The sequence below is a fragment of the Rathayibacter sp. Leaf296 genome, from assembly GCF_001423045.1.
GTDB classification, from domain to species: Bacteria; Actinomycetota; Actinomycetes; order Actinomycetales; family Microbacteriaceae; genus Rathayibacter; species Rathayibacter caricis.
On record NZ_LMNR01000003.1, the window covers coordinates 1 to 40,406 of the forward strand.

Genomic DNA, 40,406 nt, shown 5'->3' on the forward strand with positions numbered 1-40,406 from the left:
ATCGGACACACCCCGCCTCCACCCCACAAAGGAGCTTCACAACGAGAGTGATCGAAGTATTCGTAAATCCGTGTTGCTTGTCACTGTGTGACCGGCTAAGCTGTAGAGAAGTCATTCTCTCCGCCGCCGTGGCAACTTGTATAACTTAGCACATCCGCAGGCCGTGTCAAATCCGGCTTCTTCGCGATGTCCTCACGCTCGAAGGCGCTCCGACGTTGCCCGGGCCGGACCGAAGTCCATCGCCGAGCGGCGAAGATGCTGGATCCGGAGGATCCTGCGAAGGCTTTACATCCTGCACACGAGGCGTGCTCCGAGAAGCTGCCTTGCGAGTGGATGGTCCCGATTGAGGCCGGGACGTAGGAGAGGCTCTTGCGAACCCTGCTCTTTCCGTTTCCCTGCGGCCTTTGTGGCGACTCGGAATAAGTTACGCAGCGAGCGGCACCCTGTCAAACGACGGGCTGAAATCGTGCATCCCGGGCGTGTCGCGATCGGCCGCCCTCCACAGGGGATGAGGTGGAGATCCCTCCACCGGAGCCGGTCCCGTCGCTCGGAGGCGGTCGCAGCGGTCACGAGAATGGGCGCATGACCCGCTCCGATGCCTCTTCCCCCTCCTCGAGCAGTCCACCGACCCTCGACTCGCTCGCCGACGTCGTCTCCCTCATCGGCGAGACCCGGCGGGGTCGGCCCCTCTTGGTCGTCGGGATCACCGGCTCACCGGGATCGGGGAAGTCCACTCTGGCCGAGGAGCTGCATCGACGGACCCCGCGGTCCGTGGTCCTTCCTCTCGACGGGTACCACCTCCCCCAGTCCCGACTCCGAGAACTGGGACGACGGGACCGCATGGGCGCCCCGGACACGTTCGACACCGACGGGTTCACGGCCGTGCTCCGGATGCTGCGGTCGGCACCCGCCGGATCCACGGTGAGCGCCTCCTCCTTCGACCGCTCGGTGGAGGAGCCCGTTCGCGACGCCCTGGCACTCTCCGTCGAGGACGGGACGGTCGTCCTGGTCGAGGGCAACTACCTGCTGCTCCGCGACGAGGGTTGGGAGGACGTGAGCGCGCTGCTCGATCTGCGGATCCACCTGCGGGTGCCGGAGACCACGAGACGAGCGCGCCTGGTCGCGCGGCACCTCCGCTTCGGCAAGACGCTCGACGAGGCGATCGCCTGGACGGACGGCCCCGACGAGAGGAACGCCCGGCGGATCGAGGGCGCGGCGCGGTTCGCCGACGTCGTCCTCGAGCAGGCGTCGGAGCGTCCGCTCCGACTGCTCCACCTCTCGGACACGCATCTGCTCGCGGACCCCGCTGGGCGGTACAACCGGATCCTCGACACTCGGGCCGGCCTGGAGCAGCTGCTCGCCGCCCACGACGCCGTCGGAGGGATCGACGCGGTCGTCGTCTCGGGCGACCTCGCGGACGACGGTGCCCCCGAGTCCTACTCCGCACTCCGGAGCACCCTCGCGGCCTGGTGCGCCGAGCGCGGTGCCGAGCTCGTGCTCGCGCTGGGCAATCACGACGACCGGGAGGGCTTCGGCTCCTCCGGTCCTCGGAACACCGCGACCACCGTCCGAGGCGTGCGCATCCTGACCGTCGACTCCTCGGTGCCGGGCGGCGCCTCGTGGGGACTGCTCACGGAACCGACGCTGGCGTGGCTCCGGGAGCGGATCGCCGAGGACCCCGCCGCGCCCATCGTGATCGTGCTGCACCACCCGCCGATCAAGGCGGTGGCTCCGCTGCACACGGTGATGGGACTCGTGAATGCGCACGACCTGTGGGAGGCGGCATCGGGAGGCACCGTCCTCGCGGTTCTCGCCGGGCACTGGCACCACGCGTTCGTGGATACGACGACCCCTGCTCCCGTGGTGGTCGCTCCGGGAGCGGCGAACCGGACCGACGTGCTCGCCGGTCCGCGGCACGAGAGGTCGGTGGCCGCGTCCGGAGCCTCGATCGTCGACGTGTCGCCCGACGGCGTGAGGGTGACGAGCACCGAGATCGACTCCCCCCACCGCGGGACGGAGCTCTTCGACGTCAGCGGGGAGCGGCTCGCCGACGCGAAGCGCCGACTCGGCTTCCCCGGGTACTCCTCCGACGCTCCGCAGAATTAGTCAGTAGGCTGACTAATTCCTCGATCCCCTCGGAAGTGACCCATGACACCGCTCGTCCTCCTCGTCCGAACCCGTCGCCGTGCCTGGCTCACCGTGCTGTCCGCTCTGCTCGCGGTCGGTGCGCTGTTCGCCCTGCTGCCGTCGGGCGGCGAGTCGGGCTTCCCGCAGTCGGGACTGCCCGACTCCGCGGAGTCGGCGGAAGTGGCGGCCCTGCTCGAGGAGTTCCCGTCGGCGGACACGTCGGCGGGCGTCCTGCTGTGGAACCGCCCGGGCGGTCTGACGGACGAGGACCGTTCGGCGATCGCCGAGCGCGCGGAGGCACTCGCACTCCTGTCGACCACCCCGGAGGCGGTGCGGCCGCAGTTCAGCGAGGACGGCGAAGCGGCCCTCGTCGCGGTGCCGCTGGCGGAGTCCTCCGTCGAGGCCGATGTCGAGGCGGTCGCGACCGAGCTGCGCTCCGCGGGAGCGGACGGACTGCCCGCGGGTCTGAACAGCTTCCTGACCGGGGCCGTCGGGTTCCAGGCCGACATCTCGAACGCGTTCGCGGGTGCGGATCTCCGCCTGCTGCTCGTCACCGTCCTGGTGGTCGCGGTGCTGCTCATCGCCACCTACCGGAGCCCCGTGCTCTGGATCGTGCCCCTCGTGGTGGTCGGCGTCGCGGACGGACTCGCGCGGATCGTCGCGGGAGCCCTGGCCGAGGCGGCGGGGATCGCGCTCGACGCCTCCGTCAGCGGGATCCTGTCGGTCCTCGTGTTCGGAGCGGGCACCAACTACGCGCTGCTGCTCGTCGCCCGCTACCGGGAGGAGCTTCTTCGCGAGCCCGACCGGTACCGGGCGATGTCCACCGCGGTCCGCAGCGCGGGGCCCGCGATCGCGGCCAGCGGTGGCACCGTCGCGCTGAGCCTGCTGACCCTGCTGCTCGCCGAGCTCGCCGGGAACCGCGCCCTCGGATTCGCCTGCGCGATCGGCGTCGCGATCGCGATCCTCTTCGCCCTGGCAGTGCTCCCCTCCGCTCTCGTGCTCTGCGGGCGCGGACTCTTCTGGCCGTTCGTCCCGCGACCCGGCGCCGGCAGCACCGCCGACCGCCCGGGGCTCTGGACCCGGCTCGGCCGCGGCGTCTCCCGTCGGCCCGCGCGGGTCGCCGTCGCCGCCGTCCTGGGCGTCGCCCTGCTCTCGCTCGGACTGATCGGAGCGCAGGTCGGGCTCTCGCAGACGGATCAGCTGCTCGGCGATCCCGAATCGGTGCAGGCGCAGGCGGTCATCGACGAGTCCTTCGGGGCGGGACTCACCGCGCAGACCACGGTCCTCGCTCCGGACGACGCGGTCGAGGACGCGGTCGCGATCGCCGAAGGGACCGACGGCGTCGACTCCGTGCGCCCCGGCGAGAGCGCGAACGGACGGACCGCCCTCAGCCTCACGCTCGCCGGCGAGCCCGAGAGCGCTGCGGCCTTCGAGACGATCGGCGCGCTCCGCGATGCGTATTCGGCGGCCGACGGCGACGCCTCCGAGAGCCTCGTCGGAGGGAGCGACGCGACAGCGCTCGACACGCAATCGGCATCGGAGCGGGACCAGGCGCTGATCATCCCGATCATCCTGGCGATCGTGTTCCTGATCCTCGCGCTGCTCCTGCGCTCGCTCGTCGCTCCGGTGCTGCTGATCGCGAGCGTGCTCGCGACCTTCTTCGCCAGCCTCGGAGCGGCGAACCTCCTGTTCCGCGGACTGCTCGGATTCCCGGCCTTCGACGCGAACGTGGTGCTCTTCGCGTTCCTGTTCCTCGTGGCGCTGGGCGTCGACTACAACATCTTCCTCGTCACCCGGGCCCGCGAGGAGCGGGCGGCGCACGGCACGCGCGAGGGCATGGTGCGGGCGCTCGCCTCGACCGGAGGCGTCATCACGAGCGCCGGGATCCTGCTCGCCGCGGTCTTCGCCGTGCTGGGAGTCCTCCCCGTCGTCGCCCTCACGCAGATCGGCGTGATCGTCTGCATCGGGGTCCTGCTCGACACGCTGGTGGTGCGGACGGTCCTGGTGCCGGCGCTCGTGTTCCTCACGGGCGACGCCTTCTGGTGGCCGGGCGTGCGCCGGAGCGACGGCGGAAGGCGCACGCGTCCCGTCCCGCTCGACGAGGCCGGGACGCGCTGACCGACGACGGAGCGCAGAGCGCAGAGGGAAGCGGACGATGCGGGGCCGCACGCGACAGCCCGCACCGTCCGCTGATCATGGACCGCGGAGGCGGAGGTCAGGTCGACGGCAGCGCGACGGCTCCGGTCACGGCGGCCGCGTACTCGCGGGAGCGGCGGGGCGGGGCCGGCTCGACATCGGTGTAGCGGCCGACGACCGGCGTAGGCGCCGCTCCGCTCGACACGTAGGAGCCCCACAGGGGCGACGGCACGTACTCTGAAGATCGTTCGGTGGTCATCTCTCGTCTCTCGAATTCGGGGATGCATCGGACTCGCGCGGTGCCGGGGTCCAGCCCGGCACCGCGCACTCGTTCGGGCGGTGGGGTCAGGCCCCGATGCCCACTTCCTCCGGGGCCACGTCGGCACCCGGCGCGGAGGGCTCGAGCGCCTCGGCGACGCGCTGCGACAGCGAGCTGTCGACGTTCGCCCAGTACTGCAGCACCCGCTGGCGCAGCTCGGGGCGCGTGACCTTCGACACGTGCCCGGCGATGTTCGCGACGAGTCGCGCACGGGCGGCGTCGTCGAGGACCTCGCGGTAGAGCGTGCCCGCCTGGCCGAAGTCGTCGTCCTCCGGGTGCAGAGTCGCCGCGGCGCGCGTCAGCTCGCCGTCGCTCTCCCAACCGGTCGACTCCGCCGCACGGGCGGGGTCGGCGTGCGCGCCGCCCGTCGTGTTGGGCGCGTAGACCGGGACCTCGGACTTCTGGAAGTCGAAGCGCATGGCTCCGTCCTTCGAGTACGAGTGCACGGGCGACTTCGGAGCGTTGACCGGCAGCTGCGCGTGGTTGGCGCCCACGCGGTAGCGGTGCGCATCGGCGTAGCTGAAGATGCGCGCGAGCAGCATCTTGTCGGGGCTCGCGGCGATGCCCGGCACGAAGTTCGACGGCGCGAACGCGGCCTGCTCGATCTGCGCGAAGTAGTTCTCCGGGTTGCGGTCGAGGATCATCGTGCCTACCTCGATCAGCGGGTAGTCCGCGTGCGGCCAGACCTTGGTGAGATCGAACGGGTTGAACCGGTACGACTTCGCGTCCTCGTAGGGCATGACCTGCACCGAGAGGGTCCAGGTCGGGTAGTCGCCGCTGTCGATCGCGGTGGACAGGTCGCGGATGTGGAAGTCGGCGTCCTCTCCGGCGATCTGGTCGGCCTGCTCCTGGCTGAGGATCTCGACGCCCTGGTCGGTCTTGAAGTGGTACTTGACCCAGAAGCGCTCGCCGGCCGCGTTGATCCATTGGTAGGTGTGCGACCCGAAGCCGTCCATGTGGCGCCACGAGCTCGGCAGACCGCGATCGCCCATGAGCCAGGTGACCTGGTGGGCCGACTCCGGGGACAGGGTCCAGAAGTCCCACTGCATGTCGTGGTCGCGCAGGTGCGTGCCCGGGAGGCGCTTCTGCGAGCGGATGAAGTCGGGGAACTTGATGCCGTCGCGGAGGAAGAACACCGGAGTGTTGTTGCCGACGAGGTCGTAGTTGCCCTCGCTCGTGTAGAACTTCAGCGCGAAGCCGCGCGGGTCGCGCCAGGTGTCGGGCGAGCCCTGCTCGCCGGCGACGGTCGAGAAGCGCGCGAGCATCTCGGTCTCGACGCCGGGCTGGAAGAGCGCGGCGCGGGTGTAGGCGCTCACGTCGCCGGTGGTGACGAAGCGACCGAACGCTCCGCCGCCCTTGGCGTGGACGACGCGCTCCGGGATGCGCTCGCGGTTGAACTGCGCGAGCTTCTCGAGGAGGTAGTGGTCGTGGAGCGCGAGGGGGCCGTCGGCCCCGACGCTCAGGGAGTGCTGGTCGCTCGCGACCGGCGCTCCGGAGTTCGTCGTCGTGAATCGTTCCTCGGTCATGTTCCTCCTGTCGGCGGCGCGCCCGTTCGGCGCACCACTGCGGTGATGGGGTCGGGTCAGTTCGCGGACGCCCGGAGGCAGTCGGGGCAGGTGCCCCAGAACGTGACCTCGGCCGTGTCGACGGCGAAGCCGTTCGACGTGGACGGGTGCAGGCACGGTGCCGCTCCGACGACGCAGTCGACGTCGGCCACGGCGCCGCACTGCCGGCAGACGACGTGGTGGTGGTTGTCGCCCACCCGCAGCTCGAAGCGGCGGGGGTGCCCCTCCGGCTCGATGCGGCGGGTGAGGCCTGCGTCGGTGAACGCGGAGAGCACTCCGTAGACCGCTTGCGCGGAGGTGTCGGGTAGCTCGACGCGCACGCGCGCCAGGACCTCGTCGACTCCGGAGTGCGGGTGCTCCTCGAGTGCGTGCAGGACGGCGCGCCGCGTGGCGGTGGCCTTGAGCCCGGAGGCTCGGAGGCGGTCGTCCTGTGTCGTCATAGCAGTGACGTTACCGGAGTTGTGTTGAGTGAGTCAAAACAACGCGGCGAGTCGGGAGGGGTGCCCGTGCGATCTGCAGGGGATGCGGCGGGTCTGCGACTCCGGCTCGCGGCGGGAAGAGCATTCCCGGCCGGATCGCCTGCAGACCGTACAAGTGCCTGCGGATCGTGAGGGTACCTGCAGACCGTGCGGGTGCCTGCAGGTCGTGCGGGTGGCGGTGGAGAGGGCGGCCGGCTGCGGGCGGCGACGGAGCCGCGGGCAGGGACGCCACTCCGCGTGCGGTCAGGCGACGGGGCCCTCGGTGAGGGTGACGGGGGCGGAGTGGGCGGATCCGGAGGCGTCGATCCAGGAGAGGGTGACCGACTCGCCGGGCTCGCGGTCGGCGAGCGCCGCCGAGAGCGCGTCGGCGGAGGCGACCGGAGTGCCGTCGACGGCCGTGACCACGTCGCCGGCGGCGAGGCCGACCGTCGCGGCCGGGGTGCCCTCGATCACTCCGCCGACGACGGCACCCGCAGCACCCGCGCCCCCTGCGGCGGACGCGGACGGGCTCGCGCCCGACGAGAGCGAGACGCCCAGGAACGCCGGATAGCCGATCTCGATCGTGGCGGTGTCGGCGCCCGCCTCGATCTGCGCGACGATGTCGAGCGCGGTCGCGATCGGGATCGCGAAGCCCGTGATGTCGGCGGATCCGCTCGACGCCGCGGTGTCGATCCCGACCACCGCGCCGGAGGCGTCGACGAGGGGTCCGCCCGAGTCACCCGAGACGATGTCGGCGTCGACCTGGATGAGGCCCTGCAGCGTCTCGCCGGCGATACCCGTCTCGGACTGCGTCGTGATGCTCTGCCCGAGCGCGGTGACGGTGCCGGCCGCGGCGACCAGGTCGCCCGTGCCCTCGGCGTTGCCCACGGCGGTCACGGAGTCGCCGACCGCGACGCCGTCGGTGTCGAGCGTCGCGGGGGTGAGGCCGGAGGCGTCCTCGAGCTGGAGCACGGCGACGTCGTTCGTCGCGTCGGTGCCGACGACGCGGGCCGTGTAGGTCTCGCCGGTCGACTCGACGGTGACGGCGATGCCCGTCGCGCCCTCGACCACGTGGTTGTTGGTCAGGATCATGCCGTCGGAAGTGAGGATCACGCCGGTGCCGGCGGAGCGCGCGCCCTGGTAGGTCAGGTCGGAGACGATCGTGACGACTCCGGTGGTCTGCGCGGTCGAGGCGGGGACCGCGTCGGTCGTCGTGCCCGTGCTCGACGAGGAGCCGGACCCGGATCCGCTGCCGTACCCGCTCCCGCTCCCGAACGGGGAGATCGCGAAGCCGCCGCCGAAGGACCCGTGCGAGCCGCCCGGGTAGACGATCGTCGCGGTGCTCGAGGAGGACGACGACGCGGCCGCCGTGGTGCCCGCGTACGAGACTCCGCCCGCTGCGACGCCGATCAGCACGGCGAGTCCGGCTCCCCCCGCGATCAGCGCGCGGCGTCGACGGCGCCGGTCGTCGAGACGGAGCGCGGCGCGATCCTCGACCGCCTCCGGTGCCGACTCGGCGCCGAGGCGGCGCTCCGCTCCGTCTGCTGCGTGCGTGTCGTTCATGGTTCGTCCTCCCGCCGGGCCGCCCTTCTCGGCGGCAGGACTCCATTCGACGTCCGTCGTGTCGGGGCGGGCTGGACGGATCCGATGAGCCGACTATGAAAGCCGAACGGCCTCCCGAGGAAATAGTTGTGGCTACAACTGAGTTGGGTCTAGCGTGAACACGATGAACGCCGTCTCCCCCGACCTGCTCGCGCCCGACACGACGATGGGCGCGGTCACGCTGCGCGTCGCCGACCTCGACGGGATGGTCGCGTACTACCGCGACGCCGTCACCCTCGACGTCCTCTCGCAGGACGGCTCCGTCGCCGTGCTGGGCCGCGGAGGAGTCGCCGCCGTGATCCTGCAGCACGCCCCGGAGCTGCGCCACGCCGGCCCCCGCGCGGCCGGGCTCTTCCACACGGCGATCCTGTTCGAGTCGGAGGCGGCGCTCGCCGCGGCCGTCTACAGCGTCGCGACCCGGCACCCCGGCTCGTTCACCGGCAGCTCCGACCACCTGGTCAGCAAGGCCTTCTACTTCGACGACCCCGAGCACAACGGCGTCGAGCTCTATTGGGACCGCGACCGCACCCAGTGGTCGTGGACGCACGGGCGGATCGAGATGGGCACCGTGTTCCTCGACCCGAACACGTTCCTCCAGGAGCACCTCACCGAGGAGTCGATCGCGCAGCCCCGCCTCGGCGGCGCCTCCGTCGGGCACGTGCACCTCAGCGTCGGCGACGTGGCGACGGCGAAGGAGTTCTACGTCGACCGGCTCGGCTTCGAGACCACGATCGCGTACGGCGGGCAGGCGCTCTTCGTCTCGGCCGGCGGCTACCACCACCACATGGCCATGAACACCTGGAACTCGCTCGGCGCCGGACGGCGGCAGCTCGCCCTCGGACTCGGGCAGGTCGAGATCGTCGTGCCCGGCGCCGACGACCTCGGCGCCCTCGAGGAGCGGCTGCGCCACGCGTCGATCGCGACGCAGGACGACGGACGGACGCTCGGGTTCGAGGACCCCTGGGCGAACGCGATCCGGGTGACGGCCGCGGGTCGCTGAGCGCACCTCCTCCGGGATTCCGCGGGCGGTACCATGGGCGCGCGGACTCCCGCACACTCCCCCGACACTCCGGAGAGACACGATGCCCACGATCGTCGTTGAGGTCATGCCCAAGGCAGAGCTGCTCGACCCCCAGGGGAAGGCCGTCGCCGGCGCCCTCTCGCGCCTCGGCCACTCCTCGGTGAGCGGCGTCCGCGTCGGCAAGCGCTTCGAGATCACGGTCGACGAGGTCACCGACGAGGTGCGCGCCTCGATCGCCCGCATCGCCGACGAGATGCTCTCGAACTCGGTCATCGAGGACGTCGTCGGCATCCACTACCCGGAGGTCTGACCGACATGCGGATCGGCGTCATCACCTTCCCCGGCTCGCTCGACGACCGCGACGCGCAGCGCGCGATCCGGTTCGCCGACGCCGAGCCCGTCGCGCTCTGGCACGGCGACCACGACCTGCAGGGCGTCGACGCGATCGTGCTGCCCGGCGGCTTCTCCTACGGCGACTACCTGCGCTGCGGAGCGATCGCCTCGCACTCGCCGATCATGCGCGAGGTCGTCTCCGCGGCGAACGCCGGCATGCCGGTCCTGGGCATCTGCAACGGCTTCCAGATGCTGACCGAGGCGCACCTGCTGCCCGGCGGCCTCATCCGCAACGACGCCGGATCCTTCGTCTGCCGCGACCAGCGCCTGATGGTCGCGAGCACCGCCACCGCCTGGACCAACGGCTTCGAACCCGGCCAGGAGATCACGATCCCGCTGAAGAACGGCGAGGGCGGCTACATCGCCTCGGCCGACACGCTGCTGCGGCTCGAGGCGGAGGGGCGCGTCGTCGTCCGCTACCTCGGCGAGAACCCCAACGGCTCGATGAACAACATCGCCGGCATCAGCAACGCCCGCGGCAACGTGGTGGGGCTCATGCCGCACCCGGAGCACGCGGTGGAACCCGGCTTCGGCCCGGACACCCGCGCCGCGATGCGCTCGGGCGTGGACGGACTGACGTTCTTCACGTCGGCGGTGCGCGCGCTGGTGGCTGCGGCGTAGCGCTCGGACGTCGGAACGGCCGGGATCCTTCGGGGTTCCGGCCGTTCCGTCGTTCCGGGGGCTTCGCTGCTGGTGAACGCGGATCTCGAGACGCCCGCTGCGCGGGCTGCTCGATCAGCAGGACGGGCGCCCGCTGCGCGGTCCGGCCGCTTGAACGGGGCCTACGGCCCGGTCAGGACCTCGGGCTCGGGGGTCATCGAGATGGTGGGGATGGAGGCGGTGATGACGGTGCCGTCGGAGCGGCGGGTGCCCTCGATGTCGGATGTGGTCGGCGCGCCGAGGAGGCGCGGGCCCTGGTGGCCGAGGCCCACGCGGACGGGGTTGCCGGCCTCGACGTGCACGCGCTCGTCGCGCACGGTGATCGCCGCGGCGTCGCCCGTCTCGACGGTGAGCAGCACCGCGTCCTGGGTGACCTCGACGCGCACGCGGGTGCCGTGCAGCGTGATGCGGAAGGTCAGCCGCTCCCAGTCGTCGGGCAGACGCGGGTCGAGCGTGATCCGTCCGCCGTGGTCGCGCATGCCGCCGAAGCCGTAGACGAGGGCGCTCCAGACGCCGCCGGTCGAGGCGACGTGGATGCCGTCGGCGGTGTTGCGGTGCAGATCGGCGAGGTCGACGAAGAGGGCCGACAGGAAGTAGTGCTTCGAGAGCTCGTGGTAGCCGACCTCGGCCGCGATGATCGACTGCACGACCGCCGAGAGGGTCGAGTCGCCAGTCGTCAGAGCGTCGTAGTACTCGAAGTCGGCGCGCTTCTGCTCGGCGGTGAACTCGTTGCCCTGCAGGAGGAGCGCCAGCACGACGTCGGCCTGCTTGAGCACCTGGAAGCGGTAGATGACCAGCGGGTGGAAGTGCAGCAGCAGCGGGCGCTTGCTCGCGGGAGTGTTCTCGAGGTCCCACAGCTCCTTCTCGAGGAACGCGGCGTCCTGCGGGTGGATGCCGGCGCGCTGGTCGAAGGGGATGTGCATCTTGTCGGCCGCGCGGGCCCACTCGAGGACCTCGTCCTCGTCGAGCGTGAGGCGGACGGCCATCCGCTCGTACGCGGCGGGCTCGACCGCCTTCAGCAGCTCGACGGCGCGCGCGGCGGCGCGGAGGTTCGAGCGCGCCATGACGTTCGTGTAGAGGTTGTCGTTGACGACGGTCGTGTACTCGTCCGGGCCCGTTACTCCGTGGATGTGGAAGTGGTCGTCGCCGTTGCTGCGCCAGAAGCCCAGGTCGGCCCACATACGCGCGGTCTCGACGAGGATGTCGATCGCTCCGCGCGCGAGGAAGTCGTCATCGCCCGTCGCCGCCACGTACTGCATCAGCGCATACGAGATGTCGGCGTCGATGTGGTACTGCGCGGTGCCGGCGGCGTAGTAGGCCGACGACTCCTGGCCGTTGATGGTGCGCCAGGGGAACAGCGCTCCGCGCTGGTTGAGCTCGGCCGCGCGGGCGCGCGCCGCCTCGAGCATGTTCTGGCGGAAGCGCAGCGCGTTCCGGGCCACGAGCGGCGCGGTGTAGCTGAGGAACGGGAGGACGTAGACCTCGGTGTCCCAGAAGTAGTGGCCGCCGTATCCCGACCCCGAGACGCCCTTGGCCGCGACTCCGCCGCCGTCGGTGCGCGCGGTCGACTGGGCGAGCTGGAAGAGGTTCCAGCGGGTGGCCTGCTGGATCGCGGGCTGGCCGTCGATCTGCACGTCGGAGCGGGCCCAGAAGTCGTCGAGCCACTCGCGCTGCTTGACGAACTGCTCCTCGACCGGCGTCTCGCGGGCGCGGTCGAGCGTGCGGTCGCAACGGTCGGCGAGCTCGCGCACCGGCACGCCGCGGGAGGTGTGGTAGGTCAGCGTCTTGACCAGGCGGATCGGCTTGCCCGCCTTCGCCTTGACGCGGTAGACGTGCTTGGCGAGGTCGTCGTCGATCTGGGAGGTCTGGTCCCACTCGTTCTCGGTCTCGAGGACGTGCTCGGCGCCGCACGCGATCGTCATCTGCGAGTTGGTCGTGCGGTATCCGAGCAGGTAGCGCGTGCCGTTGACGCGCTTCAGGCGCGGCTGGAGCACGCGGTCCTCGAAGGACTCGGCCTTGCGCGGATCGAAGCCCGCCGCCTCGCTGCCCGAGGGCGCGTGGTACTCGTCCACTCCGTCCTGGCGGTTGAGGATCTGGCTCGAGATGAGCACCGACGCGTCGCCGTCGAGGAGCTCCACCTCGTAGTCGAGGATCGCCAGGTGGCGGTCGGTGAAGGACACCAGACGGCGCGAGCGGATGAGCACGCGCTTGCCCGACGGAGTGCGCCACTCGAGCTCGCGGTGCAGCACGCCGTTCGCGAAGTCGAGGCGACGCGAGTACGAGAGGATGTCGGCCTCGCTGAGCACGAACGGCTCGTCGTCGACGTAGAGGCGGATGATCTTCGCGTCCGGCACGTTCACGATGGTCTGGCCGACGCGGGCGAACCCGAACGCCTCCTCCGCGTGGCGGATCGGCCAGGTCTCGTGGAAGCCGTTGATGAAGGAGCCGTAGGCGTAGCCGTCGCGACCCTCCTCGACGTTGCCGCGGAGGCCGAGGTAGCCGTTGCCGGTCGCGAAGAGCGTCTCGGTGCGCCCCTGCAGCTCGCTCGCGAACTCGGTCTCGAGCAGGGCCCACTCGTCGACCGGGAAGCGGTTGCGGTCGAGCGGGTCGGAGGTGATGGGGTTCATGCGGCGTCCTCGGGGGTGGAGACGGGGAGGAAGGGGAGGAGCTCGGCCAGGTCGTCCACGACGAGGTCGGCGCCGTGCTCGAGCAGGGTCTCGGCGCCGACTCCGCGGTCGACTCCGACGACGAGTCCGAAGGCGCCCGCGCGGCCGGCGGCCACTCCGGAGTGCGCGTCCTCGACGACGGCGCACTCGGCGGCGGTGAGTCCGAGCAGCTCGGCGGCGTAGAGGTAGGTGTCGGGGGCGGGCTTGCCCGCGATGGAGCGCTCGGCGGCGAGCAGGCCGTCGACGATGACCTCGAAGCGGTCGCGCAGACCGGCGGCGACGAGCACGGGCACGCCGTTGCGGGAGGAGGTCACGACGGCGACCTCGACCCCCGCGGCGATCGCGGCGTCGAGGAACGCGAGCGAACCCGGGTACGGCGCGACCCCGTCCGCCTCGAGCACGGCGTTGAACGCCGCGTTCTTGCGGTTGCCGAGCCCGCACACCGTCTCGAGCGCGGGGTCGTCGGTGGGCTCGCCCTCGGGCAGCACGATGCCACGGGAGGCGAGCAGCGCCCGGACGCCGTCGTAGCGGGGGCGCCCGTCGATGGAGCGGAAGTAGTCGGCGTCGGAGTAGCCCTCGGCGATCCCCTTCGACTCGAGGTACGACGTGAAAAGCCGCGACCACGCGTGCATGTGCACGTCGGCGGTCGGCGTCAGGACGCCGTCGAGATCGAACAGGAGCGCTCGGAGCCCGCGCAGAGCGGAGGCGTCGGGGCGCGCGGAGGGAGCAGACACGGCGGGGGAACCTCTGGTCGGGGGCAGGATGCGGCGGTGTCCGCCGGCGACGGCCGCCCGCCACGGGCTGTGAAGAATCGTATACGCCGCCCGGGGTGGTGTCTGGAACCGTTTACACGTCCGTCATGTGCGCGCCTCGCGGACGGGACTGATGCTGCGCCGCGCCTCCTGACGCCCGGGGCCGGCCGCCGGAGACGCGCTGCCTCGCGCCTCCTCGCGCCGCCCGGTCGCCGACGAGGCGCTGAGTCGCGACCCCGGAGACCGTTCGGCGGCGCTGCCCGGGTCGGACGACCCGTCGCGCGCGGGCCGGGCCGGTGCCGTTGACGCGCATCCGCCGACGCGTCGTGCGGCACTCCCGCACGCCCGGGTTGGGGATCGGTGACAGGGACACCACCTTCGAAAGGAGTGTCGATGTCCCTTCGGCACCGTGTCACCCTGTCCTCCCCGGCGTCCGCCCCCTTTGCGACGGACGTCTTCGACTCCCGCCCGCACAGCGGCTTCGCCGTCCTCGTCGCCGCCCAGGGCTCCGAGCCGGTACCCGACCACGAGGAACTCGTCTCGCGGATGTACGCCGTCCGCGAAGACGTCTTCGTGGGCGGCGGTCTGCTCGCCGGCGACGAACGCGATGCGGACGACGACCGCGCCTGCGCGATCGTCGTCGCCGAGAACCTCGGCGACCGCCGCGCACGGATCTGCGGCGGGGTCCGTCTGATCTTCCGCACGTTCCCGCGCAGCGGCGTCCCGACTCCGGTGCCGCTCCCGATCGAGAGCGAGGCGCACTTCGGGGACCTGTTCGACGGCCCGCTCCCGGCGGACAGCATCGAGGTCAGCCGACTGTGGGTCCTCGCCGACAGCGGCGGACGCCGCGCTCACATGCTGGCCTCGCTCGTCGCCTTCACCGCACGCGTCGCGACCGTCTCGGCCGGCGGGGACGCCTACGCCATGCTCGGCGACGACCTCGTGCGTCCGATGCGGCGCTTCCTGCCCCTCGAGGAGCTCAGCGGGGCTCGTCAGCTCGAGTACCCGACGCCGAAGGTGCCGGTGCGGATCCCGCGCCGAGTCCTCGCGCGGGCCGCAGCGCCCGCGGCCACCACCGTGCTGTTCGGATGACGCGCAGCGGTCCGGGGATGCCGCTCCGCCTCGCCGGACCGCATCGCGCTCAGGAGGCGCTGTCTCCTGGAGCGGGGGCGTAGCTCTCGGTCATGCCGTCGATCGCACTCGCGATCGACCACGCGGCGAAGGTCCACTCCTCGGACTCGCCGTCGAGACCGGGCCCGGCGAAACGCGCCTCGACGATGTTCCTGTCGAGTTCGAAGCGGCGGGTGAACGCGTCGACCACGGAGTTGGTGAGGACGGCGACATGGCGCGGCGTGAACGGCGCGCGCAACCGCAGACCGATCAGGCCCAGCACCGTCTCGTAGAAGGAGGCCATCGCAGCGAGGAACGAGGCCTCGATCCGGGTGACCGTCGCCACAGCGGACTCGCGCGCCGGACCGGGCGCGATGCTCGGAACCGCGGAGGCGAGAGTCCAGTAGGAGCGGCGGAACTCGGAGGCCGCTGCCGCTCGGAGGTTCGCCTCCACCCCGACCCGGACCAGCTCGCGCATCAGCGCTCGACGCTCCTCGGCCGGCCCCTGCACGAGTGTCACGTGTCGGCGCAACGCCTCCTCGATCGCGTGGCGCGTGGTCGGGTCGAAGCCGCGGGCGAAATCCCCGTCGTCGAAGAGGACCTGGATGAGATCGGCGACGAACGCCGCGTGCGAGTTCCAGATGCGGTACGCCGAGCTGCGGGAGGCCCCTGCCGCCTTGATGTAGCTCTCGAGCGGCAGGTGGTCGAATCCGAGCGTGAGGCCGCCCTCGTCGGTGATGCGGGACCTGGCCACGTCGAGGATCTGGCGCTTCGTGACGTCCGGAGACGTCCGCCGAGCGCGCGGCTTGGGCTCTCCAAGGGGCTCTGCTTCCATTCCGGACAGCCTACGTCGGGCGGCGCCGCAGTCGCCGCCGGCGACCCGCCGGTCGCTGCACGCACTGTCGCGCTCTGCAGCGGATCGCGATGCACCGTCCTCCGCGCGATCCTGCGGACGCGAGACGCGCAGTGCCGCCCTGCGCCAGTATGAACGCCGGCTCGCACTGCTCCAGGGAATGCGGCCCGGTTTCACCGACGCCGATGCCCGCCGCAGGATTCAGAGCCGTGTGCCCGCGTCGCGGTGGGACTCGGCCCTCGCCATCCTCCTGGTCTTCCTCGTGACGGAGCGGCATCCAGCGGAGCGACCGGCGGGCGATCGAGGTCGACGATGGTCCCGCGTCGGCCCCGCCCCGACCGCCTCGCGGTGAGCGCGCAGGAGGTTGCGGTATCAGGCGGGGGAGTCTCCGATCGCGACGTCGCGGACCGCGATCCGCTTCACGACCTCCGCCTCGCCGACTCGGTCGAGGAATGTGCCCCTCTTCGTCCCCCGGCCCCGTCCGGTCGGGATCCGACGGCCGCAGGCGGGTCGAGCGTAGGGAGGTCTCGGCGGAGCGTCAAGACGGTCCGATGCGCTCAGCGGTCGTTCGGAGTCACGGGCGGGGCGAGCCGGTGGCGGCCGAGCGGGAGCATCAGCGGCGTGCCGGAGGTGGGGTCGGTGATGATGCGGCTGTCGAGCCCGAAGACGGCGCGCACCACGTCTTCGGTCAGCACCTCGGCGGGGGTGCCCGCGGCGTGGACGGAGCCGTCGGCCAGGGCGACGAGGTGGTCGGCGTAGCGGGCGGCCAGGTTGAGGTCGTGGAGCACCATCACGACGGTCGTGCCGCGCGAGCGGTTGAGGTCGACGAGGAGGTCGAGCACCTCGACCTGGTGGCTGACGTCGAGGAACGTGGTCGGCTCGTCGAGCAGCAGCAGATCGGTCTCCTGCGCGAGGGCCATGGCGATCCAGACGCGCTGGCGCTGCCCGCCCGAGAGCTCGTCGACCGCGCGGTCGGCGAGGGCGGCGGTGTCGGTCGCGTCCAGGGCCGTCGCGACGGCCTCGTCGTCGTGCGCGTTCCAGCGGCTCAGGATGCCCTGGTGCGGATGGCGTCCGCGGCCGACGAGATCGGCGACGGTGATCCCTTCGGGAGCGATCGGCGACTGCGGAAGGAGGCCGAGCGTGCGCGCCAGCTGCTTCGCGGGCATCCGGTGCACGGCCTTGCCGTCGAGCAGGACGGTGCCGGCGCGCGGGGCGAGCAGGCGCGACATCGAGCGGAGGAGGGTCGACTTGCCGCAGGCGTTCGCACCGACGATCGCGGTGATCCTGCCGGGCGGGACCACGAGGTCGAGGCCGTCGACGACGGTGCGGTCGCCGTAGCCGAGGGTGAGGCTCTCGACGGTGAGGGTGTGCTCGGCGGTCACAGGGACCCTCCCGATCGGTTGCTGCGGACGATGAGGTAGATCAGGTACGGGGCGCCGAGGACGCCGGTCACGACTCCGACCGGATAGCGCAGCCCCAGCGCGTACTGCCCGACGAGGTCGGCGACGAGCACGAGCAGCGCGCCGACGAGGGCCGACGGCACCAGGAGGGAGGCGCCCGGGCCGATGAGGCGCGCGGCGATGGGTCCGGACAGGAACGCGACGAAGGCGATCGGTCCGGCGGCGGCCGTGGCGAACGCGATGAGGCCGACGGCGGCGACGATCACCACGAGGCGCGTGCGGTTCACCCGGATGCCGAGGGCCGAGGCGGTGTCGTCGCCGAGCTGCGTGCCGGCGAGGTCGCGGGAGCTGAGCAGCAGCACCGGGGTCAGCACGACGACGGCCGCGAGGACCGGGACGACCTCCTCCCAGCGCGCGCCGTTCAGGCTGCCGGTGAGCCAGCGGCTCGCCTCCTGGAAGTCGAAGGCGGCGGCGCGGGACAGGATGTACGCGGTGACGCTGTCGAGCATGGCGGCGACGCCGATGCCGATGAGGATCAGCCGCGTGCCCGCGACTCCGCTGCGGTAGGCGAGGGCGTAGACCACCAGGGCGACCGCCAGACCGGCGGTGATCGCGAGGATCGAGACCTGCGTGGATCCGAGCGACAGCGTCACGATGGCGAAGGCCGCGGCGGCGGAGGCGCCCGCGCTGATGCCGATGATGTCGGGGCTCGCGAGCGGGTTCCGCAGCATGGTCTGGAAGCTGACGCCGCCGAGGCCGAAGCAGAGGCCCACGAGCACCGCGAGCACGGCGCGCGGGAGGCGAAGGCGGCCGACGGTGAAGGAGGCGCCCGGCACCTGCTCGCCGAGGATCACCCGGAGCACCTCGTCGGGGGTGTAGACGGTCTGGCCGTAGACGAGCGAGAGCGCGAAGGCGACGACGACCGCGACGGCGAGCACCGCGACGACCGAGCGGCGGCGGGCGCCTCGACGGCGACGACCGGCGGCGACCGCGACAGCGGTGGCGGAGTGGCTCCGCTCGAGCACCCCGGTCACAGCTCGCGCACCTTCTGGCGGCGGACGATCGCGATGAAGACGGGAGCGCCGATCAGCGCGGTGATGATGCCGACGTCGATCTCGCTGGGGCGCGCGACGATGCGACCCACGACATCGGCGCCGGTGAGGAGGATCGCGCCGGCGACGGCCGAGAACGGCAGCAGCCAGCGGTGGTCGACGCCGACGATCAGGCGGCAGGCGTGCGGGACGACGAGGCCGACGAAGCCGATCGGTCCGGTGATCGCGGTCGTCGCTCCGCAGAGGACCACCGCGCCCAGTGCCGCGGCGCCCCGGGCGACGGCGACGCGCTCGCCGAGGCCCGCGGCGAGCTCGTCGCCGAGCGCCAGGGTGTTGAGGCTCTTGGCCGAGAGCACGCAGATCGCGAAGCCGACCGCGAGGAACGGCAGGACCTGGCCGATGCTCGCGAACGTGCCGCCGCCCACTCCGCCGATCTGCCACGAGCGGATGCCGCCCGAGAGGTCGGCGCGGGGCAGCACGATCGCGCTGATCACCGAGACGAGGGCGGCCGAGGTGGCGGCACCGGCCAGCGCGAGCTTGAGCGGAGTCGCTCCCCCGCGGCCGAGGGAGCCGACGACGTAGACGAAGACGGCGGAGACGGCCGCGCCTCCGATCGCCACCCAGATGAAGCCGGTCGCGGTGCTCAGACCGAAGAAGACGATGCCGGTGACGACGGCGAGCGAGGCTCCGGTGTTGACGCCGAGGATGCCCGGGTCGGCGAGCGGATTGCGGGTCACGCCCTGCATGAGCACGCCGGCCACTCCGAGGGCGGCGCCGGCGGTCATCGCGAGGACCGTGCGCGGGAGGCGCTTGGCGACCGCAGCCTGCCCGAAGCCGTCGGTCGAGCCTCCGAACGCCGCGACCACGTCGCTCCAGGCCACCTCGCGCGAGCCGATCATGACCGAGAGCACGCCCACGCCGACGAGTGCTGCGACCGCGACGAGCAGCCAGAGCGCACGCAGACGCCGCGGACGTCGCACAGCGGCGACGCCCGCGGCGGCAGGCGGGGCGGTGAGGGTCACTTCGCCTTGTCGGCGGCCTCGGCCAGCAGGCCCAGGTAGTCGTCGAGGACGTACGAGATCGACAGCGGGGTCGGGTTCGCGGCGGTGCCCAGCGGGGTGGACGGGAGGCGGACGATGGCGTCGTTCGCGACGGCCGGGATCTGCGAGAGCAGCGGGTCGGCCTTGAGCGTGTTCACGAGCTCGTCGTCGCCGTAGGTCACGATCACGTCGACGTCGTCGAACGCGTCGGCCTGCTCGGCGCTCTGCGTGAGCGAGAAGGCGTCGGTGGTCGCCGAGGCGGTCTCGATGCTGCCGGGGGTGGTCAGGCCGAGGTCGGCGAAGAAGGCCGGACGGGTGTCGTGCGTCGTGTAGAAGCTGACCTGGCTGAGGTCGGTCGGGTCGACGTGGGTGAGGAACATGGCGGAGGTGCCCTCGAGCTGCGGGTAGGCGGCGGCCGCCTCCTGGATCTCGCCCTCGAGCTCGGTGACGAGCTCCTCGCCCTCGGCGGCCATGCCCATGGCCTCGCTGTTGAAGGTGATGGTGTCGCGCCAGGAGGTACCCCACGCGGTCTCGGGGTAGGCGACGACGGGAGCGATCTCGCTCAGGGTGTCGTAGTCCTCCTGGGTCAGGCCGGAGTAGGCGGCGAGGATCACGTCGGGCTGCGTGTCGGCGACGGCCTCGAAGTCGATGCCGTCGGTCTCGTCGAACAGGACCGGGGTCTCGCCGCCGAGCTCCTCGAGCTTCGCGGAGACCCAGGGCAGGAGTCCGTCGCCGTCGTCGTCGCCGAAGTTGGCGGCGGCCATGCCCACGGGGACGACGCCCAGCGCGAGCGGGACCTCGTGGTTCGCCCAGTTGACGGTCGCGACGCGCTCGGGCTGGGACTCGATGGTCGTCGTGCCCAGCGCGTGCTCGATGGTGATGGGGGTGAAGTCGCTGTCCGCACCCTCCGACCCGGTCGCGGCGGACGAGCAGCCGGCGAGACCGGCGGTGAGCAGTGCGGTCGCGAGCAGTGCGAGCGGCTTGGTGGCGCGGGGCATCGTTCCCTTTCGGAAGGCGGTTCCAGGAGTGTCGGTCGAGTGGACCGAGAGTAAGGATAGCCTAACCAATATGTGAGGGATTCTTCCAGGCGGTCGCGAGCTTCTCGACCGTGCGGAGGTTCCGGGTGGTCGTGGTGGCACGGTAGGCGGCGCGGGCCAGGATCTTCGCCGCCGGGGTGTCCGTGGACGAGCCGCGCGGGCAGCGCCAGTAGAGGACTCCCGCGCCCCGCTGCAGAAGGTCGACGTCGTTCGTGCCGATCGCGGCGAGGGCGTCGTCGAGTGCGGCGTCGCTCGAGCCGAAGACGACGTACGGATGCGCGACGTCGTCGATCCGCTCGAACGGGTACGCGCGGGCGACCGCGGCGAGCGCCTCCTGCTCGACGAGCACGATCCACGCGTCGTAGCCGAAGCGCTCCTCCAGCGCGGCCTCGAGGGCGGGCTTCAGCTCGGCGGGGTCGCGGTCGGAGTCGAAGGCCGCGTTGCCGCTCGCGAGGACCGTGCGCACTCCCGCGCCGCCGATGCTCTCGACGACCGCGGCGAGGTCGGCGCTGCGGACCGTGCGCCCGTTGACGTTCACTCCGCGCAGCAGCGCCAGGTAGCGGGTCATGCCGCGACGGTAGCGTGACGGCATGGTGCTGGGAAGCGGACGACGACGCGCGGAGCCGACTCTGGAGGACGCGATCCTGCAGGCGAGCACGCGCGGGCCGGGCGCGCGGACCCGCGCCGAGCTCACTCCTCCGTCGGGTCGCCACCTCGTTCTGCCCGAGACCTCGGGGACGGTGCTCGCGATCGACGTCGACGCGCTCGTCGTGCTCGCGGCGCGGGAGGACCTGTACGTGGCGCTGGAGCGACGGGCGGGAGGGTTCGCGGTCGCCGCGACCCCGCTGCTCTCGTGGTGGTCGGCCGTCGGGACGGTGCCCGACGAGGCGGAGGAGCGGCGGATCGACGCGCAGGCGCTCGCCGCGGTCGTGCTCGGGGCGGGGCCGGGGGCGGATGTGGACTCGAGGCTGGACGCGCTCGCGGCGGCGGCGGACCTGGACGGGCTGGCGTCGGCCCTCGCGCTGCTCGCCCGGGTGCCGGACCCGCCGGCGGCGTTCCAGGATCCGGAGGGGTTCCTGCGGGTGATCGCACCGGAGTCGCCGTTCGAGCGACGGCTCACCGTTCTCACCCGCGTGGAGGCGCCGACGGAGGAGCTGCTTCGCGTGCTGCGGGACTGCGCGTTCACGGCGACGCTGCCCCGGCGGCGCGCGGCGATCGCGGCGCTGGCGGAGAGGCTCCGGGCATCGGACCCGTCGGCGCGGGTCGAGGAGCTGGCGGTCGCGGTGGACGCTGCGCTGGAGAAGCGGTGGGGCGTGCTGTGAGACGCGGCCCCCGCGAGCACGGGCCGGTGAATAGGCTGGTCGGATGTCCCTCCCCGGTCTCGACTTCCGCCACTTCCCCGCCGCACTGACCGCCGAGGGCGGCCCCGACGCCGCCACCCGAGCCTGGGGCACCGCGATCAACGCGGGGTTCCATGAGAAGGAGTACTCGGCCGAGCAGTGGCGCGACTGGGCCGAGCACATGGTCGCCGACCAGCGCTTCCTGACCGCGGTGCACGACTCCGACGCCCCCGAGGGCCTGGACGGAGCGGCGGTCCCCGTCGCCACGTACGCCGCGTTCCCCGGCACGCTGCAGGTCGGCCGCGGCCGCGAGCTCCCGGCGCACCTCGTCTCGCAGGTGACCGTGCGGGCCACCCACCGGCGCCGCGGGATCCTGCGCGCCATGATCACCGACGACCTCGACCGCGCCCGCGAGGCCGGCGCCGCCGTCGCGCTGCTGACCGCCAGCGAGGCCTCCATCTACCGCCGCTTCGGCTTCGGACGCTCCGCCTTCACCCGCTCGATCCGCGTCGACACCGGTCCGCGCTTCGCCCTGCAGGTCGAGCCGGCCGGCCGCATCGAGGTCGTCTCGACGCCGTGGTTGCAGTCGCGCGTCGAGGAGGTCTTCGCGGCGTTCCACGCGCGCACCCCGGGGTCCATCACGCGCCAGTCGCGGGCCGCGGGCAACGCGGTCGGCATGGAGACGGGCGAGACCGTGGCGGGACCCTCGGTCCGCTCGGCCGTGCACCTCGACTCCGACGGCGTGCTCGACGGCTACGTCACCTACCGCGCCACCGGGCCGGACGACGACGACCGCACGCTCGCGGTCGTCGACCTCGTCGCAGCGACCGAGGACGCGTACCTGGGCCTCTGGGGCTTCCTCGGCGCCGTCGACCTCGCGTCGACCGTCACGTGGGACATGGCTCCGCTCGACGACCCGCTCACCTGGGCACTGCGCGACGCGCGCGTGGTGCAGGTGACCACGGTCGCCGACCTGATCTGGACCCGGGTCCTCGACGTCGCGGCGGCGTTCGGCGCGCGTCCGTGGACGAGCGACGGCGAGCTGGTGATCGCGGTGCGGGACGCCCTCGGGCTCGTCGACGGCGGCTACCGGATCACGGTCGACGGCGGCGAGGGGCGCGTCGAGCGCACCGACGAGGCCGCGGTGCTCGAGCTCGACGTCGCCGACCTCGGCACGCTGCTGCTCGGCTCCGCCCGCCCGTCGACGCTCGCCCGCGCGGGCGCCGTGGTGCTGGCTCCGGAGGACCGCGAGCGGGTCGACCGCTTCTTCGCACCGGTCGCGGAGCCGTACTGCATCTCGTTCTTCTGATCCGGCAGGGCGTTCGGCGCCGCAGAGATAAGGCTCAGAGCCGGAACCGGGCCGCGACCGCCCCGTTCCGAACGCTGAGCCTTGCTTCTGCAGGCCTCGCGACTCGCAGGCTCCTCCGGGCGTCCCCGCATGCGGCGTCGGTCATGCTGGAGGACCCCCCAACCTGGAGGTCCGCGTGGGTGCATCCGTGATCGTCGACGTCATCGTCGTGCTGAGCCTGATCGGCGCGCTCGTCGACGGCCTGCGCCGCGGGTTCCTCCGCACCGCCGGCGGACTCGCGGGCATCGTCGCCGGCGCGATCGGCGCCTCCTTCGCGGTGCCCGCCGTCTCGGCCTGGGCCGCGGGGAGCGAATGGCGCCTCCTGGCCGTGATCGGCACCGCGGTGCTCTGCCTCGGCATCGGCTACGCGATCGGCGCCTCGATCGGCGCCGCGTTCGGCCGCGGGGCCGACAAGGTGAAGCTCGGCGTGCTCGATCGGCTCGCCGGAGGAGTCGCGGGCGTCGCGATCTCGGGTCTCGTCTGGATCGCGATCACCTCGGCCGTCTCGCTCCTGGGCGTGCCGCTCGTGACCACCTCGGTCGCGGGCTCCACCGTCATCCGCACCATCGACGATCTGACCCCGGATCCGGTGCGCGGCTTCCTCGCGCAGCTCCAGTCGACGGTCGTCGACGAGGGCACGTCGTGGATCGTCGAGGCGATCGACGCCCCGACGCAGGCGCCGAGCATCGCCGACGTCGCGACCGACGACCCCGAGGTGGCGACCGCCTCCGACTCCGTCGTGCGGGTCTCGGGCACGGCCTGGGCCTGCGACGTCGGAGTGACGGGCAGCGGCTTCGTCGTGTCGGATGACCGCGTGATCACCAACGCCCACGTCGTCGCCGGAGTGTCGGAGCCCGTCGTCGAGGCACCGGGCGAGCCGCCGCGCACCGGCCGCGTGGTCTACGTCGACACGGCCGCCGATCTGGCGGTCGTCGCGGTCGACGGCCTGTCCGCCGCTCCGCTCGCGCTCGACGACGCGGTCGCCGCGGGCGACGACGCGGTGGTCGCGGGCTACCCCTTCGGCGGGCCGCTGACGCTCGGATCCGCCCAGGTCTCCTCCGACGCCACGGTGTCGCTGATGGTCGACGGCACCCCCACCTCGCGCGAGGTGCTGACGCTCGCGGCCGTCGTCAACCAGGGCAACTCCGGCGGCCCGCTGCTCTCGCTCGAGGGCACGGTCTCGGGGGTCGTGTTCGGCAAGGCGGCGTCGGTGGACAACGTGGGCTACGCGATCCCGCTGTCGGTGCTGTCGCCCGTGGCCGCAGAGGCGCCGTCGCTGACCGCGGCCGTCGATCCGGGAGCCTGCGTCTCGCGCTGAGGGTCAGTCGAGCGGGCCGCGGGTGAGCACGAGGTCCAGGCCGTCGAGCTGCAGCACCTCGTCCGAGGCGCCGGGGCCCTCGAGGTAGGCCGTCACCGCGGGGTCGACCGGGAAGCGGGCCGACTCCTGGATCGCGATCGCGACGATCCCCTCCGACGCCGGATCGGTCGTGTACCGGTCACCGAGGTACGGGACATAGACGCCCGAGGACATGCCCTGCACGAGCACCAGCCCCTCGTCGAGACCGCGCTCGCGGAGGGCGTCGGCGACGCGCGCGACTCCGGTCGGCCGCTCCTGCAGGACCCCGACCGTCGAGGTCGCCCCGATGACGACCGAGGCGGCCAGCAGGACCGCCCCGACCCCGCGGGCGACCCGGGGCGGCAGGGAGACGCGCCCGCGCAGCGCCTCCGCGACGCTCACTCCGGCGAGCGCGCAGAGCAGCCATGCCCAGACGGCGTAGTAGTGAGGAAGGGCGACCGAGCTGATCGCCAGGTGGAAGACGAGCAGCAGCGCCGTCGCCGAGCCGAGGTACAGCACGAGCGCGCGCTGCCGCGGCGCGATCAGCGCCAGGAGCAGTCCGGCGAGCAGCACGGCGAGCGCCGGCACTCCGAGGCCCACCGCTGTGAACCAGAGGTTCGCCCACCACGGCGGGAAGGCATAGGCGGCGCCCGCCACGTCGATCAGGTGCCCGTCGGCGTTGTGCTCGGACTGGAAGTCGACCAGGTACCGGATCGCCTCCACCGGATGCACGGGCAGGTAGGCGAGCACGGCGGTGACGAGGAAGGCGGCGGAGAAGCTCGCGGCGCCGAGCCACGCGCGCCGGCGACTCCGCCGACCGACCATCAGCAGCGGGATCAGCACGACCGGCGCGAGCACCGCCGTCGTGAGCTTCGACGTGACCGAGAGGGCGAGGAGCGCGCCCGCGAGCGGCATCAGCCAGGCGCGCGCGCCCTCCCGCCGGGCCCACGCCCACGCGGCCGCCATCGCGGCGACGGCGAACAGGATCATGAACGGCTCGAGGATCGCGAAGCGGTCGATCCGCCCCGGTCCTCCCGCGCTCGAGCGGGGAAGGAGGAGGAAGAGACCGGCCGGGATCAGGGCGAGGACGAAGCCCAGCTCGCGCTTCAGCCAGAACCAGAGGATCGCGCCGGTGAGGAACGTCGCGGCCGCGGCGGCGAGGCGGCCGGCGAACAGCCCCTCGCCCAGGAGGAGCTGCGCGAGGCCGAGCACGTACTTGGCGGTCGGCGGGTGCTCGAGGTTCGCGCTCACGTCGCCGTGCAGGTAGTCCCAGCCGGCGGAGAGGTAGACGGGCTCGTCCGAGTTGACGTTCGCGGCGGTCAGGTTGCCGAAGCACTGCACGAGACCCCAGAGGACGGTCACGAGGAGAGCCGCCCACTTCATCCGGCGATCCTATGCGCTGGGTGCGGCCGCCGAGACGTCGCGGGAGGCCCCCGCGGTCACGCCTCCCGGCCGGGGCCGCGCGGGCGGCGGCCGGTAGGATCGACCCGCATCCCCCGCCCCCTCTCCAGGAGCCTCGAGCACATGGCACAGAGCCGCATCGCCGTCCCCGACACCACCGCGAACGCGGAGGCGACTCCCGAGAAGGAGCAGCCGTACGCGGCCCTCGGCCTCAAGCCCGACGAGTACGCGAGCATCCGCGAGATCCTCGGCCGGCGCCCTACGAGCGGCGAACTGGCGATGTACTCGGTGATGTGGAGCGAGCACTGCTCCTACAAGTCGTCGAAGATGTACCTCCGCCAGTTCGGGCAGAAGGTCTCCCCCGCCATGAAGAAGAACCTCATGGTCGGCATGGGCGAGAACGCCGGAGTGGTCGACGTCGGCGAAGGCTGGGCCGTCACGTTCAAGATCGAGAGCCACAACCACCCGAGCTACATCGAGCCGTTCCAGGGCGCGGCGACCGGAGTGGGCGGCATCGTCCGCGACATCATCTCGATGGGCGCTCGGCCCGTCGCGGTCATGGACGCGCTGCGCTTCGGAGCGATCGACGACCCCGACACGGCGCGCGTCGTGCACGGCGTGGTCGCCGGCATCTCCTTCTACGGCAACTGCCTCGGCCTGCCCAACATCGGCGGCGAGACCTACTTCGACTCCGTCTACCAGGGCAACCCGCTCGTGAACGCCCTCGCGGTCGGAGTGCTGCGCCACGAGGACCTGCACCTCGCGAACGCCCGCGGAGTCGGCAACAAGGTCGTGCTCTTCGGGGCGCGCACGGGCGGCGACGGCATCGGCGGCGCGTCGATCCTCGCCTCCGACACCTTCGCCGACGGCGGACCGACCAAGCGCCCGGCCGTCCAGGTCGGCGACCCGTTCGCCGAGAAGGTGCTCATCGAGTGCTGCCTCGAGCTGTTCCGCGGCGACCTCGTCGAGGGCATCCAGGACCTCGGCGCGGCCGGCATCTCGTGCGCGACCTCCGAGCTCGCCTCCAACGGCGACGGCGGCATGTTCATCGAGCTCGACTCGGTGCTGCTGCGCGACCCCTCGCTCACGGCCGAGGAGATCCTCATGTCGGAGTCGCAGGAGCGCATGATGGCGGTCGTCACGCCCGAGAAGCTCGACGCGTTCCTCGAGGTCGTCGGCAAGTGGGACGTCGAGACCAGCGTGCTCGGCGAGGTCACCGACTCCGGCCGCCTGATCATCAACTGGCACGGCGAGGAGATCGTCAACGTCGACCCGCGCACCGTCGCGGTCGACGGACCGGTCTACGAGCGCCCCCTCGAGTACCCGGCCTGGCTCGACGCGCTGCAGGCCGACTCGTCCTCGCGCCTGCCGCGGAAGACGTCCGGCGACGGCCTGCGCGCCGAGACCCTCGCCCTGCTGGGCTCGGCGAACCTCGCCGACAAGAGCTGGATCACCTCGCAGTACGACCGCTACGTGCTCGGCAACACGGCCCTCAGCTACCCCGACGACGGCGGCATGGTCCGCGTCGACGAGGAGTCGGGCCTCGGCTTCGCGGTCGCGACCGACGCCAACGGCCGCTGGTGCCAGCTCGACCCGGCGCAGGGCGCCCGCCTCGCGCTGGCCGAGGCGTACCGCAACGTCGCCGTCACCGGCGCCTCCCCCGTCGCCGTCTCGGACTGCCTGAACTTCGGCAGCCCCGAGAACCCCGAGGTCATGTGGCAGTTCCGCGAGGCGGTCACCGCCCTCGCCGACGCCTGCCTCGAGCTCGAGATCCCCGTCACGGGCGGCAACGTCTCGTTCTACAACCAGACCGGCGACGTGCCCATCTTCCCGACGCCGGTCGTCGGCGTGCTCGGCGTGATCGACGACGTCGCGCGCCGCATCCCCTCGGGCTGGCAGGACGAGGGCGACAACGTCTACCTCCTGGGTACGACCCGCGACGAGCTCGACGGCTCGGCCTGGGCCGGCACCGTGCACGACCACCTGGGCGGCCTGCCGCCCGAGCTCGACCTCGGCCAGGAGAAGGCCCTCGCCGAGCTGATCGCGGCGGGCGCGCGGGAGTCGCTGATCGCCTCCGCCCACGACCTCGCCGACGGCGGGCTCGTCGTCGCGGTCGCCGAGTCGGCCCTGCGCTTCGGCGTGGGCGTGCGGATCTGGCTCGACGAGCTGATGGAGCGCGACGGGGTCGACGCGACGGCCGCCCTCTTCTCGGAGTCGACCGGCCGCGTGCTGGTGTCGGTGCCGCGCGAGGACGACGTGAAGTTCCGCGGGCTCTGCGAGGGGCGCGGGTATCCCGTGCTGCGCATCGGCGTGACGGATGCGGCGACTCCGGCCGTCGAGGTGCAGGGGCTGTTCACGCTGCCGCTCGCGGAGCTGCGCACGGTGAACAGCGCGGTGCTGCCGAAGCACTTCGGCTGAGGGCTGCGCCGCTTCCGCAGAAGTTGCGGTGAGCGTGCGCGGTTCCGCCGACTTCCGGAGGATCGCCGCGCGGGCTCCTGCGTGCCCGCTTCCGCAGAAGTTGCGGTAACGGCTCGCGCTTCCCGCAACTTTTGGAGAGTGGGCGCGCGCTCGGGGCTGCCGGTCGGCGCGCTTCGCCAAAAGTTGCGGTGAACGCGCGCGCTTCCCGCAACTTCTGGAGAGTGGGCGCGCCTCCGAGGCCGTCGCGCCATCCACTGTCCAGAAGTCGTCGTACCGGGGCTCGAGTACGACGACTTCTGAGGAATCGAGGGACTCAGTGCGACGCGCGGGCTCCCGCCCGCTCGCTTCCGCAGAAGTTGCGGTGACCGCGCGCGCTTCCCGCAACTTTTGAAGGAGGGGCGCGCACGAGGGTTCCGTTATTACGGAATAGTTGCAAGAGTGGAGGCATGACCTCCCGCGACCTCGCCGCCGAGCTCGACGAGCTCCGCGCGCGCCTCGACCGGCTCGAAGCGGGCGGAGTCGTCGCCACGGCACCCGGCGCCCCGCACGACGACCCGCTCTGGGTCCTCACCGCCCTCCGCGACCGGCTCCCTCCTCCCGGCGGCGTCGTCTTCGCGGGCACCGTCGGCACTCCGGCCGGCCCGGTCGAGTGGCAGTACGGGCTCACCACCGACGCGTTCTTCGAGCGCGACTGGGGCGCCAGCCCCGGCCCCGCTGCGCTCGCGGCCCTCGGCAGTCCGGTGCGTCTGCGCTTCCTCCAGGCCGTCGCGGGCGGAGTCGAGACGGTCGCGCAGCTCGCCGAGAGCGAGGGCGCCGGCACGACGGGTCAGATCTACCACCACGTCAACCAGCTCGTCGCGGCCGGCTGGCTCGAGGCGCGCGGACGCGGACGCTACGGCGTCCCTCCGGAGCGCCTCGTCCCGCTGCTCGTGATCCTGCTCGCCTCCGGAGGTCCCCGATGACCCGCCGCAGCCGTCTCGCGATCGCCGCCACCGCCGCCGTCGCGGTCCTCGCCGCCGGCGTCCTCCTCCGCCCACCGACTCCGTCCCTCTCCCCCGAGACGACCGGCGACGCCGAGCTCGCGAGCTGGATCGGCGACAACCTCGGCGACGGCGTGCGCGATGAGATCGTCGCCGCGGTCGTCACTCCGGACGGCGTGCGCTTCGCCGGCTTCGGCGCGGACGAAACGACAGAGGTCGAGATCGGCTCCGTCACCAAGACCATCACCGCACTCCTGCTCGCGCAGAGCGCCGCGGCCGGCACCGTCGCGCTCGAGGACCGGGCCGCCGATCACGCCGACGTCGGCGACTTCGACGGCACGCTCGAGGAGCTCGCGACGCACACCTCCGGACTGCCGCGCCTGTCGAGCGGACTCGGCACGATCGGGCGGTCGCTGCTCGCGCAGCTGCGCGGAACCGATCCCTATGCGGGCTACGCCGCCGACGACGTCCTTCGCCACGCGGCCGACGCCTCGAGTGTCGACGAGCCGTTCCTCTACTCGAACCTGGGCGCCGCAGTGCTCGGCCAGACCCTCGCGAGGGCGGAGGGGAGCGACTACGCCGATCTCGTGCAGGACCGGATCTTCGCGCCGCTCGGCATGACCGGCAGCCGCGTCCCGACGACCGTCGACGCACTCGGACCGGACGCTCCGACCGGGTACGCCGCGAGCGGCCGCTCCGTCGACGCCTGGGCGATGGACGGCTACGCCCCCGCGGGAGGCGTGCGCTCGACCGCGGCCGACATGGCCCGGTACGCGCAGGCGCTGCTCACCGACGATCCGGCGCTCGGAGTCGCGGCCGACGAGGTGCTCGCACCGCGGTACGACGCCGGGGGGTCGGGTCGCGTCGGCCTCGCGTGGTTCACCTCCGAGGCGGTCGGCGGCCGCCTGACGACGTGGCACAACGGAGGCACGTCCGGCTACTCGACGATGCTCGCGATGGACCGCGAGCGCGGCATCGCCGTCTTCGTCAGCGGCAGCACCGCCACCTCGGTCGACGACGTCGGTCTGGATCTGCTCGCCCACGTCCTGGAGGAGGAGCCGTGATCCTCGCCACGCTCGTCGCACTCGTCATCACCGTCTCCGTCGTCGGACGCACCGCCCTGGCCGCGGTGCCGCTGCGCCGGTTCCGGAAGCTGCTCGCCCGGGACCGCCTCCGCCTGCTCTCGCACCTGGTCGACGCGGTGCTCGTGCTCGCGCTCGTCCGGGTCTTCGCCGACTGGACCGCGGTGACGCTCGCTCCGTGGTTCGTCTTCGTCGCGGTCACCGCGGCCGCCGCCGCCGGGGCCGCTCTGCGCTGGGAGTCGCTGCCCTGGCTCGCCGAGGGCGAGAAGGTCGGCCGGCGCGGAGTGGGGCTCGCCGCCTCCGTCGCCGTCACGGCGGCGCTCGTGGGCCTCGTCGCGGCCTGACGCGCGGTCAGTCCTCCTGCTCGGGCAGCGGGCTCGGGGCGTCGTTGTCGAGGACCCGGCCGTTCTGGTCGCCGACGCTCAGCACGGTCGACGGGCTCAGGTTGAGTGTGTCGCCCGCGTAGAGCGAGTCGATGCCGACCCCGTCGCGGCGCACCGAGTTGAGCGCGTCGAGGAACTCGGGGCTGACGCAGAACCGCTCGGCGATCTCGGCGCTGATGTCGCCTCCGGCCACGAGGTAGGAGGCGGGGCTCCCGTCGGTCGCGCTCGTGGCGGTGCCGGTCGCGCCGGTCTTCGGACCGCTGTCGCGGACGGACTCGAGGTCGACGTCGCCGATCGAGCCCGAGGGAGCGGCAGCGGCCGAGGCGCAGGAGCCCGTCGACGGCGTCGATCCGGAGGCGCCCGCCAGCGGAACCGGCGCGAGCACCTCGCTCGGCACGGGACGCGGAGCGGCGGCGGGCTCCGTCGTCGCGGCCGGTGTCTCGGCCGGAGCGCTCGGGCTCGGGGCCGGCGACGTGCACCCCGCCAGCAGGAGCGTCGAGGAGAGGGCGATCAGGATGCGCTGGGTCGTCGTCTGCCGTGCCACCCGGCGACTCTAACGCGGCCTCCGCCCGACGGCGCCGCCCCGCACCGCGTCGCATTGACCTCCGCCGCCGCTGAATGCCATGACGAGCCCCTGTTGGACACGGGGGCCCGGGCGGCGTGGGATGGGAGCATGCAGTACACGAATCTCGGCCGCACCGGCCTGTCCGTCTCCCGCGCCGTCCTCGGCACCATGAACTTCGGACCCGAGACCAGCGAGCCCGACTCGTTCGCGATCATGGACCGAGCGCAGGAGCTGGGCGTCAACTTCTTCGACACCGCCAACGTCTACGGCGGCGAGGGGAGCCGCGGCGGCACCGAGGAGATCGTCGGCCGCTGGTTCGCGCAGGGCGGCGAGCGCCGCGAGCGCACCGTGCTGGCGACCAAGGTCTACGGCGACATGGAGCAGTACGCGGCGCCCGGCGCCGAGCGCGGCCGCGACTCCTGGCCCAACGGCGGGCGCCTCTCGGCGCTCAGCATCCGCCGCGCCCTCGACGACAGCCTGCGCCGTCTGCAGACCGACCACATCGACCTCTACCAGTTCCACCACGTCGACCGCTCGACGCCGTGGGACGAGATCTGGCAGGCGATGGAGGTCGCCGTGCAGCAGGGCAAGGTCCTGTACGTCGGCTCGAGCAACTTCGCCGGCTGGCACATCGCCCAGGCGCAGGAGGCGGCCCGATCGCGGCACTTCACCGGCCTCGCCTCGGAGCAGTCGATCTACAACCTGCTCACCCGCGACATCGAGCGCGAGGTGCTGCCGGCCGCGCTGCACTACGGGCTCGGCGTGATCCCGTGGTCGCCGCTGCAGGGCGGGCTGCTGGGCGGAGTGATCGAGAAGACGGAGTCGGGCAGCCGACGCAACGCGGGCCGGTCCGCCGAGGCGATCGAGAAGAACCGCCCGGCGCTCGAGCAGTACGAGGCGTTCGCCCGCGAGCGCGGCGTCGCGCCGGGCGAGCTCGCGCTCGCGTGGCTCCTGCACCAGCCCGGCGTGACCGGGCCGATCACGGGCCCGCGCACCATGGAGCAGCTCGAGAGCGCGGTCGCGTCGGTCGACGTCTCGCTCGACTCCGACGACCTGGCGCGCCTCGACGAGATCTTCCCCGGGCACCGGACGGCGCCCGAGGACTACGCCTGGTGACGTCGCGACTCCCCCACTCCCTCCCCACGAACGAAGAGGACTCATGAAGCAGCGCGCACTCGGCGACATCACCGTCGGAGCGATCGGCCTCGGCGGCATGCCGATGTCGATCGAGGGCCGTCCGGACCGCGACCGGTCGATCGCCACGATCCACGCGGCGCTCGACGCCGGCGTCACCCTGATCGACACCGCCGACGCCTACCACCTGGGCGGAGAGGACGACCTCGGACACAACGAGCTGCTGATCGCCGAGGCGCTGCAGGGCTACGGCGGCGACACCTCCGGCGTCCTCGTCGCCACGAAGGGCGGGCACCTGCGCCCCGAGCACGGCGTGTGGACGCAGGACGGGCGTCCCGAGCACCTGAAGGAGGCGGCCCGCGCGTCCGCGCAGCGTCTCGGGGTCGAGGCGATCGGGCTGTACCAGTACCACCGGCCCGACCCGTCGGTGCCGTACGCCGACTCGATCGGAGCGCTCGTCGAGCTGCTCGACGAGGGCGTCATCGTGCGCGCGGGCATCTCGAACGCCGACCCGGCGCAGATCCGGGAGGCGCACGGGATCCTCGGCGAGCGCCTCGTCTCGGTGCAGAACCAGTTCTCGCCGTCGTTCCGTTCGAGCGAGCCGGAGCTCGAGCTCTGCGCCGAGCTGGGCATCGCGTTCCTGCCGTGGAGTCCGCTCGGCGGCATCTCGTCGGCGGCCGAGCTGGGCTCGCGCTACTCGGCGTTCGCGACCGTCGCCGAGGCGCACGGAGTCTCGCCGCAGGTCGTCTGCCTGGCGTGGGAGCTGGCGAAGGCGCCGATCGTGCTGCCGATCCCGGGCTCGTCGCGTCCCGAGAGCATCCGCGACTCGGCCACGGCGGCCGACCTGGAGCTGACCCCGGAGGAGCTCGCGTCGCTCGACTGAGTGGCGGGCGGGCTCTCGATACGCCCCTCCGGGGCTGCTCGACCAGCAGGGAGCACCTGCTGATCGAGTAGCCCGCGCAGCGGGCGTATCGAGATCCACCACCGCCGGACTCGCTGCGGGGCTACTCGACCGGCACCGCGGACGGCGACGGCAGCGCCGACACGAAGGCGCGCGCCGCCGCGGTCGGCCGTTCCGGAACCGCCACCATCGTGCGCCAGACCAGCAGCGGATCCTCGAGCGGCACCGCGGTCAGCGCCTCCGGCCGCTTCTCGGCGAAGTGCGCCGGCACCACCGCGACGCCCATGCCGTAGCCGACCAGGTCGAGCAGCGTGTGCACGTCGTTCACCTCGAGCTCGACCTCGAACGCCAGACCGTGCTCGGCGAACGCCTGCGCGGCCAGGTGGCTCGCGCCCCAGTGCCCCTGCAGCCCCACGATCGTCTCGCCGACGAGATCGGGCACGCGGCACACCGCGCGGTCGGCGAGCGGATGATCGGGGTGCGTCAGGACCGCGAAGCCCTCGCTCGCGAGCGGCAGAGTCCGCACGCCCGCGGGCGTCGCTCCGATGTCGGCGACGAGCGCCAGATCGAGCCGGCCGGCGGCCACCGCGTCGAGCAGAGCACCGGACCCGTCGTGCGTCAGCCGCAACGCGACTCCCGGATGCTCGCCGCGGAACGTCGCGAGCTCGCGCGGCAGGTGCACGCCGCCCAGGCACTCCTCCGTGCCGACCGCGAGGCTCCCGCGCAGCACTCCCTGCACCGCCCGCACCGCGTCGCGCGCCGCGAGGGCGCTCGCCACCGACCGCTCCGATTCCTCGAGCATCGCCCGGCCGGCGGACGTCAGCTCCACGCGCCGGGTGCTGCGGGTGAACAGCGGACTGCCCAGCTCACTCTCGAGCGCGCGGATGGAGGCCGAGAGCCCGGACTGCGAGATCTGCAGCGCGCTCGCGGCGCGGGTGAAGTGCTGCTCCTTCGCCACGGCGAGGAAGTGTTCGAGCTGACGCAGTTCCATGGGTCCATCTTCGCCGCGCGCGGGGGCCGGCGGGGACCGCGGGCTCAGACCGGCGTCGAGACCGCGATCACGACTCCTGTGAGGGACGAGCGGATCCGCTCGAGACTCTGGCCGTCGGAGTCGCCGTCGAGGAGGGACTGCTTCACCGCGCCCTCGTAGCTCGCCAGCACGAGGCGGACCGCGGCGGTGGGCTCGAGCGCGAAGTCCCGGCCGACCTCCCGCAGAGCCGAGCCGATGATGTCGACGAGAGAGGCGTCGAAGCGCGCCCGGAACCCGCTGTAGCGCGTCGCGATGGCGGGGTCGCGCAGTGCCAGCAGCTCGAACTCGGCCTGCACCAGGCACCAGCGGCGGTCGTCGTCGAAGGGGCCGTGCAGGAAGTCGAGCACCACCGCGCCGAGCGCCTCGGCGGTCAGCGGCTCCGCGGTGCCGGCGAGCTTGGGCAGGGTGCGGCCCATCTGCTCGACGAGCCCGGCGAGGCGGGCGCCGTTCTCGCGCTCCATCAGGGCGAAGAACAGCTCCTCCTTGCTGGTGAAGTTCGAGTAGAAGGCGCCGCGGGTGAAGCCGGCCCGCTCCGACACCTGCTCGACCGAGGCCGAGTGCACGCCGGTCTCGGCGAAGACGTCGTAGGCCGCGTCGAGCAGCCGCTCGCGGGTGCGGCTGCGTCGGGAGGACTGCTCGGGAGCGTCGACCACGGTCATTCCTGGATCCTCTCCGAGAGCTGTCACGGGGCGTTGAGCGGGATCACTGTATCGGATACGTTCCTGCATCGGATACATTCGTGTATCGGGTACACCGTCGTATCGTCCTCCTCCCCTCGATCATCAGGAGACCGCGTGTCGTCGCTGCTCTACCGACTCGGGCGATGGGTCTACCAGGCCCACCGTCTCGTCGCCGTCCTCTGGCTCGCCGTCGTCGTGCTCGCGGGAGGCGGCGCCGTGCTGCTGAACCAGGGCACCGACAACAGCTTCTCGATCCCGGGCACCGAGTCGCAGACCGCGCTCGACCAGCTCGAGCGCACGTTCCCGCAGGTCAGCGGCACCTCCGCTCGCTACGTCGTGGTCGCTCCCGACGGCGGCAGCGTCGAGGACGCGGACATCACGGGGCCCGTCGGCGACGCGGTCGCCGCGCTCACCGACATCGAAGGCGTGGCCGCGGTCACCGACCCGTACTCCGACACCGTCGAGGGCACGATCTCGGACGAGGGGAACGCCCTCGTCATCACCGCGCAGATGGAGGGCTCGGCGACCACCACCTCCGAGGAGTCCCGCGACGCCCTCCAGGCCGAGGCGACGACCCTCGAGGAGGCGCTGCCCGCCGGCACCGTCGTCTCGCTCGGCGGCGACCTCTTCTCGCAGAACCTGCCCGGAGTGACGATCACCGAGGCGATCGGCCTCATCGTCGCCCTCGTCGTCCTGGTCCTGACCTTCGGCTCGTTCCTCGCCGCCGGCATGCCGCTCGTCACCGCTCTGCTCGGCGTCGCGCTCTCGATGTCGGCCATCTTCATCGCGACCCGCTTCGCGTCGATCTCGTCGACGACTCCGCTGCTCGCCCTGATGCTCGGGCTCGCGGTCGGCATCGACTACGCCCTCTTCATCATCAGCCGCCACCAGGACCAGCTCAAGCAGGGCATGCACCCGGAGGAGTCGACCGCGCGCTCGGTCGCGACCGCCGGCTCCGCGGTGGTCTTCGCCGGCCTCACGGTGATCATCGCGCTGGTCGGCCTGTCGGTCGCGAACATCCCGTTCCTGACGACCATGGGCATCGCCGCGGCGGGCGGAGTCGCGATCGCGGTGGTCATCGCGCTCACCCTCACTCCGGCGCTGCTCGGATTCGCCGGCGAGCGCCTGCGCCCGAAGGAGCGCCGCGCGAAGAAGAAGGCGGCGGCCGCGAAGCAGGTCGCCGGAGCCCACGCCGACCCCGAGGTCGAGCCCGACGCCGCCCCCGCCTCGCCGGGCACCCACGTGCACGCCGAGGTGCCGCGCGGCTTCTTCCGCGGCTGGGTCCGCGCCGTCACCCGGTTCCCGGTCGTCACGATCATCGCCGTGATCGGCGTGCTCGGAGTCGCGAGCATCCCGGCGCTGAGCCTGCGCCTCGCGCTGCCCGACGCCGGCTACCAGGCCGAGGGCACGCCAGCCCGCGACACCTACGACCTGCTCGCCGAGAACTTCGGCGACGGCTACAACGGCCCCCTCATCGTCACCGGCACCATCATCGGCTCGACCGACCCGCTGGGCCTGATGGCCGACCTCAAGACCGAGATCGAGGGCCTCGACGGCGTCGCCTCCGTGCCGCTGGCCACGCCCAACGAGACCGCCGACACCGGCATCATCCAGGTGATCCCCGAGGGCGGCCCCGACTCGGAGGAGACCAAGGCGCTGGTCGCCGAGATCCGCGACAAGCACGACTACTTCCAGGAGGAGTACGGCGTCGACCTCGCGGTGACCGGGCAGACCGCGGTCGGCATCGACATCTCGGACACGCTCGCGAACGCCCTGCTGCCCTTCGGCATCCTGGTCGTCGGCCTCTCCCTGGTCCTGCTGACCATGGTGTTCCGCTCGCTGTGGGTGCCGCTGAAGGCGACGCTGGGCTACCTGCTGTCGGTCGGCGCGTCGTTCGGCGCGGTCGCCGCGGTCTTCGAGTGGGGCTGGTTCGCCGACGCCCTGCACGTCGACAAGACGGGCCCGATCATCAGCTTCATGCCGATCATCCTGATGGGCGTGCTGTTCGGGCTCGCGATGGACTACGAGGTCTTCCTGGTCTCGCGGATGCGCGAGGACTACGTCCACGGACGCTCGGCGCGCGCGGCGGTGGAGTCGGGCTTCGTCGGCTCGGCGAAGGTCGTCACGGCGGCCGCGGTCATCATGTTCTCGGTCTTCGCCGCCTTCGTGCCCGAGGGCGACACGAACATCAAGCCGATCGCGCTGGGTCTGGCCGTGGGCGTGTTCGTCGACGCCTTCATCGTCCGGATGACGCTGGTCCCGGCGGTCCTGCACCTGCTCGGCGACCGCGCGTGGCACATGCCGCGCTGGCTGGACCGCATCCTCCCCTCCTTCGACGTGGAGGGCGAGGGCCTGACGAAGGAGCTCGCGCTCGCCGACTGGCCGGAGCCCGGAGCGACCGACGCGATCGCCGCCGACGGCCTCTCGCTCGACGGACCCGACGGTCCGCTCTACACCGACGTCTCCGTGCGCGTGCCGACCGGAGCCGCGCTCGTCGTGCACGGACCGCACCGCTCGGGACGCACCGCCCTGCTGCTGACGCTGGCGGGCCGGCTCGCCCCCGACTCCGGTCGCCTCAAGGTCGACGGACTCGTCGTGCCGATCCGCGCCTCCGCGGTGCGCAGCCGGGTCGGGCTCGTGCGCCTGGCCGGAGCCGTCGATCCGATCGAGGAGGTGCGCGCGGCGCTCTCGACGCACCCGGCGCTCCTCGTGCTCGACGACGTCGACACGGTCACCGACCCGCGACTGCGCGACGACCTGCGAGCCGAGCTCGACGGCGCCCGGGCGCACGCGCTCGAGCACGAGCGCCCGTTCACCGTCGTCGCCTCCGCCGTCGAGCCCGACGCGCTCGACGACCTCCTCCCCTCCGACCGCGACGTGCGCGCGGTCCCGACTGCGGCATCCGACCGCGCGATCGCAAAGGTCCTCTGACAGATGGCTCTCTTCTCCCTCGAGCGCCCCCGCGGCGCCAAGAAGGTGTCCTGGTTCACCCTCCTCGGGATCGTCCTGGTCCCCCTCGCCATCGGCGGGCTGCTCGTCTGGGCGCTGTGGGACCCGACCCAGCGCCTCGACCAGGTGACGGCCGCGGTCGTGAACGAGGACACCCCGGTCGATCTCGACGGGCAGACGGTGCCGCTCGGGCGCCAGCTCGCGGCCGGCCTGGTCACGGGCGGCACCGAGGAGACACCGACCGCGTCCCCCACTCCCGTGCCGAACGTCTCCGGCTCGGACTCGACCTCGAACTTCACCTGGGTCCTCACCGACAAGGACGACGCGGCGGAGGGACTCGCCGACGGCTCCTACGCCACCGTCGTCACCATCCCCTCCAACTTCTCGGCGGCGGCGACCTCCTACGCGGGCGACGCGGCGGCGGCGACCAAGGCCACCATCGACATCGCCACGAGCGACAAGGCGAAGCTCGTCGACGACGCGATCTCGGCGACGGTCACGAGCACCGCGACGTCCCTCCTGAACACGCAGCTCACCACCGCGTACCTCGAGAACGTCTACGTCGGCTTCAACACGCTGAACGAGCAGATCGGGCAGGCTGCCGAGGGCGCGGGCACGCTCGCCGACGGAGCCACCGAGCTCGGCACGGGCGCCTCCTCGCTCGCCGACGGCACCAGCTCCCTCGCCGACGGCATCGACGAGCTGTCGACCGGCGCGTCCGCGCTGTCCGACGGAGTCGCGCAGCTGGGCACCGGCGCGACCGATCTGTCGGGCGGAGTGGCGCAGCTGGGCACCGGCGCGTCCGCGCTGTCGGGCGGAGTGACGCAGCTCGCCACCGGCGCGCGCGACTCGGCGACGGGCGCCGCACAGCTGGGCACCGGAGCGACCGCGGTCGCCGACGGGCTCGACCAGCTGAGCGCGAGCACTGTCACGATCGGCGAGAGCACCCAGCAGATCGCGCAGCTCTCGGGCGGCGCCGCGCAGTCGACCGCGGGGACCTTCGCGGCACTCCAGCAGGCCCTCGAGGGCTGCGCCGACCCGCAGTGCCTGGCCGCGAGCGGCATCGTCGCGAACGCCCTCACCGCCGCCGACGGCCCGGTCGCGCTGACCACGACTGCGGCGGGAGCGACGCAGGCACTCGACACGGGCGTCCGCGTCGGCACCCCCGAGGCGCCCTCGCTCGTCGCGGGCTCGCAGCAGGCCGCGGGCGGCGCCCGCCAGGTCGCGACCGGAGTCGCGTCGCTCTCGACCGGCCTCGGACAGCTCGCCGACGGCGCCGACCAGACCGCCGCCGGAGCGGCCCAGCTCTCGACCGGAGCCACGGCCGCCGCGACCGGAGCCGCCCAGCTGGCGACCGGCGCGACCTCGGCCGCCGACGGCGCCGCCGAGCTCGCCACCGGCGCCTCCTCGGCCGCCGACGGAGCCGACCAGCTCGCCGAGGGCGCCGTCGGAGTCTCGGACGGAGCCCTGCAGCTCGCCGACGGCACGCGGACCCTGGCCACCGGCCTGGACTCGGCCGTCGCGCAGCTGCCGACCTACACCGAGGCGGAGTCGCAGAACCTGGCCGACGTGGTCGCGGACCCCGTCGAGAACGCGAGCAGCTCCACGTCGCTGTTCGGGGCCTCGTCGGTGCCGTTCTTCACCACGATCGCCCTCTGGCTCGGCGCCCTGGCCTCGTTCCTGGTGCTCGCCGCGTTCTCGCACCGCGCGCTGACCTCGACCCGGTCCTCCGCGGCGCTCGCCCTCTCCTCCTACGCCCCGGCGCTCGGGATCGGGCTCGTGCAGGGCCTCGCCGTCGCGATCGTGATGCAGTTCGTCGCCGATCTCGACGCCGGCTCGTTCGTCGGCTTCGCCCTGCTGTCGATGCTGGTCGGTGCGTCGTTCGCCTCCGTCAACCAGGGCCTCGTGGCGCTGCTGGGCGGAGTGGGGCGCTTCCTCGCGATGCTCGCCGCGGTCATCGGGCTGGGCGCGGGCATCATCTCGACGGTGCCCGGCGTGTTCGAGGACGCCCTCGGGTTCCTGCCGCTGTCGGCCGCGCAGAACGCGCTGTCGGGCGTGGTGGAGAGCACCGGAGGCGTCGGCGGCGCGGTCGTCGGCCTCGTGCTCTGGCTGCTGTTCGGCCTGCTGCTGACGGTCGCCGCGATCGCCCGCCGCCGCGTCACCTCGGTGCGCGCCCTGGGCCGCCCCGCGGAGGCGTAGGCCCCCCGGTGCTGGTCGAGTAGCCCCGCAGGGGCGTATCGAGACCCACCCACTCCAGCAGACCTGGATATCGAGACGGCCGCTCCGCGACCTACTCGATCAGCGAGCCCGACGGGACTCAGGCCTCCGCGCCGTTCGCGATCTGCTCGTGGTGGTGGATGACCTCGGCGACGATGAAGCCCAGGAACTTCTCGGCGAACGCCGGATCCAGGTGAGACTCCTCCGCCAGCGACCGCAGTCGCGCGATCTGGCGCGCCTCGCGATCGAGGTCGGCGGCCGGAAGCCCGTGCGCCGCCTTCAGCCGCCCGACCTTCTGGGTGAACTTGAAGCGCTCCGCGAGCAGGTGGATCAGGGCGGCGTCGATGTTGTCGATGCTCTGCCGGATCTGCTCGAGCTCGGCCCGGGCCTCCGACTCCTCGCGCGACGTGTCCTCGGTCATGCCCACGACCATAACGGACCCCCGTCGACG

At 72.4% G+C, this 40,406-nt stretch carries 34 protein-coding genes; 17 read left to right on the top strand and 17 right to left on the bottom strand.

The annotated features are described in order from the left end of the window. Positions 1–582 precede the first annotated feature (582 nt). Both ASF46_RS19245 and ASF46_RS16500 read left to right on the top strand, forming a co-directional pair. The gene (locus tag ASF46_RS19245; RefSeq protein WP_157602694.1) at positions 583–2,106 is read left to right on the top strand and encodes a metallophosphoesterase; all 1,524 of its coding nucleotides are present in this window, start codon (positions 583–585) and stop codon (positions 2,104–2,106) included. Between the two features lie 42 nt (positions 2,107–2,148). Further along, complete coding sequence (locus tag ASF46_RS16500; protein ID WP_056868660.1) at positions 2,149–4,245, top strand: MMPL family transporter; 2,097 nt, start codon at positions 2,149–2,151, stop codon at positions 4,243–4,245. A 97-nt stretch (positions 4,246–4,342) separates the two neighbouring features. Here the strand turns inward: ASF46_RS16500 and ASF46_RS19250 are convergent, their stop codons facing one another. The 4 genes from ASF46_RS19250 to ASF46_RS16515 form a co-directional block, all read right to left on the bottom strand. Beyond that, positions 4,343–4,522 carry a hypothetical protein gene (locus ASF46_RS19250; protein ID WP_157602697.1) on the bottom strand — a complete coding sequence of 60 codons (180 nt, stop codon included), beginning with the start codon at positions 4,520–4,522 and terminating at the stop codon, positions 4,343–4,345. A gap of 86 nt (positions 4,523–4,608) precedes the next feature. Continuing rightward, positions 4,609–6,108 carry a catalase gene (locus ASF46_RS16505; RefSeq protein WP_056868661.1) on the bottom strand — a complete coding sequence of 500 codons (1,500 nt, stop codon included), beginning with the start codon at positions 6,106–6,108 and terminating at the stop codon, positions 4,609–4,611. Between the two features lie 56 nt (positions 6,109–6,164). Continuing rightward, the gene (locus tag ASF46_RS16510) at positions 6,165–6,587 is read right to left on the bottom strand and encodes a Fur family transcriptional regulator (RefSeq protein WP_056868662.1); all 423 of its coding nucleotides are present in this window, start codon (positions 6,585–6,587) and stop codon (positions 6,165–6,167) included. Between the two features lie 282 nt (positions 6,588–6,869). Beyond that, the gene (locus ASF46_RS16515; RefSeq protein WP_082485626.1) at positions 6,870–8,168 is read right to left on the bottom strand and encodes a S1C family serine protease; all 1,299 of its coding nucleotides are present in this window, start codon (positions 8,166–8,168) and stop codon (positions 6,870–6,872) included. Between the two features lie 163 nt (positions 8,169–8,331). Between ASF46_RS16515 and ASF46_RS16520 the strand changes: the two genes are divergently transcribed. From ASF46_RS16520 to purQ, 3 genes are all read left to right on the top strand, one after another. Further along, positions 8,332–9,207 (top strand): VOC family protein, encoded by an 876-nt coding sequence (locus ASF46_RS16520; RefSeq protein ID WP_056868998.1) that lies wholly within the window; start codon positions 8,332–8,334, stop codon positions 9,205–9,207. An 82-nt stretch (positions 9,208–9,289) separates the two neighbouring features. Then, entirely contained in the window at positions 9,290–9,538 is a 249-nt protein-coding gene (purS, locus tag ASF46_RS16525) for a phosphoribosylformylglycinamidine synthase subunit PurS (RefSeq protein ID WP_056868663.1), read from the top strand. A 5-nt stretch (positions 9,539–9,543) separates the two neighbouring features. Continuing rightward, a complete protein-coding gene (purQ, locus tag ASF46_RS16530) occupies positions 9,544–10,242 on the top strand; it encodes a phosphoribosylformylglycinamidine synthase subunit PurQ (protein WP_056868664.1) in 699 nt (232 codons plus the stop codon). A gap of 161 nt (positions 10,243–10,403) precedes the next feature. On the opposite strand, the gene ASF46_RS16535 is transcribed toward purQ, so the two are convergent. Beyond that, on the bottom strand, positions 10,404–12,908 hold the full coding sequence (locus ASF46_RS16535; RefSeq protein WP_056868665.1) for a glycoside hydrolase family 65 protein: 2,505 nt from the start codon (positions 12,906–12,908) through the stop codon (positions 10,404–10,406). After that, positions 12,905–13,681: an HAD family hydrolase gene (locus ASF46_RS16540; protein ID WP_235577003.1), complete on the bottom strand. Its 777-nt coding sequence runs from the start codon at positions 13,679–13,681 to the stop codon at positions 12,905–12,907. Before ASF46_RS16540 ends, ASF46_RS16535 begins: the two co-directional genes overlap by 4 nt. A 411-nt stretch (positions 13,682–14,092) precedes the next feature. On the opposite strand from ASF46_RS16540, the gene ASF46_RS16545 reads away from it, so the two are divergent. Beyond that, positions 14,093–14,791 (top strand): hypothetical protein, encoded by a 699-nt coding sequence (locus ASF46_RS16545; RefSeq protein ID WP_056868666.1) that lies wholly within the window; start codon positions 14,093–14,095, stop codon positions 14,789–14,791. A 49-nt stretch (positions 14,792–14,840) separates the two neighbouring features. Here ASF46_RS16545 and ASF46_RS16550 read toward each other — a convergent pair whose 3' ends face one another. From ASF46_RS16550 to ASF46_RS16575, 6 genes are all read right to left on the bottom strand, one after another. After that, entirely contained in the window at positions 14,841–15,644 is an 804-nt protein-coding gene (locus ASF46_RS16550; protein ID WP_157602700.1) for a hypothetical protein, read from the bottom strand. A gap of 575 nt (positions 15,645–16,219) precedes the next feature. Further along, entirely contained in the window at positions 16,220–17,044 is an 825-nt protein-coding gene (locus ASF46_RS16555; RefSeq protein ID WP_056868668.1) for an ABC transporter ATP-binding protein, read from the bottom strand. After that, positions 17,041–18,096, bottom strand: a complete 1,056-nt coding sequence (locus ASF46_RS16560) for a FecCD family ABC transporter permease (RefSeq protein WP_200919756.1) — start codon at positions 18,094–18,096, stop codon at positions 17,041–17,043. Before ASF46_RS16560 ends, ASF46_RS16555 begins: the two co-directional genes overlap by 4 nt. Further along, positions 18,093–19,136, bottom strand: coding sequence for a FecCD family ABC transporter permease (locus ASF46_RS16565; protein ID WP_056868669.1), 1,044 nt, complete (start codon positions 19,134–19,136; stop codon positions 18,093–18,095). The genes ASF46_RS16560 and ASF46_RS16565 overlap by 4 nt, the downstream gene beginning before the upstream one ends. Then, the gene (locus ASF46_RS16570) at positions 19,133–20,152 is read right to left on the bottom strand and encodes an iron-siderophore ABC transporter substrate-binding protein (RefSeq protein WP_056868670.1); all 1,020 of its coding nucleotides are present in this window, start codon (positions 20,150–20,152) and stop codon (positions 19,133–19,135) included. Before ASF46_RS16570 ends, ASF46_RS16565 begins: the two co-directional genes overlap by 4 nt. A gap of 61 nt (positions 20,153–20,213) precedes the next feature. Then, positions 20,214–20,759 carry a DUF1697 domain-containing protein gene (locus tag ASF46_RS16575; RefSeq protein WP_056868671.1) on the bottom strand — a complete coding sequence of 182 codons (546 nt, stop codon included), beginning with the start codon at positions 20,757–20,759 and terminating at the stop codon, positions 20,214–20,216. A gap of 22 nt (positions 20,760–20,781) precedes the next feature. On the opposite strand from ASF46_RS16575, the gene ASF46_RS16580 reads away from it, so the two are divergent. From ASF46_RS16580 to ASF46_RS16590, 3 genes are all read left to right on the top strand, one after another. Further along, entirely contained in the window at positions 20,782–21,513 is a 732-nt protein-coding gene (locus ASF46_RS16580) for a DUF2254 family protein (RefSeq protein WP_056868672.1), read from the top strand. A 43-nt stretch (positions 21,514–21,556) separates the two neighbouring features. Next, positions 21,557–22,840 carry a GNAT family N-acetyltransferase gene (locus ASF46_RS16585; protein WP_056868673.1) on the top strand — a complete coding sequence of 428 codons (1,284 nt, stop codon included), beginning with the start codon at positions 21,557–21,559 and terminating at the stop codon, positions 22,838–22,840. Between the two features lie 175 nt (positions 22,841–23,015). Further along, positions 23,016–24,197, top strand: coding sequence for a MarP family serine protease (locus ASF46_RS16590; RefSeq protein WP_056868674.1), 1,182 nt, complete (start codon positions 23,016–23,018; stop codon positions 24,195–24,197). A gap of 3 nt (positions 24,198–24,200) precedes the next feature. Here the strand turns inward: ASF46_RS16590 and ASF46_RS16595 are convergent, their stop codons facing one another. Beyond that, positions 24,201–25,598, bottom strand: a complete 1,398-nt coding sequence (locus tag ASF46_RS16595; protein ID WP_056868675.1) for an ArnT family glycosyltransferase — start codon at positions 25,596–25,598, stop codon at positions 24,201–24,203. Between the two features lie 141 nt (positions 25,599–25,739). Here ASF46_RS16595 and purL point away from each other — a divergent pair, with 141 nt between their 5' ends. The 4 genes from purL (at position 25,740) to ASF46_RS16615 (ending at position 30,440) form a co-directional block, all read left to right on the top strand. Then, complete coding sequence (purL, locus tag ASF46_RS16600) at positions 25,740–28,034, top strand: phosphoribosylformylglycinamidine synthase subunit PurL (protein ID WP_056868676.1); 2,295 nt, start codon at positions 25,740–25,742, stop codon at positions 28,032–28,034. Positions 28,035–28,480: 446 nt separating this feature from the next. Beyond that, positions 28,481–28,996, top strand: a complete 516-nt coding sequence (locus ASF46_RS16605) for a winged helix-turn-helix domain-containing protein (protein WP_056868677.1) — start codon at positions 28,481–28,483, stop codon at positions 28,994–28,996. Beyond that, positions 28,993–30,078 carry a serine hydrolase domain-containing protein gene (locus ASF46_RS16610; RefSeq protein WP_056868678.1) on the top strand — a complete coding sequence of 362 codons (1,086 nt, stop codon included), beginning with the start codon at positions 28,993–28,995 and terminating at the stop codon, positions 30,076–30,078. Before ASF46_RS16605 ends, ASF46_RS16610 begins: the two co-directional genes overlap by 4 nt. After that, entirely contained in the window at positions 30,075–30,440 is a 366-nt protein-coding gene (locus tag ASF46_RS16615) for a hypothetical protein (protein WP_056868679.1), read from the top strand. Before ASF46_RS16610 ends, ASF46_RS16615 begins: the two co-directional genes overlap by 4 nt. A gap of 7 nt (positions 30,441–30,447) precedes the next feature. Here ASF46_RS16615 and ASF46_RS16620 read toward each other — a convergent pair whose 3' ends face one another. Beyond that, entirely contained in the window at positions 30,448–31,023 is a 576-nt protein-coding gene (locus ASF46_RS16620; protein ID WP_056868680.1) for a hypothetical protein, read from the bottom strand. Positions 31,024–31,152: 129 nt separating this feature from the next. On the opposite strand from ASF46_RS16620, the gene ASF46_RS16625 reads away from it, so the two are divergent. Together ASF46_RS16625 and ASF46_RS16630 are read left to right on the top strand one after the other, a co-directional pair. Further along, positions 31,153–32,160, top strand: a complete 1,008-nt coding sequence (locus tag ASF46_RS16625) for an aldo/keto reductase (protein ID WP_056868681.1) — start codon at positions 31,153–31,155, stop codon at positions 32,158–32,160. A 43-nt stretch (positions 32,161–32,203) separates the two neighbouring features. Beyond that, on the top strand, positions 32,204–33,061 hold the full coding sequence (locus ASF46_RS16630) for an aldo/keto reductase (protein ID WP_056868682.1): 858 nt from the start codon (positions 32,204–32,206) through the stop codon (positions 33,059–33,061). 121 nt (positions 33,062–33,182) lie between these two features. On the opposite strand, the gene ASF46_RS16635 is transcribed toward ASF46_RS16630, so the two are convergent. Together ASF46_RS16635 and ASF46_RS16640 are read right to left on the bottom strand one after the other, a co-directional pair. Further along, positions 33,183–34,070 (bottom strand): LysR family transcriptional regulator, encoded by an 888-nt coding sequence (locus tag ASF46_RS16635; protein WP_056868683.1) that lies wholly within the window; start codon positions 34,068–34,070, stop codon positions 33,183–33,185. A 44-nt stretch (positions 34,071–34,114) separates the two neighbouring features. Beyond that, complete coding sequence (locus ASF46_RS16640; protein WP_056868684.1) at positions 34,115–34,768, bottom strand: TetR/AcrR family transcriptional regulator; 654 nt, start codon at positions 34,766–34,768, stop codon at positions 34,115–34,117. Between the two features lie 135 nt (positions 34,769–34,903). Here ASF46_RS16640 and ASF46_RS16645 point away from each other — a divergent pair, with 135 nt between their 5' ends. Continuing rightward, the gene (locus tag ASF46_RS16645; protein WP_082485628.1) at positions 34,904–37,720 is read left to right on the top strand and encodes an MMPL family transporter; all 2,817 of its coding nucleotides are present in this window, start codon (positions 34,904–34,906) and stop codon (positions 37,718–37,720) included. Positions 37,721–37,723: 3 nt separating this feature from the next. Further along, entirely contained in the window at positions 37,724–39,937 is a 2,214-nt protein-coding gene (locus ASF46_RS16650) for a YhgE/Pip domain-containing protein (RefSeq protein WP_056868685.1), read from the top strand. 118 nt (positions 39,938–40,055) lie between these two features. On the opposite strand, the gene ASF46_RS16655 is transcribed toward ASF46_RS16650, so the two are convergent. Continuing rightward, positions 40,056–40,376, bottom strand: a complete 321-nt coding sequence (locus ASF46_RS16655; RefSeq protein ID WP_056869001.1) for a chorismate mutase — start codon at positions 40,374–40,376, stop codon at positions 40,056–40,058. Positions 40,377–40,406: the final 30 nt, after the last annotated feature.

What these genes read in the sequence shown, in the direction of transcription:
- purS (WP_056868663.1), top strand. Translation starts at nt 9,290, where the DNA reads ATGCCCACGATCGTCGTTGAGGTCATGCCCAAGGCAGAGCTGCTCGAC.
- ASF46_RS16545 (WP_056868666.1), top strand. Translation starts at nt 14,093, where the DNA reads ATGTCCCTTCGGCACCGTGTCACCCTGTCCTCCCCGGCGTCCGCCCCC.
- ASF46_RS16520 (WP_056868998.1), top strand. Translation starts at nt 8,332, where the DNA reads ATGAACGCCGTCTCCCCCGACCTGCTCGCGCCCGACACGACGATGGGC.
- ASF46_RS16510 (WP_056868662.1), bottom strand. Translation starts at nt 6,587, where the DNA reads ATGACGACACAGGACGACCGCCTCCGAGCCTCCGGGCTCAAGGCCACC.
- ASF46_RS16625 (WP_056868681.1), top strand. Translation starts at nt 31,153, where the DNA reads ATGCAGTACACGAATCTCGGCCGCACCGGCCTGTCCGTCTCCCGCGCC.
- ASF46_RS16595 (WP_056868675.1), bottom strand. Translation starts at nt 25,598, where the DNA reads ATGAAGTGGGCGGCTCTCCTCGTGACCGTCCTCTGGGGTCTCGTGCAG.
- ASF46_RS16655 (WP_056869001.1), bottom strand. Translation starts at nt 40,376, where the DNA reads ATGACCGAGGACACGTCGCGCGAGGAGTCGGAGGCCCGGGCCGAGCTC.
- ASF46_RS16500 (WP_056868660.1), top strand. Translation starts at nt 2,149, where the DNA reads ATGACACCGCTCGTCCTCCTCGTCCGAACCCGTCGCCGTGCCTGGCTC.
- ASF46_RS16630 (WP_056868682.1), top strand. Translation starts at nt 32,204, where the DNA reads ATGAAGCAGCGCGCACTCGGCGACATCACCGTCGGAGCGATCGGCCTC.
- ASF46_RS16635 (WP_056868683.1), bottom strand. Translation starts at nt 34,070, where the DNA reads ATGGAACTGCGTCAGCTCGAACACTTCCTCGCCGTGGCGAAGGAGCAG.
- ASF46_RS16575 (WP_056868671.1), bottom strand. Translation starts at nt 20,759, where the DNA reads ATGACCCGCTACCTGGCGCTGCTGCGCGGAGTGAACGTCAACGGGCGC.
- ASF46_RS19245 (WP_157602694.1), top strand. Translation starts at nt 583, where the DNA reads ATGACCCGCTCCGATGCCTCTTCCCCCTCCTCGAGCAGTCCACCGACC.
- ASF46_RS16535 (WP_056868665.1), bottom strand. Translation starts at nt 12,908, where the DNA reads ATGAACCCCATCACCTCCGACCCGCTCGACCGCAACCGCTTCCCGGTC.
- ASF46_RS16580 (WP_056868672.1), top strand. Translation starts at nt 20,782, where the DNA reads ATGGTGCTGGGAAGCGGACGACGACGCGCGGAGCCGACTCTGGAGGAC.
- purQ (WP_056868664.1), top strand. Translation starts at nt 9,544, where the DNA reads ATGCGGATCGGCGTCATCACCTTCCCCGGCTCGCTCGACGACCGCGAC.
- ASF46_RS16505 (WP_056868661.1), bottom strand. Translation starts at nt 6,108, where the DNA reads ATGACCGAGGAACGATTCACGACGACGAACTCCGGAGCGCCGGTCGCG.
- ASF46_RS16550 (WP_157602700.1), bottom strand. Translation starts at nt 15,644, where the DNA reads ATGGAAGCAGAGCCCCTTGGAGAGCCCAAGCCGCGCGCTCGGCGGACG.
- ASF46_RS16605 (WP_056868677.1), top strand. Translation starts at nt 28,481, where the DNA reads ATGACCTCCCGCGACCTCGCCGCCGAGCTCGACGAGCTCCGCGCGCGC.
- ASF46_RS16650 (WP_056868685.1), top strand. Translation starts at nt 37,724, where the DNA reads ATGGCTCTCTTCTCCCTCGAGCGCCCCCGCGGCGCCAAGAAGGTGTCC.
- ASF46_RS19250 (WP_157602697.1), bottom strand. Translation starts at nt 4,522, where the DNA reads ATGACCACCGAACGATCTTCAGAGTACGTGCCGTCGCCCCTGTGGGGC.
- ASF46_RS16640 (WP_056868684.1), bottom strand. Translation starts at nt 34,768, where the DNA reads ATGACCGTGGTCGACGCTCCCGAGCAGTCCTCCCGACGCAGCCGCACC.
- ASF46_RS16570 (WP_056868670.1), bottom strand. Translation starts at nt 20,152, where the DNA reads ATGCCCCGCGCCACCAAGCCGCTCGCACTGCTCGCGACCGCACTGCTC.
- ASF46_RS16610 (WP_056868678.1), top strand. Translation starts at nt 28,993, where the DNA reads ATGACCCGCCGCAGCCGTCTCGCGATCGCCGCCACCGCCGCCGTCGCG.
- ASF46_RS16585 (WP_056868673.1), top strand. Translation starts at nt 21,557, where the DNA reads ATGTCCCTCCCCGGTCTCGACTTCCGCCACTTCCCCGCCGCACTGACC.
- purL (WP_056868676.1), top strand. Translation starts at nt 25,740, where the DNA reads ATGGCACAGAGCCGCATCGCCGTCCCCGACACCACCGCGAACGCGGAG.
- ASF46_RS16515 (WP_082485626.1), bottom strand. Translation starts at nt 8,168, where the DNA reads ATGAACGACACGCACGCAGCAGACGGAGCGGAGCGCCGCCTCGGCGCC.